Origin of the sequence: Peribacillus sp. NPDC097284, from assembly GCF_044761765.1 — a bacterium.
GTDB lineage: Bacteria > Bacillota > Bacilli > Bacillales > DSM-1321 > Peribacillus.
Genome location: NZ_JBIWCZ010000003.1, coordinates 1 through 57,671 on the forward strand (window position 1 = coordinate 1; position 57,671 = coordinate 57,671).

At 39.6% G+C, this 57,671-nt stretch carries 55 protein-coding genes, 1 other RNA gene, 1 riboswitch and 1 other annotated feature (1 of these 58 running past the window's edge); of the genes, 44 read left to right on the plus strand and 12 right to left on the minus strand.

Translation table 11 applies throughout. The features are described from left to right. Positions 1-226 precede the first annotated feature (226 nt). On the minus strand, positions 227-2,923 hold the full coding sequence (locus ACIQXU_RS08045) for a PBP1A family penicillin-binding protein (RefSeq protein WP_402988047.1): 2,697 nt from the start codon (positions 2,921-2,923) through the stop codon (positions 227-229). A gap of 29 nt (positions 2,924-2,952) precedes the next feature. Further along, a complete protein-coding gene (gene recU / locus ACIQXU_RS08050; protein ID WP_402869109.1) occupies positions 2,953-3,564 on the minus strand; it encodes a Holliday junction resolvase RecU in 612 nt (203 codons plus the stop codon). A 135-nt stretch (positions 3,565-3,699) separates the two neighbouring features. Here recU and ACIQXU_RS08055 point away from each other — a divergent pair, with 135 nt between their 5' ends. The 4 genes from ACIQXU_RS08055 (at position 3,700) to ACIQXU_RS08070 (ending at position 6,431) form a co-directional block, all read left to right on the plus strand. Beyond that, positions 3,700-4,656, plus strand: coding sequence for a DUF2515 family protein (locus ACIQXU_RS08055; RefSeq protein ID WP_402988051.1), 957 nt, complete (start codon positions 3,700-3,702; stop codon positions 4,654-4,656). 350 nt (positions 4,657-5,006) lie between these two features. Then, entirely contained in the window at positions 5,007-5,276 is a 270-nt protein-coding gene (locus tag ACIQXU_RS08060) for a hypothetical protein (RefSeq protein ID WP_402988055.1), read from the plus strand. An 83-nt stretch (positions 5,277-5,359) separates the two neighbouring features. Further along, positions 5,360-5,728, plus strand: coding sequence for a YppE family protein (locus tag ACIQXU_RS08065; protein ID WP_402956741.1), 369 nt, complete (start codon positions 5,360-5,362; stop codon positions 5,726-5,728). 76 nt (positions 5,729-5,804) lie between these two features. Next, positions 5,805-6,431 carry a YppG family protein gene (locus tag ACIQXU_RS08070; RefSeq protein ID WP_402988058.1) on the plus strand — a complete coding sequence of 209 codons (627 nt, stop codon included), beginning with the start codon at positions 5,805-5,807 and terminating at the stop codon, positions 6,429-6,431. Positions 6,432-6,502: 71 nt separating this feature from the next. Here ACIQXU_RS08070 and ACIQXU_RS08075 read toward each other — a convergent pair whose 3' ends face one another. Further along, complete coding sequence (locus tag ACIQXU_RS08075) at positions 6,503-6,967, minus strand: Hsp20/alpha crystallin family protein (protein ID WP_402869100.1); 465 nt, start codon at positions 6,965-6,967, stop codon at positions 6,503-6,505. Between the two features lie 140 nt (positions 6,968-7,107). On the opposite strand from ACIQXU_RS08075, the gene ACIQXU_RS08080 reads away from it, so the two are divergent. The 12 genes from ACIQXU_RS08080 (at position 7,108) to ACIQXU_RS08135 (ending at position 21,736) form a co-directional block, all read left to right on the plus strand. Further along, complete coding sequence (locus ACIQXU_RS08080) at positions 7,108-7,875, plus strand: alpha/beta fold hydrolase (RefSeq protein ID WP_402988063.1); 768 nt, start codon at positions 7,108-7,110, stop codon at positions 7,873-7,875. Positions 7,876-8,030: 155 nt separating this feature from the next. Then, positions 8,031-10,277 carry a DEAD/DEAH box helicase gene (locus tag ACIQXU_RS08085; RefSeq protein WP_402869871.1) on the plus strand — a complete coding sequence of 749 codons (2,247 nt, stop codon included), beginning with the start codon at positions 8,031-8,033 and terminating at the stop codon, positions 10,275-10,277. A 103-nt stretch (positions 10,278-10,380) separates the two neighbouring features. Continuing rightward, positions 10,381-11,646, plus strand: a complete 1,266-nt coding sequence (locus ACIQXU_RS08090) for a ribonuclease H-like domain-containing protein (protein ID WP_402988066.1) — start codon at positions 10,381-10,383, stop codon at positions 11,644-11,646. Positions 11,647-12,083: 437 nt separating this feature from the next. Beyond that, the gene (locus ACIQXU_RS08095) at positions 12,084-12,551 is read left to right on the plus strand and encodes a CotD family spore coat protein (protein WP_402988068.1); all 468 of its coding nucleotides are present in this window, start codon (positions 12,084-12,086) and stop codon (positions 12,549-12,551) included. Between the two features lie 67 nt (positions 12,552-12,618). After that, on the plus strand, positions 12,619-13,170 hold the full coding sequence (locus ACIQXU_RS08100; RefSeq protein WP_402988070.1) for an SLOG family protein: 552 nt from the start codon (positions 12,619-12,621) through the stop codon (positions 13,168-13,170). 206 nt (positions 13,171-13,376) lie between these two features. Further along, positions 13,377-13,688 (plus strand): cell division regulator GpsB, encoded by a 312-nt coding sequence (gene gpsB / locus ACIQXU_RS08105; protein ID WP_402869090.1) that lies wholly within the window; start codon positions 13,377-13,379, stop codon positions 13,686-13,688. A gap of 77 nt (positions 13,689-13,765) precedes the next feature. Continuing rightward, an RNA gene (gene rnpB, locus ACIQXU_RS08110) (RNase P RNA component class B) lies at positions 13,766-14,154 on the plus strand. A gap of 181 nt (positions 14,155-14,335) precedes the next feature. Beyond that, on the plus strand, positions 14,336-16,420 hold the full coding sequence (locus ACIQXU_RS08115; RefSeq protein ID WP_402988073.1) for a sensor domain-containing protein: 2,085 nt from the start codon (positions 14,336-14,338) through the stop codon (positions 16,418-16,420). Further along, entirely contained in the window at positions 16,417-17,565 is a 1,149-nt protein-coding gene (locus ACIQXU_RS08120) for a THUMP domain-containing class I SAM-dependent RNA methyltransferase (protein WP_402869085.1), read from the plus strand. The genes ACIQXU_RS08115 and ACIQXU_RS08120 overlap by 4 nt, the downstream gene beginning before the upstream one ends. A 193-nt stretch (positions 17,566-17,758) precedes the next feature. After that, entirely contained in the window at positions 17,759-17,959 is a 201-nt protein-coding gene (locus ACIQXU_RS08125) for a cold-shock protein (RefSeq protein ID WP_034307871.1), read from the plus strand. Positions 17,960-18,178: 219 nt separating this feature from the next. After that, positions 18,179-20,092, plus strand: coding sequence for an ATP-dependent DNA helicase (locus tag ACIQXU_RS08130; protein ID WP_402988076.1), 1,914 nt, complete (start codon positions 18,179-18,181; stop codon positions 20,090-20,092). A 123-nt stretch (positions 20,093-20,215) separates the two neighbouring features. Next, a complete protein-coding gene (locus ACIQXU_RS08135; RefSeq protein ID WP_402956755.1) occupies positions 20,216-21,736 on the plus strand; it encodes a carboxypeptidase M32 in 1,521 nt (506 codons plus the stop codon). Between the two features lie 45 nt (positions 21,737-21,781). Here the strand turns inward: ACIQXU_RS08135 and ACIQXU_RS08140 are convergent, their stop codons facing one another. Both ACIQXU_RS08140 and ACIQXU_RS08145 read right to left on the minus strand, forming a co-directional pair. Next, a complete protein-coding gene (locus ACIQXU_RS08140) occupies positions 21,782-23,434 on the minus strand; it encodes a b(o/a)3-type cytochrome-c oxidase subunit 1 (protein WP_402988079.1) in 1,653 nt (550 codons plus the stop codon). Next, on the minus strand, positions 23,431-23,910 hold the full coding sequence (locus ACIQXU_RS08145) for a cytochrome c oxidase subunit II (protein WP_402869078.1): 480 nt from the start codon (positions 23,908-23,910) through the stop codon (positions 23,431-23,433). The genes ACIQXU_RS08140 and ACIQXU_RS08145 overlap by 4 nt, the downstream gene beginning before the upstream one ends. Positions 23,911-24,441: 531 nt before the next feature. Next, positions 24,442-24,543, plus strand: a riboswitch (purine riboswitch). Between the two features lie 160 nt (positions 24,544-24,703). Here ACIQXU_RS08145 and ACIQXU_RS08150 point away from each other — a divergent pair. Next, positions 24,704-25,303 (plus strand): xanthine phosphoribosyltransferase, encoded by a 600-nt coding sequence (locus tag ACIQXU_RS08150; protein ID WP_402869076.1) that lies wholly within the window; start codon positions 24,704-24,706, stop codon positions 25,301-25,303. Then, positions 25,296-26,612, plus strand: a complete 1,317-nt coding sequence (locus ACIQXU_RS08155) for a nucleobase:cation symporter-2 family protein (protein WP_402869074.1) — start codon at positions 25,296-25,298, stop codon at positions 26,610-26,612. Before ACIQXU_RS08150 ends, ACIQXU_RS08155 begins: the two co-directional genes overlap by 8 nt. A 362-nt stretch (positions 26,613-26,974) precedes the next feature. On the opposite strand, the gene ACIQXU_RS08160 is transcribed toward ACIQXU_RS08155, so the two are convergent. Then, positions 26,975-27,427 carry a chemotaxis protein CheX gene (locus ACIQXU_RS08160; RefSeq protein WP_402988082.1) on the minus strand — a complete coding sequence of 151 codons (453 nt, stop codon included), beginning with the start codon at positions 27,425-27,427 and terminating at the stop codon, positions 26,975-26,977. A 175-nt stretch (positions 27,428-27,602) separates the two neighbouring features. Between ACIQXU_RS08160 and ACIQXU_RS08165 the strand changes: the two genes are divergently transcribed. The 8 genes from ACIQXU_RS08165 (at position 27,603) to ACIQXU_RS08200 (ending at position 36,420) form a co-directional block, all read left to right on the plus strand. Next, the gene (locus tag ACIQXU_RS08165) at positions 27,603-28,691 is read left to right on the plus strand and encodes a type III polyketide synthase (protein WP_402869071.1); all 1,089 of its coding nucleotides are present in this window, start codon (positions 27,603-27,605) and stop codon (positions 28,689-28,691) included. Further along, entirely contained in the window at positions 28,691-29,221 is a 531-nt protein-coding gene (locus ACIQXU_RS08170) for an isoprenylcysteine carboxyl methyltransferase family protein (RefSeq protein WP_402869069.1), read from the plus strand. The genes ACIQXU_RS08165 and ACIQXU_RS08170 overlap by 1 nt, the downstream gene beginning before the upstream one ends. A 152-nt stretch (positions 29,222-29,373) precedes the next feature. Then, the gene (locus tag ACIQXU_RS08175) at positions 29,374-29,532 is read left to right on the plus strand and encodes a hypothetical protein (protein WP_402988084.1); all 159 of its coding nucleotides are present in this window, start codon (positions 29,374-29,376) and stop codon (positions 29,530-29,532) included. 182 nt (positions 29,533-29,714) lie between these two features. Further along, entirely contained in the window at positions 29,715-33,425 is a 3,711-nt protein-coding gene (locus ACIQXU_RS08180) for a dynamin family protein (RefSeq protein ID WP_402988087.1), read from the plus strand. Between the two features lie 26 nt (positions 33,426-33,451). Next, positions 33,452-34,219, plus strand: coding sequence for a DNA polymerase beta superfamily protein (locus tag ACIQXU_RS08185; RefSeq protein WP_402988089.1), 768 nt, complete (start codon positions 33,452-33,454; stop codon positions 34,217-34,219). A 4-nt stretch (positions 34,220-34,223) separates the two neighbouring features. Then, positions 34,224-35,051, plus strand: a complete 828-nt coding sequence (locus ACIQXU_RS08190) for a sulfurtransferase (RefSeq protein WP_402869065.1) — start codon at positions 34,224-34,226, stop codon at positions 35,049-35,051. Between the two features lie 117 nt (positions 35,052-35,168). Further along, entirely contained in the window at positions 35,169-36,014 is an 846-nt protein-coding gene (locus ACIQXU_RS08195) for a 5'-3' exonuclease (RefSeq protein WP_402988796.1), read from the plus strand. Positions 36,015-36,126: 112 nt separating this feature from the next. Then, entirely contained in the window at positions 36,127-36,420 is a 294-nt protein-coding gene (locus ACIQXU_RS08200) for a DUF6123 family protein (RefSeq protein WP_402988092.1), read from the plus strand. A 31-nt stretch (positions 36,421-36,451) separates the two neighbouring features. On the opposite strand, the gene ACIQXU_RS08205 is transcribed toward ACIQXU_RS08200, so the two are convergent. Both ACIQXU_RS08205 and ACIQXU_RS08210 read right to left on the minus strand, forming a co-directional pair. Next, a complete protein-coding gene (locus ACIQXU_RS08205; protein ID WP_402988094.1) occupies positions 36,452-37,354 on the minus strand; it encodes a DMT family transporter in 903 nt (300 codons plus the stop codon). Then, positions 37,338-37,745 (minus strand): reverse transcriptase-like protein, encoded by a 408-nt coding sequence (locus ACIQXU_RS08210; RefSeq protein ID WP_402869059.1) that lies wholly within the window; start codon positions 37,743-37,745, stop codon positions 37,338-37,340. Before ACIQXU_RS08210 ends, ACIQXU_RS08205 begins: the two co-directional genes overlap by 17 nt. Positions 37,746-38,000: 255 nt before the next feature. Between ACIQXU_RS08210 and ACIQXU_RS08215 the strand changes: the two genes are divergently transcribed. The 3 genes from ACIQXU_RS08215 to ACIQXU_RS08225 all read left to right on the plus strand — a co-directional run bounded on the left by ACIQXU_RS08215 (position 38,001) and on the right by ACIQXU_RS08225 (position 39,944). After that, the gene (locus ACIQXU_RS08215) at positions 38,001-38,699 is read left to right on the plus strand and encodes a ribonuclease H family protein (protein ID WP_402869057.1); all 699 of its coding nucleotides are present in this window, start codon (positions 38,001-38,003) and stop codon (positions 38,697-38,699) included. Continuing rightward, positions 38,677-38,868: a zinc-finger domain-containing protein gene (locus ACIQXU_RS08220; protein WP_402869055.1), complete on the plus strand. Its 192-nt coding sequence runs from the start codon at positions 38,677-38,679 to the stop codon at positions 38,866-38,868. Before ACIQXU_RS08215 ends, ACIQXU_RS08220 begins: the two co-directional genes overlap by 23 nt. A gap of 77 nt (positions 38,869-38,945) precedes the next feature. After that, on the plus strand, positions 38,946-39,944 hold the full coding sequence (locus ACIQXU_RS08225) for an HD-GYP domain-containing protein (RefSeq protein ID WP_402988097.1): 999 nt from the start codon (positions 38,946-38,948) through the stop codon (positions 39,942-39,944). Between the two features lie 18 nt (positions 39,945-39,962). Here ACIQXU_RS08225 and ACIQXU_RS08230 read toward each other — a convergent pair whose 3' ends face one another. Then, positions 39,963-40,424 carry an RrF2 family transcriptional regulator gene (locus ACIQXU_RS08230; RefSeq protein ID WP_402869867.1) on the minus strand — a complete coding sequence of 154 codons (462 nt, stop codon included), beginning with the start codon at positions 40,422-40,424 and terminating at the stop codon, positions 39,963-39,965. 171 nt (positions 40,425-40,595) lie between these two features. Here ACIQXU_RS08230 and hmpA point away from each other — a divergent pair, with 171 nt between their 5' ends. The 4 genes from hmpA to ACIQXU_RS08250 all read left to right on the plus strand — a co-directional run bounded on the left by hmpA (position 40,596) and on the right by ACIQXU_RS08250 (position 45,030). Then, positions 40,596-41,804, plus strand: a complete 1,209-nt coding sequence (hmpA, locus tag ACIQXU_RS08235; protein ID WP_402988100.1) for an NO-inducible flavohemoprotein — start codon at positions 40,596-40,598, stop codon at positions 41,802-41,804. Between the two features lie 64 nt (positions 41,805-41,868). Continuing rightward, positions 41,869-42,083: a binding site (T-box leader), on the plus strand. Positions 42,084-42,140: 57 nt separating this feature from the next. Continuing rightward, positions 42,141-43,229: a glutamate 5-kinase gene (gene proB, locus ACIQXU_RS08240; protein ID WP_402869051.1), complete on the plus strand. Its 1,089-nt coding sequence runs from the start codon at positions 42,141-42,143 to the stop codon at positions 43,227-43,229. Positions 43,230-43,257: 28 nt separating this feature from the next. Beyond that, positions 43,258-44,505: a glutamate-5-semialdehyde dehydrogenase gene (locus ACIQXU_RS08245; RefSeq protein WP_402988103.1), complete on the plus strand. Its 1,248-nt coding sequence runs from the start codon at positions 43,258-43,260 to the stop codon at positions 44,503-44,505. Positions 44,506-44,586: 81 nt separating this feature from the next. Then, positions 44,587-45,030 (plus strand): general stress protein, encoded by a 444-nt coding sequence (locus tag ACIQXU_RS08250; protein ID WP_402988106.1) that lies wholly within the window; start codon positions 44,587-44,589, stop codon positions 45,028-45,030. A 221-nt stretch (positions 45,031-45,251) separates the two neighbouring features. Here the strand turns inward: ACIQXU_RS08250 and ACIQXU_RS08255 are convergent, their stop codons facing one another. Continuing rightward, positions 45,252-45,884 carry a LysE family translocator gene (locus ACIQXU_RS08255; RefSeq protein WP_402956776.1) on the minus strand — a complete coding sequence of 211 codons (633 nt, stop codon included), beginning with the start codon at positions 45,882-45,884 and terminating at the stop codon, positions 45,252-45,254. 261 nt (positions 45,885-46,145) lie between these two features. Between ACIQXU_RS08255 and ACIQXU_RS08260 the strand changes: the two genes are divergently transcribed. Further along, positions 46,146-46,778 (plus strand): LysE family transporter, encoded by a 633-nt coding sequence (locus tag ACIQXU_RS08260; RefSeq protein ID WP_402988109.1) that lies wholly within the window; start codon positions 46,146-46,148, stop codon positions 46,776-46,778. Between the two features lie 182 nt (positions 46,779-46,960). Continuing rightward, positions 46,961-48,298, plus strand: coding sequence for an amino acid permease (locus ACIQXU_RS08265; RefSeq protein ID WP_402988799.1), 1,338 nt, complete (start codon positions 46,961-46,963; stop codon positions 48,296-48,298). Positions 48,299-48,358: 60 nt separating this feature from the next. Here ACIQXU_RS08265 and ACIQXU_RS08270 read toward each other — a convergent pair whose 3' ends face one another. Continuing rightward, positions 48,359-48,802: a DUF5392 family protein gene (locus ACIQXU_RS08270; RefSeq protein WP_402988112.1), complete on the minus strand. Its 444-nt coding sequence runs from the start codon at positions 48,800-48,802 to the stop codon at positions 48,359-48,361. A gap of 399 nt (positions 48,803-49,201) precedes the next feature. On the opposite strand from ACIQXU_RS08270, the gene ACIQXU_RS08275 reads away from it, so the two are divergent. The 6 genes from ACIQXU_RS08275 (at position 49,202) to ACIQXU_RS08300 (ending at position 54,558) form a co-directional block, all read left to right on the plus strand. Then, entirely contained in the window at positions 49,202-49,582 is a 381-nt protein-coding gene (locus ACIQXU_RS08275) for a hypothetical protein (protein ID WP_402869039.1), read from the plus strand. Next, a complete protein-coding gene (locus ACIQXU_RS08280; protein ID WP_402956778.1) occupies positions 49,572-50,030 on the plus strand; it encodes an aminodeoxychorismate lyase in 459 nt (152 codons plus the stop codon). The genes ACIQXU_RS08275 and ACIQXU_RS08280 overlap by 11 nt, the downstream gene beginning before the upstream one ends. 233 nt (positions 50,031-50,263) lie before the next feature. After that, a complete protein-coding gene (locus tag ACIQXU_RS08285) occupies positions 50,264-52,435 on the plus strand; it encodes a DNA topoisomerase III (protein WP_402988115.1) in 2,172 nt (723 codons plus the stop codon). 94 nt (positions 52,436-52,529) lie between these two features. After that, positions 52,530-52,958: a transcriptional regulator MntR gene (gene mntR / locus ACIQXU_RS08290; RefSeq protein ID WP_402869035.1), complete on the plus strand. Its 429-nt coding sequence runs from the start codon at positions 52,530-52,532 to the stop codon at positions 52,956-52,958. A gap of 209 nt (positions 52,959-53,167) precedes the next feature. Further along, a complete protein-coding gene (locus tag ACIQXU_RS08295; protein WP_402988118.1) occupies positions 53,168-53,863 on the plus strand; it encodes a class I SAM-dependent methyltransferase in 696 nt (231 codons plus the stop codon). Next, a complete protein-coding gene (locus ACIQXU_RS08300) occupies positions 53,863-54,558 on the plus strand; it encodes an AIM24 family protein (RefSeq protein ID WP_402988802.1) in 696 nt (231 codons plus the stop codon). Before ACIQXU_RS08295 ends, ACIQXU_RS08300 begins: the two co-directional genes overlap by 1 nt. Before the next feature lie 246 nt (positions 54,559-54,804). Here ACIQXU_RS08300 and metA read toward each other — a convergent pair whose 3' ends face one another. Further along, positions 54,805-55,713: a homoserine O-acetyltransferase MetA gene (gene metA, locus ACIQXU_RS08305; RefSeq protein WP_402869030.1), complete on the minus strand. Its 909-nt coding sequence runs from the start codon at positions 55,711-55,713 to the stop codon at positions 54,805-54,807. A gap of 182 nt (positions 55,714-55,895) precedes the next feature. Here metA and ACIQXU_RS08310 point away from each other — a divergent pair, with 182 nt between their 5' ends. The 3 genes from ACIQXU_RS08310 to ACIQXU_RS08320 all read left to right on the plus strand — a co-directional run. Continuing rightward, the gene (locus tag ACIQXU_RS08310) at positions 55,896-56,438 is read left to right on the plus strand and encodes a hypothetical protein (RefSeq protein ID WP_402869028.1); all 543 of its coding nucleotides are present in this window, start codon (positions 55,896-55,898) and stop codon (positions 56,436-56,438) included. A 78-nt stretch (positions 56,439-56,516) separates the two neighbouring features. Continuing rightward, complete coding sequence (locus ACIQXU_RS08315; RefSeq protein WP_402869026.1) at positions 56,517-56,996, plus strand: glutathione peroxidase; 480 nt, start codon at positions 56,517-56,519, stop codon at positions 56,994-56,996. A 132-nt stretch (positions 56,997-57,128) separates the two neighbouring features. Next, positions 57,129-57,671, plus strand: the 5' portion of a protein-coding gene (locus ACIQXU_RS08320) for a DegV family protein (protein WP_402988125.1). 303 nt of this gene lie beyond the right edge of the window; only the first 543 of its 846 coding nucleotides appear in the window; its start codon is at positions 57,129-57,131; the stop codon falls past the right edge of the window.

Below are 57,671 nucleotides of genomic sequence, written 5' to 3' on the forward strand. Positions count from 1 at the left end.
TTTTTGAGGAACGGTAGTTTCCTCTTGAATGGTGAGTGGTAGTATAGTTTGTTCCATGTTATAATTTTCTGTAGTAATCTTTGGATTGCTCATAAATAATCGTCCTTTCGTAAATGGTGTGTGGTAACTTCATTTTACTAAAAAGGGCGATTTTTTTGTGCATAAATTTCATAAAAAAAGGGTTGCCCTAAAAGTCATTTTCCTGACTTTTGGGACAGCCCCTTTTTTAATTGTTATTTTCTTTATCTTTGTTTTTGTTTTTGTCTTTTTCTGGGTCAGGAGCGGGCTCAGGAGTATCCGCAGGTTTATCCTCATCAACTTTTCCTGGATCCTCATCTTCGATATCCTCATCGTCTTTGGTGGCATCATCATTGCCATTACCATTACCGTTACCGTTTCCATTGTTCCCATTGTTATCTGTGTTGCCCTGGTCTGGGTTTTTATCTTTCTCTTCGTCTTCATTACCCTCGTCTTCAGTAGGAGTATCTTGTTCCAGATCCTCATCTTCGGCTGGCTCTTCAATATCTTCCTCTTCCTCAGGCTCTTCTTCAATAACGCTAGGAATCTCTACTGTAGCACCAGCAGGGTCGCTTCGTTGATTATCAACGATGGCTACGACAGAAAAAGTATATTTACTTCCCGGTGTAGGGTTTGGAATGGTTAAACTAGTATCCTTCGATTTTTTGAGAACACTTTTTGAGCCGCCGTCAACAGACATTTGGACTTCAAATTGTGGATCTCCATCACTATGAGACCATGAAAGCTGAATTTCATTGCTTTCCTGATTATAAGACGCACTGACACTAGGTGTATCTATTTTCTCATATTCTGTGGTAACTTGTGTTGGCTCGTGGCCTTTAACATAGTATTCATAACTGATTCTATCACTTGGAGTGTATTGATTGGCTTTCACTACAGGATTCGACCCTTTAATGACACCAACTTTTGCAACACTGCTCGGCTGTTCAAAGTCTTTCGTTGTTTTTGATTGGGCCATGTGTTCCATCAAATTCTTAAAGATGAATTTTGGTATTCTTTGAGAAGAATCGCCTAGGTATTCCATCTTTTTGCCTGCACTATTATCATAACCCGCCCATATGGCAACGGTATAGTTAGTCGTGTAACCAGCCATCCAGCTGTCCTTTACCCCTGAAGCAGGTATGTTGTTTGCTGCACGTTGTGCGGGCGTGAAGTTAGTGGAACCAGTCTTACCAGCGACTGGAAGCCCAGGTATGTTGGCCAATCTACCTGTTCCGTAACTTTCTGTCATGACGCTTTTCAGCATATCCGTGACAATGAAAGCCGTGGAATCTTTCATAACAGGTTTTGTTTCTGTTTTGTTCTTGATGGTTGTTTTATCACGTAATACAATTTTCTTGACGGTATGTGGTTCGTTATAAATCCCGCCATTACCAAAGGCCCCATATGCTCCGGCAAGTTCTAGAGTAGAAACATCTGTGCCACCGCCAATTGAAGCGGATTCGTTGATTTCCTTATCTTTATCAAAAGGAATGCCAAGGTCGATTGCAAAATCACGTGCTCGTTCTTTGCCGACTTCTTGGAATGTTTTCAAGGCCGGTATGTTCAATGATCTTGCGAGAGCTTCTCGAATAGGAACCGTTCCATAATGAGTACCTGATGCATTTTTGAGGGGAGTTCCATCAAAGTAGGTATACTCCTCATCTTTAATAGGTTGATAGGTTGACCAGTTTAAATATTCGACAGCTGGACCATAATCTAAGATAGGTTTGATTGTCGACCCTGGTGAACGCTTAGCATCTGTTGCATAGTTCCACCCGCGTTTGACGTTCGTGTTCCTGCCACCGCCAACGGCTTTAATTTCGCCTGTTTGCGTATCAAGCAAAGTAACACCGGCTTGTAGATCTTCACTTGGATAACTAACGATATCATTACTATTCAACATTTTATAAACGTATTCTTGGGCGTCTTTATCAATGGTCGTTTGGATTTCCAGACCATCTGTAAACACATTATAGTCACCCATATTTCCGACTTCTTCTATTACCAAATCTATGAAGGCATCATAAGCAGTCGTATCGATTTGGTTTTTATCGACCTCTTGAAGTCCGGCTGTTATTTTAACGTTTTGTGCCTTTTTCATTTCCTGTTCGCTAATATATCCATGTTTATTCATGAGATGAAGTACAATATCGCGACGTTCTTTTGCCCGTTCTGGATATTTATATGGATCATAGCGACTTGGGCTTTGCGGTAACCCGACAAGCATGGCCACTTCGTTAAGGTCCAATTTATCCAAGTCTTTCCCGTAATATGTTTGCGAAGCCGTCAGAATCCCGTTTGCACGATTGGCAAAGAAAATTTTGTTCACATACATTTCCAGTATTTCTTGTTTTGTATATTTTCTTTCTAGCTGTATGGCCAGCCACATTTCTTGGACTTTCCTTTTAATCGTTTTATCAGGTGTTAAATAAGAGCGTTTGATAACCTGTTGGGTTAAAGTACTAGCACCTTCTGAACCAAAGCCATTTTTGACATTGGCGAGGACTGCGCTGCCTAAACGAAGGAAGTCAACCCCATGGTGGGAATAAAAACGGGAATCTTCTGTTGCCAGGAATGCGTCTTCGACTAGTTCAGGTATATCTTCATAATTGACAAAGTCACGATTCTCAGTGCCGACCTCTCCAAGTAATTTACCTTCTTCATCAAGGATCTTCGAGGTAACGGGGTCTTTTAAAAGGCTTTCGTCGAGCTTTGGAGCATCACTGATAAAGTAAGCTAATGTAGCTCCTCCAGCAACTAAACAAATAATTCCAATTGTAACGAGAATGAGAAAAACTCGCTTAAGCATGTTCGTGGGTTTTTTCGGCCCTTTTTTTGGTGCCTTCTTCTGTGCCTGACCCTGCTTTCTACGTTCTTCTCTTGTATTATATTTTTCAGCCATTACAGCTAACCTGCCTTTCTAGAAAAAAACTAAAAATTTTCTGCGATAAGTAAATCTACTACTTTAATATAGTCAATTCTCGGTTGAAAGCCAAGCGCAATCTTCTTTGAACTGGTCTTGACCTCTTCAAGGGTAATGGATTTGCGTCCACCGTCTTTCATCCGATTCCAATACAACACCAGTTGTTCGGAGCTCATTAAGTATATACTATCCGTCGCAGAAAAGCGGATAATAACAAATGCAATTCCATCATGCTGAACGATTTGCTTCATATGTTCAACTTGGTGTTCGTGAAAATTCTTGAGAGGGAAAGAGTTCCTATTTTTTGTTTCCTTGGCCTCAAAATCAATATATCTACCTTTATAGACCCCATTGTAATCCGTGGTCGATGCTTGCTTGAAGTAAGCTTCTTTAATAACGGCAGCACTTCTTTTAGGATAGTGGACATCCACAATTTGTACGGGTGTCGGCTTTTTATGTATGACAGCAATCCCGTGCGCTAAATAATACTGATTGGTTTCATTCAAATCATCCTCTAATGTTTTTCCACGATTACTGTAACTGAACTTCTTTAGTGGACTTTTCCTTTCTTTCATGGGCTGCGGTACGAACTTTCGTCCGTTGGGATAATTGAATGCCACTTTTACCCCTCCTTTTTTTTCACCTATCTATATTAGCAAAAAAAGAATCCAAAATGTGAATAAAAAGAATTGTTTCTTAGAACGATAGGATTTAACAATTGAAAAATGTCATAATTCCTGGAAGTGGTGGTTCTTATGTATCAGATTACAAGCATGGAAAAGCAATTGTTATCTATTATAAAAGGTCAAACTGCTAAATGGAACAAAGATAATATATCCAGAACCCAAGCTTATGAAAAATTCTTCCTGCTTCATCCTGAAATAAAATGGTCCTTTCTAGCAGGGATGGTTTCCCGTAATGCAGGTTGGAATATGTGTGATCTTAAAGGGGTCTGGTATTCGCAATTATTAGGTTCTAAATATAAACGTCAGTTATTCCTTGCTTACGAAGAAGCGAATTGGCGGATTTTTGAGGATGCCTATCCGCAGTTACTCATCTATCATTATTCGACGAAATTTAAGCGCCCTTTGTTTCACTTATGTCCATATTTTTTTATTACTGATTTCATCATAAATGAGTGGTACTCTTTTTGGGAGGATGGAAATCAAGAAAGATTAATCACCGCCCTTATTATAAATGAACAGAATATCATTGAACCCATCATAAAAAAGCGATCTCTCGTATTTCATTCCATCTTATTTTTTCTACAGGATTGTATGCATTTTAGCTCCGTATTATTTCCCACATGTAAAGGGGTGTTATATGGCGCATCCGTTTCTCATTTTTGGAATCTAGATGAAAGAATCGAATTGGGGAAAAGGTTGGCTGATCTTCTTTTTAGGAAAGAGCTTTTTCCATTATTTTTGGAATTCGCCAGTCGAACGGAGCCGACCGGATCGAGGTTTGATTATGAACAGTACAGAAAGATACCCAGGCTACATGAAACGCCGATGCTGCGTATGGTTTATCCAATCATCGATCATCATCCCATTCTCCCGGAGAAATGGTGTATAAAGAAAAGATTAAAAAAAGAATGGTTTTTCGAACCGCAGTGGAAAGAAAATCCTCTTTTGACCGATTGGTTCGATCGTAAACAAAAACAATTGCATACGGTCATCTTGCTCAAAAAGCTGGTCTTGAAAAAGAAGTAGGGAAGGCGATGTTTCCGCCTTCCCTGATGTGTGGTCATACCCCTATTCGTTTAGGTAGAGGGTTTGTTTTCACCACTAAGTTTTGGATTACCTTTTCCTGCCTTTTCTGCCGGCGGCTTTTGTCGTTTTTCGTTTTTTTGCTGTCTGCTTTCATTCGACTGCAAATAAATCACCTCCTGCTTGTATTCTTGTTTAAAATGGCCAGCTTCATTCGCTCCATATTGTCGAAGGCCCCTATAAATTAAGAAAATTACACTTTCTTTGCCGATTCCCTTCTAGTTTTGTCAACCTAGAAGGGCTTTTTATTTAAAAAAAGAATAGTAACAGGTATAGAAATGGGAGGGGTCAGCATGATCAATAAAAGTGTAGCAACAGAAGAAATTTTAAGTATGATAGCTGAAATCAGTACCAGTCTGGATCAATTGGAAAATGCTTATGGTGAGACCATGAATACGTCTCGTTGTAAGCTATGGGCGGAGCAGCACAATTTAGTGGATGACGCACAGGAAGCGATGGAGAAAGCCGGGGATTTCTTGGTTGAGACAGAAGAAATAAGCCGACCTTATCCCGTTAAATCAATAAAATCAATGGTGGTACCCAAAATTTTAGCGGAAGTATAAAGTGTATAAGTATGAGTCGCTAGAATTTCATTTTTTCGTCAATTCGATTATACTGTTGGAAACATGCTACGGAGGAATTCATCGTGCAAAAAGAGAAACTTCAAAAATTAACCGAACAATTAATACATTACGTAAGTCAAGCGAATGAAATTTATGAAAGTGTTCGAAAGGAAGGAATAGAAAAAGACTTCTTTACGGAGGTCAAGCCGTTTGCCGATCAAGTCCAAGCAAATTGTGCGGAATGGGAGCATGGAATAAAAGAGTGGATGAAAGAAACGCCATTCAAACATCTATTTCCTGAACAAATCGAACAAACGGCCAATAACCTTTCGGATGTCGCGGTTCAGGCATTCTTTCCGAAGACCAGCTATAAACGGTTTAAAAGCCATGTTCAATCCATTGAGTATATCCTTCACAATGTGAAATCAGAAGTGGACAGATTACTATCATGATCTTCCAAACACTAAAATCCTCTTTTTTCATATAATAATGGAACCATGTCAGGAAAAAAGAGGAGACGCATAGAACATGATGAGATCGGATTATAATCCTGTCTTCCCTAATCAAGAGCAGTACCCGCAATCCATGCCTGAATACTGGGGGGGATATCAGCAACCAATGCCGTACCCTCAGCAGTCACCCATTCAGGACCCGAATATGCACCATTATTCTCCCCAGTATAATGGAGGCTTGGTGCCACCCTATCAAGACCCATACCAGCAACCTGCCTTTCCATCCTACCAACCGGTGCCACAACAGGCCATGAATACAGGGGCGGCCCCGGGCAGTAGTGTAATGCAGCCAATGCCACCGAATCAGACAATGCCACCTATTCAACCTATGTATCCCAATCAACAAATGCCTGTCAATCAATACATGCCAAAACAAACTCAAGGCTTCAACCCTTTTGATAACCCGCTACAGCCGACGAAACGACCTCCGCAAATGCAACAACAAGTTTATAACCCATATCCAAAACAACAATTCATGCAAAAGCAGCAGCCTTCGGGAATTAAGTCTGTCATGAACCAATTTAAAACACAGGACGGATCGATGGATATTACAAAAATGATGAATACGGCTGGACAAATGATGAATACGGTCTCTCAAGTTTCTTCGATGGTCAAGGGAGTAGGGGGGTTCTTCAAAGTTTAGATGGGTAAAATAAAAAAGTAGACGTAAAAGTGACCCAGCCACTTTTTACGTCTACTTAAGTTTGCCCTAATTCAATCGTTGATCTCAATTCGATTCCCTTTCACTTTAGGCAGATTAAGCGTTAGGATGCCATCGCGATGCCTAGCCCTTACATTTTGTTCATCGATTGGTTTTAAAAAGGAAATGGTTTTTGTTAACTGACTAGATGATTGCGTATTTTGAATGAAGCCTGGGGGTTGGCGAAACTTTTCCCCTACTTTGGACTTCGTGGAGATGGTCACGGATTGTGGCAATAAATCGATGGAAATTTGGCTCCTGGGAATACCGGGCAAGCTTGCGGTAAGGATATATTCCGAATTTGTTTCATCAAGGTAGATGGGGAAAGTTTGTTCTTTAGCTGAGCCAAAGAATCCGTCCAGGGACTGTAGCATGCCTCTGGCGGGCCTTTCAGAGAACAAACGATCCATTTTGTTAATGAAGTGGGTAAAAGGTTCTTTTCTTTCTTGGGGTTGATCATTCTTTTCAAAAGGGGTCATCACGGTCCTCCTATCTAAAAAACTCCTTTGCCTATAGGCTATGTAGAGGCTAAAGATGTGTGAATGGACATAAGTGGTTTAGATATAGACCCACGGGGAATAACAATATTAAACATAATCTTGGGGATGGGGGATTGAAGATGACTGGAAGCGGTAATTTATCATACATAGATCGAGGCGAAGGAAAAGATACACTATTGTTAATTCATGGATTTTGCGGGAGCCATGAATATTGGCAGAAGCTAATTCCAAACTTGCAGAAAAAGTATAGAGTCATTGCGGTCGACCTGCGTGGCCATGGAGCAAGCGAATCGAATGTAACATCTTTTTCTATTGAAGATATGGCTGAGGATATTGCACTCTTTTTAGAAGACCAGGATATCGAGCAGGTATATTTATTCGGGCATTCTCTAGGAGGCTATATAACTTTGGCCTTTGCTGAGAAGTTCCCGGAAAAATTGAACGGATTCTCACTTATTCATTCTACTGCTTTTCCGGATGATGAGGGAGGGAAGGAAGGGCGCATGAAGGCAGTTGAAAAAATTGAGGCTGATGGTATGCCGCCTTTCATTGATGGACTCATCCCTAAGTTATTTGCGGATTCCAATGACCCTCAAATCGAGCAGGTTAAGAGGATTGGATATCAAACGAGGGAAACAGCGGCAATTGGATCGTTACATGCTATGAGAAATAGAAAAGATAAAAATTACGTCTTACAGGATACCAAGCTACCAGTCCTTTTGGTCGCAGGTGAAAAGGATAAAGTCATCGCCCCGGAAAAGACCTTTTCCATAAAGGGTAAGAATATAAAAGAGGTAGTCCTAGAAGGATGCGGCCATATGGGAATGCTTGAAGACCCTGAAAGGCTTACGAGTGAAATTGAACATTTCATTGAAGAAGTCAAATAGTAGAAGGTGAAAATTTTATCAATTGGTGAAAGCTAAAATTACACTAACTATGGACCTAAGCAGTTTTAGGTCTTTTTTTGTTTGGCAGTATATCCCAACTGGTCAACCAAACGTTTATTCGGTAAACTATTATGTACAAAGAGGTGACTAGTATGATTGGAAAGAAATCACTTTCGGAATTAATAAAAGAATTAAGGGAAAATGAAAATATAATTAATTGGCATGAAATTGAACCGCGGGAAGCGAAGACGAGACCGTTGCCTTCCAGCGTTGACGATAGAATTAAAAATGCTTTGCAAAAAAGAGGGATTGGTGACCTGTATAGCCATCAATACACAGCATATGAAACATTGAGGAAAGGAGAAAATATTGTAGCCGTAACACCTACGGCTTCGGGAAAAACACTATGTTATAACCTTCCAGTGTTACAATCCATTGCAGAAAATGGGGAAAACCGTGCGTTGTATATTTTCCCGACTAAAGCTCTAGCCCAAGATCAGAAAAGCGAACTGAACGAGATAATCAGTGAAATGGGGATAGACATCAAAAGCTACACCTACGATGGGGATACTTCGCCTGCCATTCGCCAGGTGGTGAGAAAAGCTGGTCATATCGTGATTACAAACCCGGATATGTTGCATTCGGCCATTTTACCGCATCATACAAAGTGGGTGAGTCTCTTTGAAAATCTCAAGTATGTCGTCATTGATGAACTCCATACATATAGGGGCGTGTTTGGAAGCCATGTTGCCAATGTCATTAGAAGGTTGAAACGAATCTGTAAATTTTATGGAAGTAATCCGATCTTTATATGTACATCCGCTACAATCGCCAACCCGAAAGAATTGGCGGAGCAGCTAACTGGTAATCCCATGCGCTTAATAGATGATAACGGAGCGCCTAGCGGTAGAAAACACTTCGTTTTTTATAATCCGCCAATTGTTAATAAGCCCTTGAACATCAGGAAAAGTGCAACTGTAGAGGTTAACAACCTAGCAAAGGAATTCTTGAAGAATAAAATCCAGACCATCGTTTTTGCTCGTAGCCGAGTTAGAGTGGAAATCATATTAAGTCATTTGCAGGACCTCGTGAAAGGTCAAATCGGGTCGAAATCCATTAGGGGCTATCGCGGAGGATATCTCCCAAAACAAAGAAGGGAAATAGAACGGGGCTTAAGGGAAGGCGATATTCTAGGTGTTGTCAGTACGAACGCTTTAGAATTGGGAGTGGATATAGGGCAGTTACAGGTATGTGTCATGACAGGATACCCGGGAAGTGTGGCGAGTACATGGCAACAGGCTGGGAGAGCAGGGAGAAGGCATGGGGAAGCTTTGATACTGATGGTGGCAAGTTCTACCCCCATAGATCAGTACATTGTACAAAATCCAGAATACTTTTTTGACCGTTCTCCTGAATCGGCCCGTATTAATCCGGAAAACTTAATTATCCTGGTTGACCATTTAAAGTGTGCCGCTTACGAACTCCCTTTTAAGGAAAATGAAGAATTTGGTCCCTTGGATGTGAAAGAAATTTTGGAGTATCTAGTGGAAGAAAGGGTTATTCACCAAAATGGTGATACATTCTACTGGGCCAATCAATCTTTCCCGGCTGGAAATATCAGTTTACGGTCTGCGTCCCAAGAAAATGTCGTTATAGTCGATCAATCAGAAACGGCAAATGTAAAAATAATCGGGGAAATGGATAGGTTTAGCGCTATGACACTCCTACATGATGAGGCAATTTATTTACATGAAGGAGTCCAGTATCAAGTTGAAAAACTAGATTGGGAACATAAAAAGGCATATGTGCGGGAAGTGGACGTGGAATATTACACAGATGCAAACTTAGCCGTACAGCTAAAAGTACTGGAAATAGATAAAACGGTCAATACGAGGGAATCGTCAATCAATTATGGCGATGTTACCATAAATATCTTACCAAGCATCTTTAAAAAGATAAAACTAACGACATTTGAAAACATAGGGTCAGGTCCCATTTACTTACCAGAGGAAGAACTGCATACTAGCGCAACTTGGTTGGAAATAAAAGAAGTTGATTCAACACTTGGCGAAAAAACACTGGAGCAGCTCCTACAAGGGGTTGCTAATGTTTTGGGACACGTAGTTCCCATTCTTGTTATGTGCGATAGGAATGATATCCATGTCGTTGCCCAAATAAAAGCGGCACATACCCAGCTACCCACTATATTTATGTACGATCATTATCCAGGTGGAATAGGGCTAGCTGAAGATGTTTATAAGCGTTTTGACCAGGTGAAAGAGGCAGCGAAGAATCTTATAAGAAAATGCCCATGCAAAGATGGGTGCCCTTCATGTATAGGGACTGAAATAGAAGGGGTACGTGCCAAAAAGAGAAGTGTGGAGTTGCTAGACCAATTTTAGTTGAAAGAAAGAACGAGTTAATTTTAAAGCTCTCCGGATGTTGAACCTGTATTTTCGGTAAAACAATTCAATGGCCGGATTACATGAATAGAGGTGTAGCTTTTTGTCATTGAAAAATAAACTGAATCGCATGAAGCCCCATATGAACCATGAAACACAAGATAGACAACCACTGATAAAGGAATGCGACGACATGGTGAAAACTGACATTCCATTTCTTGAAAAGTGGCTTGGAAATGACACGAGTGCCTACCATTTTGATGGAGATTATTGCTTCGTCCGTGAAGTTCGTTATCCCTTGGAACATAAACATGGTTTGTATTCGTTCCTGGAGTTGAAGGGGATAGTAAAGGCATGGAATCAATCTTCTGTAGAGCACCCCTTGTCTGCTAAAGGGATTAAGGGCGAAGATCTCTTTTTCTTTGATACGGAAACGACAGGACTAGGTGGTGGGGCAGGCAACACCATCTTTTTACTGGGTTACGCTTATTTTGAAGGGGATGAAGTCGTCGTCAAACAGCATATCCTGCCCCAGCCTGGTAGCGAGGTCCCGCTTTACCAAAGCTTTCTTGAGAACATCAATTATGAAACACTTGTTACGTATAATGGAAAGGCATTTGACTGGCCACAGTTAAAAACAAGGCATACCTTGATAAAGGAACATGTCCCGAAGCTTCCGGAATTCGGTCACTTTGATTTATATCATGCTTCAAGACGGCTCTGGAAAGATAAATTAGAACGAGTGAAATTATCTGCAGTGGAAACGGACATTTTAGGGTTTGAACGCGAAGATGATATCCCAGGGTACTTGGCACCAATGATTTATTTCGATTTTGTTGAACGGAAGAATCCGGACATTCTTTTTGGCATCATGAAACATAATGAATTGGATATTTTATCGCTAATCACCTTGTATATTCACTTGTCCCGAAAAATCCTACAAATGGACGGATATACGGAAGAATCATTGGAGATTGCCCGTTGGTTCGCCTACTTAGGGAAAAAGGAAGACTCTGTGGAGGCGTATGAAAAAATAAGGGAAGTCGGAAATGAGGAAGACCGGATCTCGGCAGGTCATGCAATAGCTTTTCAGAAAAAGAAACAAGGGAAATATGACGAGGCACTTACAATCTGGAAGGAAGTAGCGTTAAATGGGATACCTCTGATGAGGATTCAGGCTCAGATAGAATGCTCAAAAATTTTGGAGCACCAATCCAAGAATCCCGCTGCTGCCCTTACTTGCACCAAGAAGGCATATCAAGAAATGCTGGAAATGGGCAATGGGAATAGGCTGAACTTGGAGAAAAAACTTTTGGAATTAGAAAAAAGGATGTTGCGGCTTGAAAGGAAAAATAGACTCCTACAATAAAAGCTCTAATGATTAATAAATAACTACCAATTGCCAAATTATTCTTGTGATAAAAATGTAGTAAACAAGTATTGTAGCCTCAAGTCATAATGTGTAAAATGATAGTCGTCGAGGATGAATGTAGAAACATCCATCCGTTCAATAAATTTAATAGTGAAAGCGGAGCGAAGAAATGTATAAAACCACATTATTTCTATTTTTTGTTGTCCTATGTTTGACGATTGTTTTATTTACATCATTAAAAGATAGTTTTTATTCTTTTTTATAAAAAGCACGAGGTAAAGCTGCCCACATAAGATGAAACGTAGTTTGAATTTTCCTTGATTATTGGATTAATTGATATAAATAGGTTATTTCATCAGTACACGTCTACCCTTTTTTTCATAGTCTGTAATGGTAAGGCAAAACTTATCTTGATGAAAGGGGACGAATTATATATGTATTTTCGTAATTGTGGGGGATATCACTCAAATGTAATGGGAGCACACTCCAATGTAATGGGGGCACAATCCAATGTAATGGGAGCACACTCAAATGTAATGGGGGCACAATCCAATGTGATGGGAGCAAAATCCAATGTAATGGGGGCACAATCCAATGTGATGGGAGCGCAACACTATCCGACTGCTGTTTCTCCAGTACATGGTCAAACCCAGGCTCTTCCTACGCAAACGGCACCGGCACAAGTATCTCCTACTCAGCAATACGTAAACACAAATGTATCTAATACAGTGATTCCTGTTATTCACCCATCTCATACAACAACGGTTAATAAACATTGCAACACATATAAACACTATTTCCCGCATACTCAATCTGTAGTGAACGAGTGTTACACTCAAAACTTGATTTGTGGTATGCCGCCAGTCAATCCTTGCTGCCCACCTAGGCAATTTGGATACTGAAAAAATTAAGGGCCTAATAAGCCCTTATTTTTCTTACATAATGTCTGAAAGGGGGAGTGGTCTTTAGATGAAGGTTTTGTATCTAACTGGTTATAAAGCATTTGAATTAGGGATATTTAAAAATGATCATGAAGGCGTACAATACATAAAAAAAGCGATTAGGCAACGGCTCATTCCCTTAGTCGAGGATGGACTTGAATGGGTGATCATTTCCGGTCAGTTAGGATCGGAGCTATGGGGGGCTGAGGTGGTATTCGAGGTGAATGAGGAGTACCCTTCCTTAAAATTGGGTGTGCTTACTCCTTTTTTGAATCAGGAAGAGTCATGGAATGAGACGAATCAGGATTTCTACCGTTCCATTTTGACACGTGCCGACTTTGTCGAATCAATTTTCAAGAAGCCTTATGAAGGACCACAGCAGTTGAAAGTTAAAAATCGTTACATGGTCAAGAAAAGTGATGCCATGTTGATTGTTTTCGATCCTGAAAAGGAAGGATCTGCAAAATATCCATATTATGAAGCCATGAAAAAAGCGGAATCCCTAGCCTATCCCATTTACCAGATTAGCTTTGACGATTTGCAGCAAGTAGCGGAAGAGGATAACTGGGCTAACGATTAAACCATAAAGCAATAAATCATGGACTAAATGTTGTTTCCAGAGCATAATCATATTATGATGAAAATTAGAAACAAAAGGTAGTCCTGCAAGTCGCAAAAAATTTGTCCTTATTTTAAATAAAAATGTGTTTGTTTGACAAATCCAAGCAGATTTGAAAAAATAAAAAAAAGTCGATTGTATTGGCGAAAGTATTGAGGTGAAGTCTTATGCTATCCGATAAGATAAAATTAACGGCTAAAGATATTCTTGAAAAAGATTTTAAAACGGCTATGCGAGGTTATAAACCTGAAGATGTAGACCAGTTTCTAGATCTTATCATCAAGGATTATGAAGTGTTTCATCAGGAAATTGAAGATCTTAAACAAGAAAATCTTAAATTGAAAAAACAAACCGAAGAGAATCCGAAACGTCCGAGTCAACCTGCTCCAGGAGCAACTCCTGGAACTACAAACTTTGATATTCTAAAACGGTTATCCAACTTAGAAAAGCATGTCTTTGGAAATAAACTGTTCGATTAATTGCTTGGTTTTATTTCTTTTTTGAAATTGTATTGTGTTTTATTTGTTTATGGGTTATAATCATTAATGTTATGTTAACGTTTGGGTAATTGCTGCTGCATTTATGCAGTTGAGGAAAGTCCATGCTCGCACGGGCTGAGATGCCCGTAGTGTTCGTGCCTGGCGAAAAAATAAGCTTGGGCAGCAGTCTTTGACTGTTGACGGCCGGGAAAATGCCTAAGTCCTTTTGGATATGGCATGAATACCTATAAAAGTGCCACAGTGACGGAGCCTTTGCAGAAATGCAAAGGGTGGAACGAGGTAAACCCCACGAGCGAGAAACCCAAATTAATGGTAGGGGCGCTTTCTTCCTTGGAATTGAACGAGGAGAAGGACAGAAGCATTGCTTCTGTAGATAGATGATTACCGCCGAAGTACGAGACGCAAGTCGCTTGCAGTACTGAGGAACAAAACATGGCTTACAGAACGTTACCATATAACAATTAAAGAACAACTCTCCTTGTGAAAGGAGAGTTTTTGTTTTGTTTATGAAATTTTATCTAATCTAAATATGTCAAAACAATGTCGGATTTCCCCTTCTTAACACTACGTGTGTAAAATACTTTATCATGGAAGTATAAACTAGTGTACTATCGGAGGTTTTCAACATGAGGGATATGCAGGTTGGTTTTCCGGAAGTGTTTTCATTGGCTGATACCATGCTGCAGCAAATGCAGGAGGGGGCTTTGGTCTATACTGAAGAAGGATTAATTATCCAATGGAATAAGGCGGCGGAGAAAATTATCGGATACTCTGATTTTAATCAATGTGGCCATTTATTTCCTTCTTTATTTGCCAGTGAGCATGAGGTTGAAATGATGAGTAAGGAATTACGAAGTAGTCAATCCTATACTGGCTCTCCAATTATGATCCGTAAAAATGGAGAGCGATTTAAAAGTAAAATGAAAATTAGTGGAATCTCATTAAAGGGACAAATGTTTTACTCTGTTATTTTTGATCATCATGATTTTCAGGTAAGGGAAGAAACAGAAAGGATCCTTGCTGAAAAAATTTTCATGAATATTGAAGAGAGTGTCTTATATACGGACAAGTATGGTGTCATTCTATCCGTGAACCCAGCCTTTCAAATCGTGACAGGATATACAGAAGAAGAGGCAGTTGGAAAAAAGCCAAATATTCTTCAATCCGGATATCATAAAAAAGATTTTTATGATGCCATGTGGAAAGAGATAGGGGAATGTGGAAGATGGAGCGGAGAAATCTGGAATAGACGAAAAAATGGTGAGGTTTTCCTTGAGTGGTTAACGATTCTTGCCATTACGAATGAATCTGGAGAAGTCACACACTATGTTGCGTTGTTTTCTGATATCACCGATAGGAAGCATCAGGAAAATCAACTGCAAAAACTGATTCGGTATGATGCTTTGACGGGAATGGCTAACCGTTCTTTATTGAATGAAGAGCTGTGCCGCTTAATCGAAATGTCTGAAAAATACAATCAAACACTCGCTGTGTTACACTTAGACCTTGCACGATTTAAAGCGATTAATGAAACACTAGGTCATGGATATGGGGATTTATTGCTGAAAAAAGTTGCAGCAAGAATAAAGAGAATGTTGAAAAACGAAAATGTGATTGCACGAATTGGCGGCGACGAGTTTATCATTGTCTTGCCCCATTTAAAGCATGTAAAAGAAGCTGTCCACGTCTCTGAGGATGTCATTTCAACACTCAAACAGCCTTTTTATTTATATGACGAAGAGGTATATACATCAGTTAGTGTCGGAATTAGTTTATATCCCTTTGATGGCTCACAGGTTGAAACATTATTAATAAATGCTGAAAAATCGTTACATAAAGCAAAGGCCAATGGGGTTAATAGCTTTGAATTATATCATGAAGATTTACAAACGGGGAATGATACCCGGAGAAGAACAATAGAAAATAGGCTACATACAGCAATCGAAAACAACGAGCTTCAGGTTCACTATCATCCGCAGGTCCATCTTGAAACAGGGAAAGTGGTGGGTGTGGAAGCACTCCTGCGTTGGAGTGTTCCTGAATTAGGACAGGTTTCTCCTGCCGAGTTCATTCCTATTGCGGAAGAAACAGGACTGATCATCCCAATCAGCCATTGGGTCATTAAACAGGCATGTGAGGAAATTAGAAAATTCCATATTTCTGGGTATCCTGATTTAAAGGTAAGTATCAATATATCAGGATTGCATTTCACCCAGGAAAACTTTGCGAAAGAAGTCATTGGCCTCATACAAGACACTAACATCAATCCCCATCGTGTGGAGTTGGAATTGACCGAAAGCATAATCATGCCTAATGCCCAGAATTCGATAAAAAAATTAGTCTCACTCAAGCAACAAGGATTTAAATTGTCCATTGATGATTTTGGGACTGGTTATTCATCATTGAGTTACTTGCGAAAATTCCCTATTGATACTCTTAAAATCGATCAAAGTTTTATTAAAAACGTAGATAATGACAAAGATGACTCGGCAATAGTGATAGCGATTATTACTATGGCTAAGACGCTTAATCTGGAAATCATAGCAGAAGGCGTGGAACTTAAAAAGCAAGTAGACTTTTTGAAAACGCAAAAGTGTGATATCATTCAAGGGTTTTACTTGTCAAAACCGTTACCCGTTACTGAATTGCATGACTTTTTGGAAATGTGGAAACCGATTTTGATTATAGGAAAGAAGGTGCATGACGAATGAAACAATTCGATATTATTGCAACATCAGCAATGGGATTGGAATCTATTGTTGCAAAGGAAGTCCGTGACTTGGGTTACGACTGTGAAGTTGAAAACGGAAAAATTATGTACAAAGGGGACCAAATGGCCATAGCCCGCTCTAATTTATGGTTACGCAGTGCCGATCGTGTGAAAATTAAGGTCGCTGAATTCAAGGCGTATTCCTTTGATGAGCTGTTTGAAAAAACCAAAGCCTTGAATTGGGAAGATTACCTATCTGTAGATGTTGAGTTTCCAGTCAGCGGTAAATCAGTTAAATCCCAGTTGTATAGTGTTCCTGATTGTCAGGCCATCGTGAAAAAAGCGATTGTCGATCGATTGAAAAGTAAGTATAAGCAAGTTTCCTGGTTTGAAGAGACAGGCCCATTATTTAAAATTGAAGTATCGATTTTAAAAGATTTAGTAACACTTACGATAGATACATCAGGAGCTGGATTACATAAACGTGGCTACCGCACTGGGCAAGGTGAAGCACCTCTTAAAGAAACCTTGGCTGCAGCGTTGGTAATGCTCACGAACTGGAAACCAGATAAGCCATTCATCGACCCATTCTGTGGTTCCGGGACGATTCCTATTGAAGCGGCATTGATTGGACAGAATATTGCTCCTGGATTTAACCGTGACTTCATTTCCGAAACCTGGTCTTGGATGGATAGTAAGGTTTGGGATGAAGCGAGAACCGAAGCTGAGGATTTGGCTGATTACGATCAGTATTTGGATATTTCGGGATGTGATATTGATCACCGCATGGTCGAAATCTCAAAAGCCAATAGTTTCGAAGCAGGTCTTGGAGATTTGATTGATTTTAAGCAAATGCAGGTGAGGGATATCTCGACGAGGAAGGAATATGGCGTCATTGTGGGGAACCCACCATATGGGGAACGTCTTGGTGAAAAGAAAGCCGTTGAGCAGATGTATAAAGAGATGGGAGAGGCATTTAAAAAGCTTGATACGTGGTCTATTTACATGATTACCTCAAACCCGGACTTTGAACAGTTTTATGGGAAACCAGCTACGAAAAAAAGGAAGCTGTTCAATGGATTCATTAGGACGGACTTTTATCAATATTGGGGAAAAAGGCCGGCAAGACAACCTAGAGGCGAATAAGTAGGTATAATATAATATAAGATTTTGAAAAGTCAGGACATTTTATCTAAAGTGGGTTCTATTCTTGATTATCCCTTCCATTTCTGTTATTCTGATAGTGAATTATTTTTGTTCAGATTTAAGGAATACCTTATTAATCAGTGAGCAAGGATAGTAATATAATGTGTGGCAAACACACTAGGAGGCAACAAAAATGGAACAAGGTAAAGTAAAATGGTTTAACGCAGAAAAAGGTTTTGGATTCATCGAACGCGAAGGTGGAGACGATGTATTCGTACATTTCTCAGCTATCCAAGGAGAAGGTTTCAAAACACTTGAAGAAGGCCAAGATGTTACATTTGATGTAGAACAAGGTCAACGCGGACCGCAAGCATCAAACGTAAACAAAGCTTAATTCAACCTTATAGTATTTACAGACAGGCTCTCTAGGGAGTCTGTCTTTTTGTTTTTTTGCAATCCCTAGCAATATAAACACTATAGTACATAAAACTTTTTAATAGCCATGACAAAATACCTTGACTATGTGAAGGAATTGAAGGATAATATACTTTTGCCTAGATATATTTTAAAACCTGAATTCATATACTTAAGATAGATAAAAGGGGAGACCAGGATGCTAAAAACACTGCCTTTTTCGGTAACAAAGGAAGATTCTTTTTATGATAAGCTTTCAGAATGGATGGGTGATGTTTTTTACGATATTCTTCCCGAAAAAGGATTCGAGCTACGTGACGAACAAATATTCATGGCTTTTCAACTAGAAAAGGCCTTTAAGGAAAAAAATATAAGTTTTGCAGAAGCTGGTGTAGGGACGGGTAAAACATTGGTTTATCTGTTATATGCAATCTGTTATGCCAGATACACCAATAAACCGGCAATCATTTCCTGCGCTGATGAGACTTTGATTGAACAGCTCGTTAAAGAAGAAGGCGACATACAAAAAATAAAGAGCGCCTTAGGTATTGAAGTGGACGTTAGGCTTGCGAAATACCACGATCAATATGTGTGCCTAAAGAAGCTGGATCATGCTGTGAATCATGAGGATTCTGAGGGCATCGATCAGCTATTTGATGAACTCCCTAAATTTGTGCATAACAATTCTTCCATGAATGCTTATACGCCTTATGGGGATCGTAAACAATATCCATACCTCAATGATGAAGATTGGTCTAAAGTAGGCTGGGACCAGTTACAAAATTGCTTTACCTGTGATAAACGTCAGCGTTGTGGACAAACACTTTCCCGTGATCATTACCGGAAATCAAGTGACTTAATCATTTGTTCACATGATTTCTTCATGGAACATGTTTGGACGAAAGATAAGCGCAAGCGTGAAGGACAACTACCGTTATTGCCAGAACATAGTTGTGTAATCTTCGACGAAGGTCATTTACTCGAATTCTCTGCACAAAAGGCACTGACATATAAAGTGGGTGAACAAACCCTCGCTTCAGTTTTAGAGTTGTTAACAGCTAATCAAGTGCGTGAGGAAACGCTGTACATCATAGAAGATTTAATTGATATCAACGAAGAGTTTTTTGATTTGCTCGACGAAAAGGCAATTCATGTAAGTGGTTCAAACCGATATGAAATACCGATGTCGAAAGAAATCACCAATTTTGCTAAAAGACTTCATGAAAAGGTGGAAGAACTAGAAGAAAGCCTTGTTTTTGAATCGGAAATGTATACGATTAACGACTATGATTTGAAAGTCACTGAAGAGTATTTAGAACAGTTGGGATACTCACTTTCTCTCTTCGTGAAAGATGAACAAGCCGTTTCGTGGTTTGAAGAAAATGAAATGACTAAAACGTTGGTCATCATGCCTAGACTTGTCCAGGATATTTTATCTGAACAAGTATTCTCGAAAAAAATTCCATACATTTTTTCATCAGCGACCTTATCCGATAATAAATCGTTCCAATATATTGCGGATAGCTTGGGGATTAAAAAGTTCGATAGCTTCTCGGTTGAATCTCCATTTGATTATGAAGAAGTGATGAAGATGAACATGCCGACCTTTGAAAAAGGAGATCGGTTAGCTAAGCTCAGTTATACAATGGGAACAATCGAGGAGAACAAAGGACGGACACTCGTATTGTTTCAATCAAAAGAAGAGTTGCTTTGGTTCAAGGAGAACTGCAAGAAGGGTGATTATCCTTTCTATTTTGAAGGTGAATCGGAGATTAGCGACCTTGTTAAAAAGTTTCAGGATGAAGAGCATTCCGTTCTGTTCTCCTATCATTTATGGGAAGGCCTGGATGTTCCGGGAGATTCATTGCAGAATGTAGTTATACACTCCCTCCCATTCCCGCCACATGATCCCGTATTCGAAGCTAAGAGGAACTCGGTCACCGATCCATTTGAAGCCGTTGACCTCCCGTATATGCTTCTTCGTTTACGTCAGGGTATTGGACGTTTAATCCGGACCAGCAACGACTCTGGAACTGTACAAATACTGATTGACAATGATTTATCAAATCAAGTTAAAGAAAAAATCATTTCTATCCTTCCGGTATCGCTTTAATAATTAACATGTTAAGGTCCAGGGGAAATCCCCTTGGATCTTTTTTGAATTCAATTCGTTCGTTCTGATGTGATTTTCCCTTGTATAATATGGTAAAGTGTAATGTGAAAGGGGATGTTTTATTTGACAGGTAGCGTGGAGCAAGTAGAAAGAGAATTTAAAGAATACGTCAAGAAAATATCGGCATATAACGAGGCGCTTGCACTCATATTCTGGGACTTGCGTACGGGAGCTCCCAAAAAGGGTGTGGAGCAACGATCTGAAGTGATTGGGGTGCTCTCCTCTGAAGTTTTCAATATGACCACAAGTTCCGAAATGAAGCGGTTTATTGATGAGCTCACAACAGAGAAAGCAGAACGAAAACTTAGTGAAGTAACGATGAAAATGGTACAGGAATGTAAGAAAACCTTTGAGAGAAATAATAAGATTCCAGCAGATGAATATAAGGAATTCGTGATATTACAATCCCGTTCGGAAAGTGCGTGGGAAGAAGCAAGGGAAAAAGCGGACTTTTCTATATTTGAACCTTACCTTGAGAGAGTTGTCGCCTATACTCGTAAATTTGTTGAATATTGGGGATACAAGGACCAGCCATACGATACTTTGTTAGATATGTATGAACCGGGTATGACCGTTGAGATCCTAGATCGAGTATTTGGTGAGCTTCAGGCGAGCATCGTTCCCTTGGTCAAGCAAATTGCCGATAGTAAGCATCAACCTGGGACAGATTTCCTTTATAAGGAATTTCCTAAGGAAAAACAACAGCAATTCAACCACGAAGTTTTAAAACAAATCGGGTACGATTTTAAGGCTGGTAGGCTTGATGAAACCGTCCATCCATTTGCAACTGGAATCAATAGAGGCGACGTTCGTGTTACGACCCGGTATGACGAACGTGATTTTAGAGGCGCAATTTTTGGCACCATCCATGAGTGTGGCCACGCTATTTACGAGCAGAATATTGCTGAGGAGTTAACGGGTACACTTCTCGATAGTGGGACTTCGATGGGAATCCATGAATCTCAATCTTTATTTTTTGAAAACTTCATTGGCCGAAGCTTAAGTTTCTGGAAAAACCAATATTCGCTTTTAAAGGAGTTTGCTCCCGAGCAGTTCGCGGATGTTGCACTTGAAGATTTCTATCGTGGAATTAATGAATCGAAGCCTTCTTTTATCCGTATTGAAGCCGATGAGTTAACATACCCACTACATATCATGATTCGCTATGAATTGGAAAAGGCTCTCTTTAATGGTGAGCTTGAAGTGAAGGACTTACCAAGTGCATGGAACAAAAAATACGAGGAGTATCTGGGTATCATACCTGAAGATGATGCAGTGGGTGTTTTGCAAGACGTCCATTGGTCTGACGGAAGTTTTGGGTATTTTCCATCCTATGCACTTGGCTATATGTATGCCGCTCAATTTAAACATGCGATGCTGCAGGATTTACCACAATTTAATGAACTTTTGGAAGCAGGTAACATTGAACCTATCAGGAATTGGCTTAACGAAAAGGTCCATAAATTCGGTAAGTTGAAAAAACCCTTAGAGATTTTGAAAGAAACAACGGGGGAAGGTTTGAATGTGCAATATTTAATCGAGTATCTAGAAGAAAAGTATAAAGCGGTTTATAAAGTTAAATAACATGGATAAAGTGAAGCCTTGGCAACTTGCCAAGGCTTTCTTTAATCACCATAATTTAAAACCCTTTGAACCTGGTGGGGCATTTTGAATGATATCAATAAATGGAATGGTATAGGCGAAAAGAATAAGTGCTGCGGTTATTCCAAGCCATAATTTCCAGTTTTCAAAAACGAGAGAAATCGTTGCATCCTCATTTGATTCACCTACTGGGAATTCTTCATTTCCCTTTGGAGCAAAGAAGGCCAATTGGATGAAAATAATAATATATAAAACGATTCCAATAAATAGTATGGTTCCACCGATTGCCTGGGCGATTTGATAAGGAATCCACTCAAGTGCCTGTGCTGACTCCCCATAAGTAGAAAAAGATGAGCGACGAGGTGCACCCAGTAGTCCGGCAATATGCATAGCCCCAGACATGATGGACATTCCGATTGCCCAAAAGATACCTTGAATGATGGCTAATTTATTAAGTTTTTTAGTCAATATCCGTCCAGTCAAATGAGGAACCAGCCAATAAGAAATGCCGAAAAAAGTTAGAATTACTGAAGTGGCCAATGTTAAATGAAAATGTCCCGTTACCCATATGGTATTATGAACAACCTGGTTCAATTGGTTCGATGCATTGACAAGTCCCCCGGCTCCAGCTGGGACAAAAGCCACCATCCCGATAAAAGGAACGGTAAAACGGGCATCGCCCCAAGGGAGTTTTAGGAACCATCCGAATAAACCTGTAGCATTTTGTGAACGTCCGTATTTTTCAAAAGTGCCGAATAAAGAAAAAGCAGTCATTAAAGAAGGGATTACGACCAAGAAAGTTAATACAACTTGTATATATTTCCAAACAGGGTCTATTCCTGGCTCAAGCAATTGATGATGAAGCCCGACAGGAATGGAGAACAACAGAAATAAAATAAAAGACATCCTCGCTAATGAATCCGAAAATATTTTACCGCCAATGATCTTAGGAATCACTACATACCAGCACATATAGGCTGGTAGCAACCAGAAATAAACAAGTGGATGACCAAAATACCAGAACAAAGTCCTGCTTGCTAAAATGTTAATCGAATCAACCCATCCTAAAGACCAAGGAAGAAGCTGGAACAAGACGGTGATAGCGACCCCTAACGTGGCTACGAACCATAATAAAGTATTGACCACAGCCATGAAACATAATAAGGGGCTGGATTTTCCCTTGTTATTTTTCCGCCATTTATGGTATGTCACCAATAGGGAGCCACCGCTAAACCAACTGCCAACGATGACAAGTGTCAATCCCCCATAGAAAATAGGATGGGCTTGAAGAGGGGCATAAAAAGTATAAAGGACGGAAGCTTCGTTTAATAACACCATAAGAGCCGCCATTGCCGTTCCAACTGTCATTGTCCAAAAACCAACCCAGCCTGAGAATCTTGCCCATTTGGTTAAAGGTCCTATGGTTTTACTGACTGCTGAAAGATGAAACCCCAAAATGAAGAAGGTCGTAAGAATTAGTGCGAGTAAAACGCCATGGACAGTAAGTAGTTGATAATAGGTTATTCCTGCAGGCAATTCGACTTTGCCTGAACGTACAAGTGTTTGAAGGAGTCCCGCAAAGCCCCCTAGTCCCAAGGCAATGATGGCAACATAGAAATGTGCCATGGAAAGCTTCGCATCAAGTGGGTGAATTTTTTCGTTATCAATAGCTTTTGTCATTTTGAAACCACCTCAATTTGAGAGCTCATCATATGGTGACCAACTCCGCAGTATTCATTGCATATAATTAGGTTTTCCCCCACTTTATTGAAAGTAGCGGTATATTCACTGACATAACCAGGTTCAAGCATCATATTGACATTTGTCCCGGCTACTTCAAATCCGTGGATGACATCCTTGGTTGTCGCAATGATTTTGACAGTCGCCCCCTTTGGAATCTCCACCTTTGCTGGGCTGTACGAAAAAGCCGAAGCCACAAATACTAATTCATAATCCCAATCCTTTCCGTCTACTTTATGTAATCCGGGGTCATTGAAGGGGGCAGTGGTATCAACCTTTTCAGGGTCGATGGTTACTAAACAGCTTGGTGGCTGGTTCCCTAAATAGAAAGCACTTACCCCTAGAACTGTTAAGAAAATGAGTAGGGCGACCGTTCCTAAAATGAGCCAAATCTTTTCAAACTTATGCATATGCATCATTTATCCTCCTCACTTAACCTAAACGACCCGTAAATAAAAAATAAATGCTGACCCAAATCACTATTAGAAAAATTCCAAGTAGTAAAACCGAAGCGAGTGTGCCTTTCAAATCAGAATCTTGTTTTATTTGTGTTTTGTTCTTGCCAGTAGGTTCGGACATTTTTTCACACCTTTCCCATTAGAAAAAAATAGAGTAACTAAGCTACTTAATCATACAAAAGTACCAGATGAATAGTAGCTGTTTTTTCTCATTTCACAAATTGTTCAATCATTGTCTTAACAAGTTGGAAATAGGGGAATATTGAAACGTTAAGGAAAGTGTTGGTTTGAAAGGAAGGTGTATTGTGAAAGTATTGTGAAGTTTATGAACTTGCCATTTATATTCCATACGAAAGGATATCTCCAAGATATATATTTTTGAATTTTCAAATAACACGAATGATAAACTATCATTTTAATTTAAAGTTCGTTTTTTTATCAAGTTTTTCTTTTCAAATTGTGAAGGCATTGTTATAATTCTTGTATTATTAAAAATAAATTTTTTTCACTCGTATAATCGCAGGAATATGGCCTGCAAGTTTCTACCGGATTACCGTAAATAATCTGACTATGAGTGAGTAATAGATCTTGTCGCGACTTGAAGGGACTTTATATATCCTTTTTCATGAATGCCCAAGAAATATTGCTTCACTCTACTATGTGATGCAATGTTTCTTGGGCATTTTTCATTTACCAGGAAACAATGACATGACTTAAAATAATCAATCATCTTAGATTGGGAGGAATCTTCATGCAACTATTAAAAGAAAAAATATTGTCAGAGGGGCAAGCGTTATCTAAAGACATTTTAAAAGTGGATTCATTCTTGAACCACCAAATGGATCCTGTGCTAATGAAAGAAATCGGTAAAGAATTTGTAAAACGATTTGCACATAAAGAGATAACAAAGGTGCTTACGATTGAATCTTCGGGGATTGGACCAGGTCTTATGGCAGCTTTGGAATTGGATGTTCCATTAATTTTTGCTCGTAAACGTAAATCCCTTACATTGACTGAGGGGCTAGTGACGGCATCGGTTCATTCCTTTACTAAAAAAGAAACCAATACTATTTCCGTATCGGATAAGTATATTAAAGCCGGTGATAAAGTCTTAATAATCGATGACTTTTTAGCTGTTGGACAGGCTGCCCGGGGGTTGGCGGATATTTGTAAACAGGTAGGCGCTGAAGTGGTCGGTATAGGAATCGTTATAGAGAAAGCTTTCCAAAGTGGTGGCAAAGATCTTAGGGATCAAGGTTTCCAAGTTGAATCCTTAGCAAGGATCAAGGAGTTGAACGTAGGCCAAATAACATTCATTGAGGAGCGGGAAGGAGCTATCGTTCATGTCTGAAAATCAATCCCCATTGAAAGTTGCATCGTTAGGGTTACAACACGTTCTTGCAATGTATGCTGGTGCCATTGTTATCCCCCTTATTGTTGGTGGTGCTATGGGATTGAACTCGACACAGTTGACCTATTTAGTTTCAATCGACATTTTAATGTGTGGTATTGCGACTTTATTGCAAGTCGTAAAAATGAAATATTTTGGGATTGGCCTTCCTGTAGTACTTGGTTGTACTTTCACCGCAGTAAGTCCGATGATTGCAATTGGTACTCAGTATGGGATGAATAGCATTTATGGGGCCATTCTGGTTTCAGGTTTGATTGTGGTTTTGATCAGTAAGTTTTTTGGGAAGCTATCGAGGTTCTTCCCGCCTGTTGTAACAGGATCGGTAGTTACAATCATTGGAATTACGCTCATTCCAGTGGCCATTAATAATCTGGGGGGCGGACAAGGAGCGGTTGATTTTGGTTCCTTGAATAATGTAGCCCTTGGTTTTGGAACGTTGCTATTCATCATTTTGATGTATAAGTTCTCAACGGGCTTTGCCAGGTCCATTGCTATTTTACTTGGATTATTCTTTGGGACATTTGTGGCTTTCTTCATGGGTAAAGTAGAATTCAGTGCCGTAGAGGGCGCTTCATGGCTTCATATGCCACATTTTTTCTATTTCGGTTTTCCTGAGTTTAATATCACGGCCATCATAACCATGACCCTGGTTGCTGTAGTAAGTTTAGTGGAATCAACAGGTGTTTACTATGCTTTGGGGGAAATCACAGATAAAGAAATTTCTGAAGATGACTTGGCGCGGGGGTATCGTTCGGAAGGATTGGCCAGTATAATCGGTGGTCTGTTTAATGCATTTCCATATACGGCTTTTTCGCAAAATGTGGGCCTGATTCAATTATCGGGCATCAAAACAAGAAATGTCATTTATGTAGCTGCGAGCATGCTCATATTAATTGGTTTCGTACCTAAAATAGGTGCGTTCACAACGATCATTCCTCCATCCGTTTTAGGAGGCGCGATGGTAGCCATGTTCGGGATGGTGATTGCAGCGGGAATTAAAATGCTGAGCAGGGTGGATTTTTCCTCCCAGGAAAATTTATTGATCATTGCCTGTTCAGTAGGTATGGGAATAGGGGTGACGGTTGTTCCCGAGGTGTTCGCAAATATTCCTGGCGGCATCCAGATTCTAACCGAAAATGGTATCGTTGCTGGAAGTTTAACTGCGATCTTCTTGAATATCATTTTCAATGTTATCCCGACAAAAGGGAGAGTAAAGAAAGTGCGTATCGAAGGACAAAAAGTAGCCTGATTATTTTCACATGATCAAAAAATGAGACTGTCTTCCTTATCCGGTTCGGTGGGGAGGCAGTTTTTATTTGTCCCCTAGATAACTGAATTAAAATGGTTGGTTTAAAAAATAAAAAGGAAACTCTCTTCACTTTCTGAATATATTATTAGTATCTGTTTAAGAAAGAAAGTGATAGGAATGGAAAAAAAATATTGTATGCATTGTCGGACCATTTTGAATCAGGAATGTAGATGTTTTGTCTGTGGGAAAGAGGAATTTCAGAACATCATCATACAAGTACAAAATCAATCTTCCGTGGAGAAAGAAGAATGAAAGAACCCCCTTACCAGATATGAAGGTAAGGGGGTTCTTTCATGTTGAAACTAGCTTTCAATCATCAGAATAATATGAAGGGTTCCAGCCCCTTCGAGGACGACAGGCAAATTGATGGCTTGATTGAAGCCATACATTTTCGTTTGACCGACAAGGACGGTTGGTGGTGTTATATCCATTAAGGTATCATCATTTGCTAAGGAAGATGCGAGATTACCTGCAAGCATATTACCAAGCTCTGCGGCGAATGACTCTAGCATTTCGCCTTCTAGAGGCATTCCAAACATGACTTCACCTATTTTACTTACACAGTCACTTGTTCCTTCGATAATTAATCTACCCCGAACGGCACCCGTCATTCCAATAAGTACAGAGATGGATTCCTGTTCAAAAGGTTGCATAATGAGGGAAGGCTTCTGGACATCCGAAGAAAAAGGAAGGACGGACTTCACTGCTGAAATCGTACCGTTTAAAACTTTCGTAATGCTAGCGCTGATTTCCATTTAAATTCCTCCGATTGTATGGTTAATCCTATAATATCAAATTTATAGGGTGAAATACCTATTTTATTGAAAAAAATAATGAAAAAATACGTATTTAAGACTACGTGGTTTTTTAGAATCAAATTCAAAGGGAATGGGAAGCTTAACCATATATTGCTTAATAAGGAGTGAATTCATGTCATATCTTTTATCTGCTTCCCACATAAAACTCCCTTATCAACTTTCACAGGAAAAAATCATGGAGTTTTCCCGCGAAATTTTCGGTGCATCTTTTAAGAATATAGAACGATTATTGCAGGCGTTCAAAAACGGCCAAGTTGAAAATAGGTATTTTTCCAATGACCTGGATTGGTTTAGGGAAGATCATACTTTTCAAGAAAAAAATGAAGTATATGTTAAACAGGCTGTCGAATTCGGAAAAGAGGCCGTAGAAAAGTGTTTGGCTAATACTGATTTCTTGAAAAATGGGATTCATCCTAATGAAATTGACGCCTTTTTTTATATTTCAAGTACTGGAATAGCCACCCCAACCATAGATGCGAGGATCATGAATGAACTTCCTTTTAATTCTCATATGAAAAGGATACCGATATGGGGGCTGGGTTGTGCCGGGGGGGCAAGTGGCCTATCACGCGCATTTGAATATTGTAAAGCGTTTCCGAAAGCAAAGGTTATCGTATTGTGTGTAGAACTGTGTAGCTTAACCTTTCAGAAAAATGATATTTCCAAAAGTAATTTAATTGGGACCTCTTTATTTTCCGATGGAATTAGCTGTGTCTTGATCTGCGGTGATGATGCTAAGGTTGAAGGAAAATCAAATAAAGACCACCATCTGCATTTCTTGAATTCACAATCCACCCTTATGCCCAATTCATTGGATGTGATGGGGTGGGATTTGAAAGACCAGGGCCTCCATGTCATCTTCTCAAAAGACATACCTACTATCATCAAGGAATGGCTTAAACCGAACGTGGAAGACTTTTTAAAGGAGGAAGGACTTAGACTTGGGGATATTAAGGATTTTATAGCCCACCCTGGCGGAAAGAAGGTTATTGATGCCTATCATGAATCGTTAGGTTTCAACGAAGGGATGACGGCGGAATCAATGGCGGTTTTAAGAGAGTTTGGTAATATGTCATCGGCTACGATTTTGTATGTACTGGAGAGATTCATGAAGCGTAGTGGTCAAACTGGTCAATATGGTCTTGCCGCTGCATTGGGGCCAGGATTTTCATCTGAATTAGTATTAATGAGGTGGAACTGATGCTATTTGGGATTTTTATAGGCTTGATTGCCTTACAGCGCCTTGCTGAATTATACATCGCCAAGCAAAATGAAAAGCAGATGAAGAGAATTGGGGGAGTCGAGTATGGAGTGGACCATTATCGGTGGATGGTCCTCTTGCACTTGAGTTTCTTTTTAGCACTCATATTTGAGGTAGTTGGATTTACTAGAGCTTTTTCTCCCCTTTGGCCGATTTGGTTATCGTTGTTTTTATTGGCCCAAGTAGGCCGGGTTTGGGTGATCATGTCTCTTGGTAAGCATTGGAATACAAAAATCATAGTCGTTCCTGACGCGGAAGTAATCATCAAAGGCCCCTATAGGTATGTTAAACATCCGAATTACCTCATCGTGGCCACTGAAATAATCGTTATTTCACTGTTATTCAATGCTTATTATACAGCAATGATATTCAGCCTTTTAAATGTCTGGATGATGTCAGTGAGGATACCACTAGAAGAAAGGGCTTTAAAAGAACATACGGAATATTCTACAGCTTTTAAGCAAAAATAATAAAAAGTTTGGTTTTCTTATTGAAAATGATTATCGTTCGTGATAAGATTCTAAATGAAGATGAAAATTATTCTCAATGGTTGTATTGAAAAGAAAAACTATGACAATTAAAACTAAAAATGTACGAATATAAAAGAGGATGGTGTTTTGTAATGATTTGGTTATTCATTTTATTGACAGTCGCTACATATACATTTGTGATGAAACATGTGTTGAATAATATCCAAAAACCGGCTAAGGTGAATCGTTCTTTAACCCAGTCAAATAACGAAAATCAAGCTAGTTACCACCCAACACCCTCACCTCGGTAAGAATCTGCATTCAGTAAAGCAATAAGCCTTATGAAAGCCCACAAAATTGTGGGCTTTTTTGAGTTTTCCAATGCATTACGGCGTCTTTTACTAGTAAAACATCAAGCAAACGGTATGAATAACAAACGAAATCGTTTACAATAGGAGTATCAAAATGACGATAGAATAAGGGGTATGGAAAGATGATTTCTGAAGTAACCAAGCAACAGTCTAAATTGGGGATTTTGACTGCCATGTATGAAAAATTCCAATTGGCAGGCGATACGGGTAATGCCGATAAACTGAAACAGTTAATCATGAAAGTGAATAAAGAAGAATTTATCATTGCTTTTTGTGGTCATTTTTCCGCAGGGAAATCAAGCATGATCAATTACTTTTTGGGTGATCAAGTATTGCCTTCGAGTCCGATTCCTACGAGTGCCAATACAGTTAAAGTTCAAAAAGGAGATGACTATGCCAAGGTCTTTTATCATCATCAGCCACCGGTAGTATTTCCTGCACCATATGATTTTAAAGAGGTAAAGAAATTCGCCAAGGACGGCGATTCCGTATCGGCCATTACCATTAGCTCCAATCAGTTTCAATTGCCAGATTCTTGTGCAATCATGGATACGCCGGGAATTGACTCGACCGATGATGCTCACAGGGTATCGACTGAATCAGCCTTGCATCTAGCAGATGTCGTTTTTTATGTTATGGATTATAACCATGTCCAATCTGAAGTGAATTTCCTTTTCACGAAAGAATTAGTAGAAGCGGAAAAACCGACGTACTTAATTATCAATATGATTGATAAGCATGATGAAAATGAGCTGAGCTTCCAGAATTTTAAATTATCGGTTTCAGAAGCTTTTGCGAATTGGAATGTATATCCTGATGGAATCTTTTTTACGTCTGTTAGAGATTTGGACAATAGCGAGAATGAAATTGAAACTGTGCGGAATTTTCTGTATGAAATGGCGGAAAATGGTTTGTCGAATGGCAAGGACGCCATTATGCAATCTGCGAATGCTCTTGTTGAAAGACATCTTATCTGGTTAAAAGAGCAGTATGAAGAAGAACACGCCAGTGAATTTGAAGTCCTGTCGGAGCTTCCTAATGAAGAGCGGATAAAGTTGACAGGCCAAGTGGATAAACTAATCAAGGAAAAGGGAGCATTAACGGATCGCTTGGAGAAGATAAAAGCCCAGTTTGCCGAGGATTTGGAAGTCATTTTGAAAAGCGCGTATATCATGCCGGCCACTACTCGCGATTTGGGAAAATCATTCTTGGAATCCGTCCAGCCCGATTTTAAAATGGGATTATTATTCGCAAAGAAAAAAACGGAAGCTGAACGTGCGGAGCGCCTTCAATCCTTCTTAGCTGATTTGCAAGAAAAGGTTAAGACTCAACTTGAATGGCACCTTAAGGAGTTGGCGGTGAAGACCCTTACTAAGGCAGAAGTGCATGATCCAACGCTTGAAAGTGATGCCCAGACATTACATATCGAGATTACAGAAGAGTATATCCGGAAATCTCTGAAACCACAGGTCAATGTTACAGGGGAATATGTATTGAACTATACCAATGACCTAGCTTCCACGATTAAAAAGAAGTCCCGTGATGAAGCGGATGTATTTTTCAATAAAGTGATTGTCGCCCTGGAAGAAAGAATTGGTTTACAATCAGAATCCATTGATAAAGAGCTGGAAGGTTTTGCTGATTTTGCAGAAGCCCTTAAGGTTACAGCAGCAATGCACGGTGAAATAGCCGCTCATAAGGAACAGTTGGATGCCATTGCTAATCAGACTGTACAGTCAGCCAAGGAAAGTGATATTGAGGCACTTCTGACTCAATGGGATGAAGAAGATAAAAATATCAAGGTTAAAATAATGAATACGAGTGAAACCGAAGCGGTAAATCAGGAAAAGAAACAGAAGCCATCCCAAACGTCCATGGAAGAAAAAAAGGTGCAAATCGAATCGGTCACCCCTTCTATGAGTAAAGGGGACTTACGTGGTAAGGAAAAATTGATGGATACGGCAAGAAACTTACAAAGTGCAGCCAAACTGATTCAACCTTTGAAAGGTTTCCAATCGCTCTATAAAGAATTAACAGAGAAGGCGAGTAGACTCGAAAAGCAGACATTCACTGTTGCATTATTCGGTGCTTTCAGTGCCGGCAAGTCATCTTTCGCCAATGCATTGATGGGGGAAACCGTTTTACCGGTATCACCGAACCCTACCACTGCCGCAATCAATAAAATCTTGGCTTCGGACAGTGAACATCCACATGGTACAGCGACTGTTAAATTAAAAACCGAAGAAATGCTCCTAGAGGATGTGAAATTGGCTTTAAGTGCGTTTGGCCAAACTGCCAAGTCACTGAGTGAGGCACATCAACTAGCTTTGGAGATTATCGAAAAAGCGGGTGAAGTGGATAAAGGGAAAACTCATCTATCCTTCCTTCGTGCGTTCCATCAAGGAATGCCGCCATACCAAAAAGATTTAGGGTCAGTCATAACGGTGGATTTGGAAGGATTCAAGAGTTTTGCAGCAGAGGAATCGAAGTCATGTCTCGTGGATTTGATTGAATTACGTTACGACTGTGAAATGACAAAGCAGGGCATGGTGCTTGTCGATACCCCTGGAGCGGATTCCATTAATGCCAGGCATACTGGAGCTGCCTTCGAGTATATTAAAAACTCGGATGCGATTCTCTTCGTGACCTATTACAACCATCCCTTTTCAAAGGCTGACCGAGAATTCCTGATCCAACTTGGTCGCGTTAAGGATTCTTTTGCAATGGATAAAATGTTCTTTATCGTCAATGCAGTCGATCTTGCCCAGAATACTGACGAGTTGGAAGAAGTGATGGAGTATGTTACGGATCAATTGAATGGCTTCGGTATCCGTTTTCCAAAGCTATTCCCGCTTACTAGTAAAGGTGCTTTGGCAGAAAAGAAACTTCCTGGTTCATTCAAGCACTCTTTCCTTCAGGATAGTGGAATAACGGAATTTCAATTGCAATTCGATTCGTTCATCGAACATGACTTAACGGGGCTTGCAATCGAATCGGCGCAGGCGGCTGTACGAAGGACCGAAGAATTAATGCGTGATGTTATTACGGCCTCTAAGCAAGATGAGAAAGCCAAGCAAAAGGCCCTTGAGACATTGGCGCAAGAGGCTCAGACCATAACAGGCATTTTGGAAGTCATTAAAGGGGATGCCGAAAAACTACGGTTGAAAAAAGAGATTGATGAATTGACTTTCTATAGTAAACAACGGGTGTTTTTCCGGTTCAATGACTTTTTCAAGGAATCATTCAACCCTGCTGTCATAAAGGACGACGGACAGGACTTGAAACAGGTCCTTAAGTTAGCCTTAAAGGACCTACTCGAATCATTAGGATTCGACCTATCACAGGAAATGCGTGCCACAGCATTGAGGACTGAGATGTTTGTCAATAAATTGTTGAATGAAAAACAAGTCGGTTTGCTCCAACAGATCCAGAATGTCCGAAAAACAATTTCGTTACAACCATATGAACCAAGTGAGAAAGAGTCCCTTGAGTTCACAAGTGCTTTTAACCAAATGGATGCGGGTGAATTCAAAAAAGAGTTAGCTCAGTTCAAGAATCCAAAAAGCTTCTTCGAAAAAAATGAAAAGGTAAAAATGAGTGAGGATATCCAATTGCGCTTGGATGAGCCTGCCTTAATTTACGTGAAAGAACAGGGTGCCCGTCTTTTTGAATTATATACAACGATTCTGGATCAGGAATTGCTATCGATTCAAAAGAAATTCCAAGCGGAAATAGCCGATGTGTTTGCTGGGTTACGTGCTGCTTTAGAGGAAAAGGTAGATTTACCTTACTATGAGGCTGCTGTAGAAAAATTGGTAAAAATGAATTCTTAGAATAATAATGAAAACGAGGTTACTTTATGAAAGAAAACCTTATTTCACTTTTGTCCGAACTTGAAAAGCGTGAACATATTAAAATCATGATGGCTGCTGTAACAGGCAGCCATTCTTTTGGTCTATCATCATCAAGTTCGGATTTCGATGTCAGATTTATTTATGTCCAAAATGAAGTCAAAACCTATTTATCGATAAGCAAGCCTGTCGACTCCATCCAGTTGGTTGAGGGCTCTTTAGACCTCGTAGGATGGGATTTGTTCAAGGCCTCCCGGCTCATGTTAAAGAGTAACCCTTCTGTTTATGAGTTAGTTACGTCTCCCATTCAACTTATCGACGAGCCAACCTATCGCAGAAATATGCTAAGTTTAATGAATGTAGCTTATTCCAAAAAGGTTTTAGGGCATCATTACCTCCGCATGATTATGAGCAATATTCAACGATTGGCTGAAGAAAAGGATACGGAAATTAAAACGTTTAAAACTTGGGTACAAGTTTATCGATCGTATTTGACGTTACACTATCTAATCCAAAAAAAATCGCTACCACCCATAGATGTGTGGGAATTGCTGGAGTCCGTGGTGCTTGAAGAAGATATGAAAAAGAGGATGACTACAATATTCATGGCTAAAAAAAACGAAGATTTTCCGAAACTTGCAAGTGAAGAAAATCTTAAGGTCTTGAAAGGAACATTCCCCTTCTTGGAAGAGAATGTAACAAAGCTTCCGGTGGGAAGGGACATGGAGAAGGAACTCAATCATATAAATTGGTCCATTCTAAAGGGGGAGAGATAGTAAAATGGGATATATAATAGAGGTAGAAGAGTTAATATCCATGAGCAAATTAGAGGATGTCAGAATTTGTGATTGCCGATATAAGCTTGGGTCACCAGAAGTGGGCGGTAAAGAATACGAAAAAGAACATATTACAGGTGCCGTATATTTTGATTTAGAAAAAGACTTATCTGGACAGGTTGAAGAACATGGAGGGAGACATCCGCTTCCGAATTTGGTTCAGTTTAAAAATAAGCTAGAATCATATGGAATAACCAACGATACAATTTTAGTTGCCTATGATGGTGGGGAGGGTAGCTTCGCTTCAAGATTCGTTTGGCTGCTTTCCTATATTGGGCACCAGAATGTCTACATCCTGAATGGTGGATATCAGGCATGGAAGGATGGATGGTACCCTTCGGATTCCAATATACCAGAATATAAACAGGCAGAATATCGACTACACATACATGAACCCATTTTGGCTTCTTACGAAAAGGTGAAGGAGTTTAGCGAAAAGAGACCGGATGACGTGGTGTTGATAGACTCAAGGGAAACTAAACGGTTCTTAGGAATTGTAGAGCCTATCGATAAAAAGGCAGGGCACATACCGGGGGCAATCAATAAGGTATGGACGAATGTTCTTGATGGGGGATATTTCTTGAAAAGGGATGAACTGAAGAAAACATTCGAGGGTATTAGCGGTGATAAGGAAATCATCGTTTATTGTGGTTCAGGTGTGACGGCTTCTCCCAATTATATTGCACTGAAGGAAGCCGGTTTCACTAATGTCAAGGTATATGTAGGAAGCTTCAGTGACTGGATTTCCTACCCGGATAATCCTATAGGATGATTAAGTTATTTCCAATTAACAATCCTCAAAAAGGTGTACAGCTATGGTAAAATAGATATACATCATGATAGAGGTGATAAAGTGTTAACGAATGAAAAAGAACAGCAGCCTTCCTTTATGCTTGTCGATGGAATGGCACTTTTATTTAGAGCCTTTTATGCAACGGCTGTCACAGGCCAGTTTATGATTAATTCTAAAGGGGCCCCCACAAATGCTGTACAGGGTTTCTTAAAGCATATGCTCACAGCGGTAAATCATTTCTCCCCTAGTCATATTGCAGTTTGCTGGGATATGGGTAGTAAAACATTCCGTAATGAATTATTTGATGGGTATAAGGCGAACAGAACGTCTGCCCCAGTGGAAATGATTCCACAATTCGAATTAGCGAAACAAGCGGTCGAGGCTTTTGATATTCCTAATATAGGGCTTCCAGGGTATGAGGCCGATGACTGTATCGGTACCATTGCAAAAGCTTCAGCCAATCATAGTCGCGTCGGAATCCTAACGGGTGACCAAGACATGCTTCAGCTGATTGAAGATAACATTTCCGTTCTCTTACTAAAAAAGGGTTACGGCAATTATGAAGTGCATAACCCCACTAGTTTCTTTGAATGGAAAGGGATTACCCCTAGACAGATGATCGACCTTAAAGCATTGATGGGTGATACTGCAGACAATTATCCAGGTGTAAAAGGGATCGGGGAAAAAACAGCGTTGAAGTTATTGATACAATATCAAAGTATTGAGGGTATCTTGGAAAATGTTGCTTCATTGACGAAGGGACAGCGGACAAAGATTGAATCAGCTCTTGATATGCTTCATTTATCAAGGCAGCTGGCGGAAATCAAATGTGATGTTCCGATATCATGTACCTTAGATCAGGCAATCTATCGATTCGACCGCGAGAAAGTCCAAAATCTTGCCAGGGATCATGAATATAAAACACTATTGCGGATGATATAAAATGAAATGAGCGAATTCCTTATGATAGGGAATTCGCTTTTTATTTAAATAGGGGTTTTTGTCGAAAAATGGATAGGCAAAATCCCTAATTTACGGTAAGATGTAAAAAAGTATGAATGTTGGAGTGGATGCAGTAGTGGGGCAATCAACTGAAGAATATGTGAGATTTCTTGAAGGAAAAGGTTTCTCTTTCGGAGATGATGCCATAGGCTTTATTTATTTTGGCAAACGGTATACGGAAGCGAGTGATACTTTAGTCAATACGGCAATCGAATTGACCTTGAAAATCCAAAAAAAGTTCGATGGCAGTTTTTATATCTCCTTCCTTGAAAACCTAAAGCAAAATGACATTGAAACGCGCTTTGCAGCGGTAGCGTTCGCTAAAGAACAAGGTTTACTTAAATAGGCTGGACTTCGTAAGTAGAAGTCCAGCCTATTTACGTGACTTCCCTTGGTATAGATTTTCTTTGTGGAAGTTCAGCAAGAATCATGCCGGCAAAAATGAATCCACAACCGGTTAAAGAAGCAACTGTCAATTTTTCATCAATCCATATGTATGAGGTCAATGCTGCAAATACAGGTTCCATGGAAAAAATCAAGGCAACCCTAGTGGGCGTCGTATAGGCCTGAAAATAGGTTTGTACAAAAAAAGCAAATGAGGTGGCCATGACTGAAGTTACTAATAAGGCCGTCCAAACCTCTGTCTGTAGCATGACCTCAGCCTTGAAGACTACTGAATAATTCTCACCAAAAATCAAGGCGGAGAGAAAGGATAAAAGGGATACCGTCCCTATTTGTATTAGCGTCAATGGAAGCGCCGGAAGGGTTTTTGCATATTTTGCGGTCGTGATGATTTGCATGGCAAAGCTGATGGCACACAGAAACACTAAGAAATCCCCGACATTCACAGATGAATGGTCAACGAATGCCATTAAGTAAAGGCCAAAAGTTGCAGCAACGACTCCTAGAACCATATTGCGTGACAGCTTCAATTTTAGGAGCACCAACGAAAAAACGGGGACCATCACCACACTTAATCCCGTAATGAAGCCTGTCTTTGCAGGAGTCGTTAACTCTAGCCCTTTTGTTTGAAAGGCATAACCCAAGAAAAGCCAAACCCCGATATGAAGTCCTGCCAACATTGTTTCTTTATGGTATCTATTCCCTTTTTTATGTAAAGTCAAAAAATATGGTACAAGCAAAAACAGAAAGGCAATGAAAAAGCGGATAGCATTAAAGCTAAAGGGTTCAAGAAAAGAGATCGCATTTTGAACCATTACGAATGTGACACCCCAAATAAATACCACGAATAGTAAAGTTGCATCAGCAGTCTTTTTCATGTTGATCCTTATTCAGACGTATGGCCCGTCGAGCTAACTCATCCGCCGATTTATTCTCTATACTTGGTATCCATTTCACGAAAAACAACTCTAGTTGGTCGGTTAGTTTAAGTGCTTCATAAAGTAAGGGCCCGTATTTCTTTTTAGCAAATTTCTTTTCAATAGCCTGGTTAATTGCCTGGGAATCCGTACGGAATGAGACGACTTGATAATTACTGGCAACACAAATCTCTAAAGCCTTAATTAATGCATGGTATTCCGCCTCGTGGTTTTCCATACAGCCAAGTGGAATTGAATGACGCTCTACCACACCGTTATTATTTATGAAAATGCCTGCGCCACTTGGTCCAGGGTTTCCGGCACTTGCACCATCTATATACACTTCAATCATGATGTTCCTCCTCGAGTACACAATATTAATATGATATGATTAAAACTTGTTTCCTATATCATTCTCACTTTGGAAACGAAAAATATTTCATTTCCAAAGTGAGAAATTCGTGTTGTTTAGGGAACTACTATAAAGGAATATTATAAGAATATTTATTAGTATATTTTATATTATAGATGGTATTACGGAAAATAGGTATGAAAATTGTCGAACTTAATCGTATGAAATAGAGCGATTTTAAGGAGCTGAAAATCATTGAAAGTAATCATGCATTGGAAATATAAAACCTCCAGGAAACCTTCAGCGGATTTCACTTCAGATTGGCTTGATGCCGGAAGTGCTTTAATCATAGCTGACGACCTTGAAAAAACGGGCCGACTGAAGGACGTAGAATTCAAGGATGATTTCGATACAACATGGACGAAGAAAGAATTAAAGAAACTTTTGACAGTGGTTGAAGAGGAGCCGCAGGATGTGACGGTCTTTTTTGATGGGGGCTACCAAAAAGATCAAAAAACTGCTGGAATAGGCGTAGCCATTTATTATCGGCAGGGAAAAAAACACTTCCGCAATCGCTCGAATGTAAAGCTTGAACAATTGGAATCCAACAATGAAGCGGAGTATGCTGCATTTTATGAGGCGTTGAATCGGATGGAAGACTTGGGTGTGCATCATCAAAGCTGTTCCTTTAAAGGAGATTCCCTTGTTGTATTGAATCAATTGTCGGGAGATTGGCCATGCATGGAAGAGACCCTAAATAAATGGTTGGATCGCATAGAAGCGAAACTGGAAAAGATGAAAATCATTCCGGTCTATAAGCCAATTTCGCGGAAGGAGAATCAGGAAGCGGATCGTTTGGCAACACTCGCTCTTCAAGGTGAATCCATTTTTAGTAATTTGGAAATTATTGATCAAAGGAGTCGTAATAGCGATGAATCGGAAAAAAATATATGAAGAAGTAGAAGAGGTGATTGTATCTTACTGCCAGGATTGCTTTCTGCAAAAACAATTCCGAAAAGATAAAGGTCGTTCATATGCTCATAAGTTCTGTATATCACAGTGTACTGTGGGAGAAAAATTAAGAGAGCTGGGAAACAAACTGGTTGATGATACACAGGTATAAGAAGTGGGTCCTACTTTTTTCACAATAACATAGAATAATATGGTATTATGGGGAAAAAGAAGGAAAAGTGTGGAGCTATGAATAAAAGAAAAGGAAAGTTAAATAAAGAGTGGAAAGTACCGCTTACCATTCCCGAAATCGATTCTTTGTTGGAAGAACTGAATAAAAAGACAAAAGAAAACCAAGAGTCGTCAGTTAGTGACCTTTATGATAAACAAAAAATGGGGGATCACCTACACCACCAAATAAACGATATTACGGTACAAATAAAGAATATATTTGATGACATACGCAAAGAAGAGAAAATTCAACGCAGGACAATTGACGGAATTCAAGCGGAAATTGTCCCAGTCATTCAAGAGGCAGCCAGGATTCCGGATATTTACTACTTATTCGAAGAAATGCAGTCCAAAAACGAATATACGTATAAGCATAATATAGGGGTCGGGATCATAGCGACCTATTTAGGGAAGAAGCTCGGATTGTCGAGTGAAAGTCTCTCCAATCTTACATTAGCGGCAACCCTTCATGATGTGGGTAAAACTAGGATACCTGAGAGTTTATTAGACAAGCCGGGGAAACTAACCTTAGCAGAATATGAAGAAATGAAACGGCATACGATTTATGGATACGAGCTACTTAAGAACATACCAGGGCTCCATCCTTCTATAGCATTGACGGCACTTCAGCACCATGAGCGTGAGGATGGGCATGGATATCCATTAAACCTGAACGGGAATAATATTTACTATCTTTCCAAAATCGTAGCAATAGCTGATGTGTTTCATGCCATGTCCTCAAATCGGGTTTATCATCAGGCCATGCCATTTTATATGGTCATCGAACAAATGAACCGAGATGTATTCGGAAAATTCAATCCTGAAATTTTGTTGGTATTCATTAATTCCTTGATGGAAACGCTAGTGGGAAAAGAAGTCATGCTGACGAATCAGCAGATTGGGACGATTATCATGATAAACCCATATGACCCTCTTAAAGTACTGATGAAAACCGATGCAGGTTTCGTGGATTTAAGAATGGAAAAGGAATTACAAATTGAGCGGATCATGAGTTAATGAGAAAAAGAGCCGGATTTAAATATCGGGCTCTTTGTCCTTTGGCTTTACCGAATCGAAATAGGCTTTTAACATTACTCTATTTTCAACGAAATCGGCAATTGTATATTGATCAAGAACCTTAAGAAAAGCGTCTAAGGCATTATTAAGTACAAATTTTAAAGAACATACGGGAGAAATCACACAGTTATCATCATCTTTGAAGCATTCTACTAAGTAAAAATCTTCCTCCGTTTTACGGACCAATTCTCCAACATTTATCTCATCAGGTTTTTTTGCCAGCCGTAACCCACCATTTCGTCCGCGTACTGTCTCAATATAACCCAATTTACCAAGGTTATAGACAATTTTCATCAGGTGGTTTTTCGATATATGATAGACTTCAGAAATCTCTTTTATATTTGTCAACGTGCTTTGTTCCTGGGAAGCTAGGTAAATCAAAACTCTTAGTGAATAATCTGAATAACTCGTTAGCCTCATGTTTTTCGCCTCACATTCTATCCCTTTGACTATATCATAAATGTGAACATTTTTTAACATCAATGCTAAAGTGCTAAAAAGAAGTATTCTAGATATTGCTTTTATCGATATTTGGTTTTAAGATAAACATGTATTTAAAATACTTGTTTTTTTAAAAAGAGGAGCCTAAACATGTTATCTCAAAAAACCATTGATATCATAAAATCCACCGTGCCTGTATTAGAAGTGCATGGTACTACCATTACAACTGTTTTTTATAAAAATCTTTTTGAAGCCCATCCAGAGCTATTGAATATTTTTAATCACACTAACCAGAAAAAGGGGCGTCAACAAAACGCATTAGCGAACACGGTGCTAGCTGCCGCTAAATATATCGACCAGCTTGAAACGATTTTACCGGCAGTTAAACAAATTGCTCAAAAACATAGGAGCCTTATTGTGAAACCTGAGCATTATCCTATTGTCGGAGAATACTTATTGGCTGCTATCAAGGAAGTGTTGGGAGATGCAGCTACCGAGGAAATCCTTCAAGCATGGGGAGATGCATACGGTGTCATAGCTGATGTTTTCATTAACATGGAGAAGGAAATGTATGACCAGGCATCTAACCAGAATGGGGGATGGACTGATTTCAAACCGTTTACTGTTATTAAGAAGGTACGGGAAAGTGAAGTCATAACTTCTTTCTATTTAAAACCTGCCGATGGAGAAGCTGTCCCATCATATTTACCTGGGCAATATTTAACAGTACGCATCGAAATCCAGGGTGAACAGTATTTATTCAACCGTCAATATAGTTTATCGGATGCACCAGGAAAAGAATATTTCCGTATCTCCGTCAAAAAAGAAAAAACACAAGTCTCTCCTGATGGAAGGGTCTCGAACCACCTGCACGATGCCATTCAAGTTGGGGATAGTATTGAGGCGACGGTTCCTGCAGGAGACTTTACCCTGGACTTAAAAAAACAATCACCAATTGTCTTTCTTAGCGGAGGTGTTGGAATCACGCCTTTCTTGAGTATGATGCATTCCCTTGCTGACCTACAGTCTGAACGTGATGTACAATTGGTCCATGCTTGTGAGAATGGGGCAGTTCAGCCGTTTAGAGAAGAATTGGCAGGACTTTCACAAAAGCTAGTAAACTATCAATTATCGTATGTTTTCAAGAACCCTAGTAAAGAAGATCAAGATATTCCAAATTATGAAAAACAAGGATACATGGATGTTGAGCTTTTAAGCAATCATATTAAAGCGGATGCAGATTATTATGTATGTGGTCCTGTACCATTTATGAAAACGATCATCACTCACTTGAAGGAGCTAGGGGTCGATTCCGAAAAAATTCATTATGAGTTTTTCGGTCCAGCAATGGCCCTTTAAGATTTAGTAAGGCACCTGGAATGTTGTTGACATCACGACGATAATTTTGCATACTATATTAAAACAATGAACGTTGAGAGAAGATTAGTATGCGAAATATTACTGTGACAGAGAGCGGAGTTTATAGCTGGAAGACCCGCGACAGAAAAGCGCAGAACCTGCTTCTTGAGTCCTATGCAAAACATAGGCGCGAACCCTGGCGTTATTAGGTAAAGTGGGATGTATACATGTGCATCCAATGAAGGTGGTACCACGGAGAGAGCTCTTTTCGTCCTTATTTCGAGGATGAAAAGGGCTTTTTTTCATTTTTAAGATAGTTATTGGAGGAAAAAATCGATGGAAAAGAAGCGCATCGTTGTAAAGATAGGAAGTAGTTCTTTAACAAACAACCAAGGTGAAATCGACCAAAAGAAATTTTCCGATCATATTCACGCAGTAGCGGCCTTACGTTCAGCTGGACATGAAGTGGTTTTAGTTTCATCCGGAGCGGTAGCAACTGGCTTTCGTAAATTAGGTTATCCGACAAGACCTGTTACATTAAAAGGAAAACAAGCGGCAGCCGCCGTCGGTCAAAGTCTATTGATTCAGTCCTATATGGAGCAACTGGGCCAATTCGGGATCGTCCCGGCGCAAATTTTGTTAACAAGAAATGATTTTTCGAATAAAGAACGCTATCAAAATGCCTATGCTACATTGATGGAATTGCTTGAGCGGGGGATTCTTCCGATAATTAATGAAAATGATACCGTATCCATTGCGGAACTGACATTCGGGGATAATGATATGTTATCTGCCCTTGTTAGCGGCCTTGTCCATGCGAACCAGTTAATCATCCTAACCGATATAAACGGGCTTTATGATTCTAATCCGCAGACTAATCCCATGGCTAGCAGATTCGGCCAGCTTTCTGAAATTACCGAAGAATTGCTGCAAATGGCTGAAGGTGCGGGGTCAAGTGTGGGTACGGGTGGTATGAAATCTAAGCTGATTGCAGCTCAGACAGCCCTTTCCCTGGGAGTTAAGGTGTTTATTGGATCCGGAGAGGGGAGAGAGAAACTCCTTACCATCCTAGAAGGAAACGGTGATGGCACATATATCGGCAATGAGGTCCTAACGACTGTTACCAAAAATAAGCAGTGGATTTCCCTTCATTCAAAAGTATCAGGGGCGATTTACATCGATGAAGGTGCTGAAAAGGCTTTAGTTTCGAAAGGGTGCAGCTTATTACCTGCAGGGATATATGAGATCAAAGGGAACTTCACCAAGGGGGATGTCGTCGAAGTGTTCGGTGCCAGCGGTGTTTTGGGACGTGGAGAAGTACTATATTCATCCTCCGAATTGAAGCAGGCGATGGGAAAGCGCACGACTGAGCTTGTCCTTTCTTCGATAGAAGTCATCCATCGTGATAAATGGGTGAAAGCTTAATCAAAAAAATTCAAGGGGGTTTATGCATATGAGTGAAGTGTTAGCAAAAGGAAAAGCGGCCAAGAGCGCAAGTTATCAGCTGATCGGCCTGTCTACTGAAGTGAAAAATGAGGCACTTGAAAAAGTAGCTCAACGCCTGGTCTTAGATAAGGAATACATTTTGGCCGAAAACAAAAAGGATTTAGAAATGGGCCGCCAAAAAGGAATGAATGAATCGGTATTGGACCGCATCATGCTGAATGGAAAACGGATTGAAGATATGGCGGCGGCCATTCGCCTTTTAGTTGACTTAAAAGATCCAGTTGGCGAAGAACTAGAAACGATTGAAAAGGATAATGGCTTATTGATTAAAAAGCTACGAGTTCCGATTGGGGTCATTGGCATGATTTATGAAGCAAGGCCGAATGTGACCATAGATGCTGCGACTTTATCTTTGAAAACGGGTAATGCAGTCATCTTACGTGGTAGTTCATCCGCCAAATCTTCTAATAAGGCCTTGGTTTCGTCTATCCACAAGGCATTAGAGGGTACAGCCATCCCCGTGGATGCCGTTCAACTAATTGAAGACACCAGTCGTGAAACGGCTAAAGAGCTATTCCATCTTAACGATTATTTAGATGTCTTGATTCCTCGGGGAGGAAAGAATTTAATTGAAACCGTCATGAAAGAGTCAAGTGTTCCGGTTCTTGAAACCGGGGCAGGCAATTGTCATATTTTCATTGATGAAACGGCTGATCCGGCTATGGCGGAGAAGGTAGTCTTGAACGGAAAAACTCAGCGCCCTTCCGTGTGCAATGCCATTGAAAGTTTGCTAGTTCATGAAAATTGGTTTGAAAGCCATGGACATCGTTTATTAGAAGCCTTGGATGAAAGTGGTATAGAGATATTTGGGGATGATACGGTCTGTGCCGCTTTTTCACCAGCCAAAATGGCGACGGAAGAAGATTGGTCCGCTGAATATTTAGCACTGAAAATCAGTGTGAAAATTATCAAGGATGTATCTGATGCCATCGAACATATTAATCGTTATGGTACGAAGCATTCCGAAGCGATCCTTACCAACGAAGATTCAAATGCGGCGACCTTCTTGAAAAAGGTAGATGCAGCCGCTGTTTATCATAATGCTTCGACACGCTTTACAGACGGTTTCGAATTCGGATACGGTGCCGAAATTGGCATTTCCACGCAAAAACTTCATGCTCGTGGACCTATGGGGTTACCTGCCTTGACCTCAAGCAAGTATTTTATATATGGTCAAGGTCAAATAAGAGAGTAGAAGCATTCTAGTTCATGATGATTAGTAAAGCATTTTAACGGGTAATGGTATAGTACATTACTTTTTAAAGGAGCAGATACCATGGACAAGAGATTTATAGAAATTTTTAATAATGAAAATGAAGCAATGGTAGCAGTTGAACAGTTAAAGAAAGAAGGATATACATCCGATCAGATTTCAGTTGTGGCAAAAGATAGTAAGAATTTGTCTAATGAAATTGAAGAAGTGAGTCCGACTAAAACGGATGGACTTATAGCGGGTGCAACGGCGGGAGGGGCAGTTGGTTTAACTGGTCTACTTATTGGAATGAGTGCACTTGCAGTACCTGGCATCGGACCTATTTTGGCCGCAGGCCCGTTATTTGCCACATTTGGTGGAGCTGCTGCAGGTGCAGCATCAGGTGCAGGTGGATTGGAAAAACCATTAATGGATTTTGGATTGGATAAGGCTGAAGCAAAACAGTATGTAGAGGATATCAAGGCTGGGAAAATCTTGGTCGTTGCAGATACTCATTTAGATAAATGACAGATAGATTAACTATTGAGAAATACATACCAGAACGTTTCTGTTTCTATGTTAGGAATGTTAGTACTTAGAGGATGCTTAGGCATTCTCTTTTTTTTGTGCGTACAGGTTGTTTCGGGCACTTGAGTGAAACAAAATGTCAGGCTATACCTAGACCTGACATGGAGTAGCACTCTCTTATATTATATTATATTATCAATGTTTACGAGAGGTAATGACTCTTATGTAAATAAAAGCTTTGCTGCTTGAATGGAAAAGTATATACCGATTCCTATTAAAGAAACTCCCGATATTATCGAAATGCCTGTGAGTATAGGTTTCGATAAAAATCGTCTAAGGGAACTGGAGACGATAGCCATCGTGAAATCCCATAATAAAAGTCCAAGAAGAATTCCCAAGCTATAAATGAGTAAATGAGACATATCATATTTTGAAACGGAGTTTGCAAGTACCGAACCATAAATACCTAACCAAAACAAAATGGATAAAGGGTTCGAAAGCGACATAATGAACCCAGATAAGAATGAAGAAGCAAGTCGGTCATTGGACTTTTGATTATTCACTTCAATCTTTCCAGCGCTTAGGAGGCTTTCAATCCCTGTATAAGTCAGAACGAAAAATCCAAAAATCCATAAAAACGTCTTCAGGAAGGAGTTGTCCATAAAATGGATAAAACCAAAAAAGACAAGGGCTATAAAGACAGTATCCGCTAAAATGGCGCCCCAGCCGAAAATCCAGGCATGGAAAAACCCTTTCTTAATTCCAATGTCCAATTGAGCAGCATTAATAGGACCGATAGGAACCGCTATTGACAAGCCTAAGAATACGTAGCTTAAAAAAACAACTAAATCCAAAGTATCACCTCTTCGTCGATATGTCTTAATTGAATGTATTCAAACGGGTTGACTCTCAAACCCATTTTTTTATAATCCTAAAAAGATTGTTCAAAAGAGGGGGGAATCTATTAGATGTCGTGTGCTTGATTTATGTATTCATATTAAATATGGGGTGATTCAGACTTAGATTGTGCACAGAACCTTCCAGGTAAAAGTAATAGGTTGGGGATTTTCTCATAGAATGTACAAGTTATTACCTAAACGAATGGAGGGATGCTTTTGAGTGTACATTTACTTTTAAGTTACTTCTTTTTAGGAATAACCCTTGCTGCCCCGATTGGGCCGGTAAATTCCGCTCGAATAGATAAAGGAATCAAGAATGGATTTTGGCATGCGTGGATTGTAGGGGCAGGATCCATGATAGCAGATGCCATTTTCATGATTTTAGTTTATATTGGCATGGTAAGGTTCTTAGAGATACCAGTCGTTCAAATTTTCCTTTGGCTCTTTGGTGGATTCGTTCTCATTTATACGGGGTTCGAAAGCGTTGTTCAGTCCAACAAAATAACCTTAAATCAATATAGAAATAGGGATTCATTACTTTCCTGTTTTTTAACCGGGTTCATTATGTCGGTAACCAGTCCATTATCCATTTTGTTTTGGTTAGGGATATACGGGTCGATTTTAGCTAAAACCGCATCCAGTTATGGTACGTCACAAGTATTCATTTATAGTGGGATGATATTTCTGGGCCTCACTTGCTGGGATTTTTTTGTAGCCTTATTGACGAATGGGTTTAGGAGATTTTTAACAGAAAGAAGCTTAAGGGTCATATCCATCACCTCGGGTGCATCACTTTTAGGCTTTGGTGGTTATTTTGCTTATCAAGGCATTAAAGCCATCGTTTCATAAGGTTCTAAATCCCTTTAACACATTTCTATTTCATTATGGAACTTCTTTCTAACATAATTCATTGAAGGTTTATTCATACTATGGATGATGGAAGGGGGAATTCTTATGAAAAAAAAGCCAATTGCAACTCAGCAAAAGGGAATGCCGCTAAAAACTCTGCATCAAGTGAACAACAAGGTGACATGAAATGGTGGCAGCTATCATTAGTCGGTGTCGGATGCACGATTGGGACAGGGTATTTTCTAGGTTCGACAATAGGAATTAAAACAACTGGACCATCCATTGTATTTTCCTTTGTATTGGCTGCGTTAGGTACATATATCGTATATAATCTGCTTGCTAAAATGACAGCTGCAGACCCTCAAAAGGGTTCATTTTGTTATTATGCTAATAAAGCATTCGGAAGATGGGCTGGCTTTAGCAGTGGCTGGAATTATTGGTCCTCCAATATTTTGATAATGGGGAGCCAGCTAACAGCACTTTCGCTCCTCTCTCAATTTTGGTTTCCAAAGGTGCCATTATGGCTATTTGCCTCTGGATTCGCACTTGTTTCAATAGTGGTCGTTTTGCTGGGAACAAAGGGTTTTGACAGAGTTGAAAACATCCTTGCAGTTATCAAGACAGCGGCTATCTTCATGTTTATCATCATTGCCATATGTGCGGTAGTCGGTTGGTTTGGACTAGATGGTGGGAAGCCGCCTTCATTTCCGAATACGTACCATGAATTATTTCCAAAAGGTATGAAAGGTTTTTGGACATCGCTCATTTATGCTTTTTATGCATTTGGTGGCATTGAAGTGATAGGGCTGATGGCGATGCAGTTGAAAAAGAAAGAAGATGCGCAAAAGGCAGGAACCATCATGCTTTTAGTGCTGACCATCATCTATGTAATATCTTTAGGATTAGCCGTGACAATGGTTTCTTTGGATGCATTCAGTGAAAAAGAAAGTCCCTTTGTAACAGCCATTGATAGCTATCATCTTTCATTTTTTCCGCATGTTTTTAATGGAGCCATCATTATAGCAGGCTTTTCAACGATGACCGCTTCATTATTTGGGGTAACCAATTTGTTGGTGACGCTTGCAGATGATGGAAATGCCCCTTCATTTTTCATGAAGAAGATAAAGAAGTTTAAAGATCTTCCGTTACCTTCTCTCGTTCTGGCAGCCATCGGACTCCTGGGGTCAATTATTACAGCTTTACTACTGCCAGGAAAGATTTATGAATACATTACAACATCAGCTGGTATCTTACTTTTGTATAATTGGGGTTTCATCATACTTTCTTCGCTTAAAATTCTCGAACATAAATTGTGGAGTAAAGTCATTGCGGTTTTCGGGATTGTATTAATACTTATAACAGTTAGTGGAACCCTTCTTGAAAAAGAGATACGTCCTGGGTTCTTCATTAGTTTATTATTCATCATGATCATCGGTCTTGCTACCATTTATATGAAGTTAAAGGTTTGGAATAAGGACAAGGCGATGACGGCGAGGGCAAAAAGATCGGAACTAGATTAAAAAATGGAACCAGACTTATCGTGTCGGGTTCCATTTTTTGTTTAGATTTTGTTAACGGATTTAACTATGGGAGGAGTTGTTCTTTCTTTGTTCTTCTTCGGCCAGAAACTCAATGAAAACATTCATTGCTAAAAAAGGGTGCTCATTCACTTTTTGATAATAATTATTTTTCCTTGCATCCGTTAGATAGGTACTTTTTTTCATTCTCTCAAGGACAAACTTTTGGCTCATTTTCACTATTTCTTTTTGGTTATGTTTATTTTCTTTCATTAAAGCAAATCCTATTGCACCTATTAGTGCATAAATACATAGTGCTATTTTAGAAATAGGAAAAGAATCATTCATAAACAAGAGGAAAAAAAGATTTATGACGGAAAATCCTATCATTACGGTGGAGAAGAAACCATACTTCATATTTTTCTTCAATAAGGGATTTAATTTCATTTGGATTTTCTTCAATTCACTTTGCATTGAGTGTGGAATATTCTTGACCTTTATATTCATCGTATCCTCCTTCAGTATATATCGCTTCTGTAGTTTTTCTTTCTATATAAAAAAACATCCATTAATATAATCATTTTAAATTTGCTTCGTATTACATAGTAATTTGTTATTACATACATTCTAACGTGTAAAAAATTATTTGTCATTTATTATACGTTAAAGCGGGTACACGAGAAATGGCTAGTAAGAGTGAGAAAGAGTAGAAGAATTTTAGGGATAGGAAAATGGGGGATTATACATGAAAATCTTTAATAATTTAGTAATCACGTATTTTTTTGTCATAAATGCATGACTTTTGTTCTGTTTTATCAAGGTTCGGCTAATTAAAATCGAGTTTTCAGCTAAATCCAGCTATAATGAGTAAGCTAGAAGGATTTATAAGGTTAAGGAGGAAATAGAATGATGTCATGGACGTTAGCCATTTTGTTTGGTGTGGCAGTTTTACTCTTCATTTTTTCGTTTATAAAGACGGATTCGATGAAAGTAGAACAGCAAATTGAACAGGTTACAAGTACTTTTGGAGACGAAGTAAGCCAATTACAAATGCAAATAAGAAGTCTTGAGATAGATGCTGAAATAATGGCACAAGAAGCAGGTTTGCTGTCTGGACCCCCTGAGAAGTGGATTTTGTTGCACGATGTACTAGATTTATATAAACGTGGATATTCAATCGATAGCATAGCAGCAAAAAAAGAACGATCTATTGAAGACATAGAAAACCTACTTGCTCCTTACATAAAAGCAAAGAACGAAAGGAGAAAAGTTGTCAATGACATCTAAATCGATGCGCAGCTTTGCCGGTGGCATTCTTGTTGCAGCAGGTATATGCGGAGCAGTATATTTCTTCGATTCTGAAGAAACGGCTAGCACAAAAACAGTAGAAAAATTATCTGATGATGAGATGAAAAACAAGTTAACTTCTGAAGGGTATGTCATTCATACCGAAAAAGAATATCAAGAGCAACTTGATGAATTGAAAGCCAACCAGGAGGTAGCTGAAAAAGGGACGAGCGAAAAGATTATTTATCGGACGGTCCTGAAAGTTACCAAAGGCATGACCAGCATTGATGTTGGTAAACATCTTAAACGGTCGAAAATCATCCCGAATGCCCAAGATTTCTTTAATGAAGTCGAAAAGAAGGGCAAGGCGAACAATTTACGTCCGGGTTCTTATGTGATAGATAGTGAAATGGAGACTGAGGAAATAATCTCTATTATCTTTAAGTAAGCATATTAATGAAGCAACTCATATGAAAAGCCGACTATCAAATGGATAGTCGGCCTTTTATGTCGTCTACAAACGCCATATCATTTTCGAACTGACTACCTGAATGCAGCAGGATAGTTCAATGTTTTCAAATGGGGACCTGGGACAAAAGCGACCCCCTATCTTTCCGATTTTCATAATTAAGGTATAATATAAGTGTGAAAGTATTTTGTAACGGATTAGGTGAAGAGAATATGAAGCTGATCATTGCCGAGAAACCTGATCAAGGTTCAACATTGGCAGCTCAATTTAAATCGAAGAAACAGCAAGGATATATAGAAATCATGCCAAACGAGCTTTTCCCCGATGGCGCTTATGTAACGTGGGCAGTCGGTCATTTATGTCAACTAGTATCACCGGAAACCTATCATTCTAACTGGAAAAAATGGTCGATTGATACCCTGCCGATGATACCGGAAAAATTTCAATACGAAGTGACCCGCCAAAAGGCCAAACAGTTCAATGTGGTCAAGACTTTGCTGAGAAAACCGAATGTTGATGAAATCATTCATGCTGGGGATGCTGGTCGCGAAGGGGAATTGATTGTACGTAATATCATTCAACTATGCCATGTCAAAAAGCCGATGAAACGTTTGTGGATTTCCTCACTGACTCAAAAGGCCATATATGAAGGGTTTCAAAATCTGATCAGTGAAGAGAAAACTAGGCCGCTTTATCACGAAGCGTATACGCGTGCTTGTGCGGATTGGGTAGTAGGCATGAACGCATCAAGGGTATATAGCATTCTCTTGAAAAAAAAGGGCGTATCGGATGTATTTTCAGCAGGTCGCGTTCAGACCCCAACCCTTGCTTTGATAGTCAAAAGGGAATTAGAAATTGAACGGTTTAAATCAGAACCGTTTTGGGAAGTATTTGCAGACTTCAAGATGGATGGAAAGAAATATCAGGGAAAATGGCAACAAAACAATGATTCGAGAATCCAGACTAAAGAGATGGCAGAGAAAATAGCTGCATTTTGTAAGGGGAAAGAAGCTGAAATTGCCGATATGACAACGGAAAGAAAAGAGTTTCAGCCTCCGCTCCTATTTAATCTGTCGTCACTGCAAGCAACTGTGAATAAGCTCTATAAGTACTCACCTAAAAAAACTCTGGATATCGTTCAAAGTTTATACCAAAAAGGAATTGTATCCTATCCACGGTCGGATTCCAACTATGTCACAAAAGGCGAAGCTGAAACATTTCCGGACATTATGCAAAAATTAAGTGGATTTTCAGAATATCAACCCTTTTTCCCGTTACCTATCTCCAGTATCAGCGACAATAAACGATTTGTTAACGAAAAAAAAGTTACTGATCACTATGCCATCATTCCGACAGAACAGGTTGTAGATCCAAAACGACTTTCCGGTGAGGAACGTAATATATATGACTTAGTGGTACGCAGATTGATTGCGGCACATTATGAAAAAGCCATTTTTGATTACACGACGATCAAGACAAAGGTCGAGAAGAGGGCCGAGTTCATTTCAAAGGGTAAACAGCAGATTCAAGAAGGATGGCGTAAGGTCATTTTTCAAGATGAGAAAGATGATGATGTTCTTTTACCCCTCCTTAAGCAAGGGGATTCTGGGCTAGTGTCCAAGGTAAAAGTGAAAGAAGGAAAAACCCAGCCGCCGAAGCGTTATACAGAGGGTCAGCTAATAACCTTGATGAAAACGGCGGGAAAGCATCTGGAAAATGAAGAGCTTGAAAAGGTCCTGATGAAAACAGAAGGCTTAGGAACCGAAGCGACACGTGCGGGGATCATTACCATGCTGAAAGATCGAAAATATATTGATGTTAAGAAAAACCAGGTATTTGCAACCGATAAAGGGAAGGTTCTCATTACCGCAATTGGCGAGAAAATCCTTGCTTCTCCAGAAATGACGGCTAAATGGGAGCAGCGCCTAAGGGAAATCGGGGAAGGTAAGGCTTCCGCGGGTGCTTTCATGGAAGCCGTTAAAAAGATGTCCACAAAGATTATTAGCGATGCCGTTGAGTCTTGTGAAACCTGGGACTTTCAAGGTTTAGATATCGATTCGATTCAAAGACCGGGTTTTAAGAAAAAAAGTGTGACATCAGTAGGAAGTTGCAAGAAATGTGGTGCTAAAGTTGTCGATAAAGGGGAATTCTATGGATGTGCAAGTTATCAGAAAACCAAATGTAACTTTACCGTCTCAAAAAAAATCCTTAATAAAAAAATCAGTCAGGTCAATGTTAAAAAGCTTTTATCCCATGGAGAAACCGATGTGATCAGTGGTTTCAAAAAAGGGGACAAGACGTTTGATGCTGCTTTAATTTGGTCTGATACCGAGAAGAAGGTAATTTTTAAATTTATATCGGATCAACCAGTTAAGCAAAATTAAGCGTTTCTACCATGCCCTGAGACGATATAATCTTGTTTCAGGGTCGTTTTTATAGTAAGATTTTTAGATATGCGTTTGAATGGGAGGATTCCTGATGCCTACACCGAGCATGGAGGATTACATAGAACAGATATATTTACTTATAGAAGAAAAAGGATATGCAAGGGTTTCGGATATTGCTGAAAACCTTTCTGTACATCCTTCTTCAGTGACGAAGATGGTACAAAAGTTAGACCACGAAAAGTATTTAATCTATGAGAAGTATCGTGGTTTGGTTTTGACAGCAAATGGTAAAAAAGTGGGTAAACGACTTGTTTACCGTCATGAATTATTGGAGCAGATGCTACGATTGATAGGGGTCAAGGAAGAAAATATCTACCATGATGTTGAAGGAATCGAGCATCACCTGAGCTGGAATGCGATAGACCGAATTGGTGACCTTGTAGAATTCTTTGAGGAATCACCTAGCCGGGTTGAGGATTTAAGAAATATACAAAAGAAAAATGAAGAAAATGCAAAATAAGCTGCCATGGGCAGTTTTTTTTTGCTCTAAAACCATCATTCGTTTCTTAAATAAGCAACCACATGACGGGGAAAAGAGGATTTTTAGTCTTAAAACAGAATAGCTATTATAAAGGGGATATTTTGAAATACCATAAAATATATCCATTTAAATCATGAAAAAGTGCGATCAGTAAATCTGAAAAACTATGTGAAATGGGGGAATAACATTTGAATTTAAAAACTTGGCATAAAGAAGCAGAAAAGAAATGGGATGTTTTTGCCCCTACATGGGCGAAGAATTCACAGGAAATGTGGGAGACCGGTAGTCGTAAAAAGATCATTCCTTTCTTTTCTGAGTATGTGGAGGCGGCATCGAAGGTTGTGGATATAGGTTGCGGAGACGGAGTCGGTTCTTCAAAACTCGCCCAAGCCGGTTACATTGTTACAGGTGTGGACCTTTCAACCGTCATGGTTGAATTGGCTAAGGAAAATGCCGACCAACAACCCGGCCTTTCTTTTACTCAAGGAGATTTTTACAGTCTCCCATTTAAGGATGATGAAATGGATGCCGCTTTGGTGATCAATTCACTTGAATATACTGGTGAGCCACTGACGGTGATGAAGGAAATACATCGAATTATAAAGCCCGGGGGATATGTATGTTTTGGAATACTAGGACCTACGGCGGAGCCTCGTAAAAAATTTAGTTACCAACGGTTATTTGGTGAAGATGTGATCATGAATACGATGCAGGCCTGGGAATTTGAAAAGCTTGCACTATCTACTGGTTGGAAGCTAGTCGCTGAGACTGGTGTTGAAAAAAGAGGGGTGGACTACTCCAAGCTAGGTCACTTTTCAAAAGAATTGAAACAATCCGTTTCATTTATGTGGCTCTTCCTCTTTCAAAAAGAAGGTATTCAATGATGGAAAAATATCATATCAATCAATTTGTCGAAAAAACGAAACAGCAGGATAAGGGCCAGGGATTATTTGAACTGGAGACGGAACGAATTCTTGAAATCAATCTCGAACAACAAATCTGGGCTAAAATGGGGACGATGATTTCATACCGGGGCAGTATTAAGTTCGAACGAGAAGGCATGCTGGAGCATGGGATTGGAAAATTATTTAAGAAAGCCTTTACTGGTGAAGGTACCTCTTTAATGAAAGCGACAGGGAAAGGGAAGCTATATGTGGCCGACCAAGGAAAGAAGATTTCGATTATACAATTGAATGGAGAGGCCATTTGTATAAACGGCAATGATTTACTTGCCTTTGAATCAAGTGTGAAATGGGACATTAAAATGATGAGACGCATTGCCGGATTGTTGGCTGGTGGATTGTTCAATGTCAGGCTTGAAGGAAATGGGATGGTTGCGTTCACATCACACTACGAACCCCTCACTTTACTTGTTGAAGAGGGAAAGCCAGTCTATACAGATCCAAATGCGACCGTCGCCTGGTCAGGGAACTTACAGCCAGACTTCGTAACGGATGTATCCTTGAAATCATTTTTTGGGAGAGGAAGCGGAGAGTCAGTTCAGATGAAATTCGAAGGACAGGGGTTTATTGTTGTCCAGCCCTATGAAGAAGTATATTTTGGCGATAAAGAGTCTTAAAAAGTAAAATTAGATTCCTTTTTTTATGATAATAGAAGAGTAGTAAATGAATTATTTGAGAATGAAGAAAAAGGATGAGTAGATACACGTTTGCATTTAACAGACATAGGTATTCAATATCATTTCATTCTAGTGCGAAATAAAAAAATCCTGAGTTTCTCATCAGGATTTTTCCTTAGACAGATGTGTGGCAGGTTCCCCCAAAAAGGGCAATCAACGGACAAAGACCCTTTTTTTCTTTCGCTTTCAATCCCAATCATATGGCGTGGATTGATAGACGTAATAATTGAGCCAGTTGGAAAACATGAGGCTACAGTGACTTTTCCAACGATGCAACGGAGTTTTAGATGGGTCATTATCCGGAAAGTAGTTTTCGGGGAGCTGGGTTTCGATTCCGCGTTCAATATCGCGTTTATATTCGTCACCGAGCGTTCCCGCATCATACTCGAAATGACCAGTCACCATAATTCTCTTTGAATCGGTGGAAGCGGCTATTAACACACCGGCTTGATCTGATTGTGCTAAGATTTTCAGTTCGGGATGATTCACTAACTTTTGATAATCTATGTCAGTATAGCGAGAATGAGGAGCCAAGAAATAATCGTCGAAGCCACGGACGAGGTCTTCATTCGGTTCAAGAACCTCATGTTTATAGATGCCAAAGCATTTTTCCGGAAGCTCATATTTGCCTATACCATAATGGTGGTATAGAGCTGCTTGAGCCCCCCAACAAATATGTAGGGTGGATGTGACATTTTTGCTTGACCAGTTCATGATATCTTTTAATTCTTCCCAATAATTAACTTCTTGAAAGTCCATCTTTTCGACAGGTGCTCCCGTGATGATCATCCCATCATATTTTTTTGAACGAATGTCTTCAAAAGAATTATAAAATTGATTTAAATGAAATTTACTTGTGTTTTTGGATTCATGGGTACTCAAACCCAGAAATGATATATTTACTTGAATAGGCGTGTTGCCAAGAAAACGCAGTAACTGTGCCTCTGTTTTTTCTTTTTCAGGCATAAGGTTTAAAATCAATATATTTAATGGCCGGATTTCCTGGCTGATTGCCCGTTCCTCATCCATTACAAAGATGTTCTCTTCTTCTAAAATCTCTTTAGCTGGCAGGTGTCTTGGTATTTTGATTGGCATAGTTAGCTTTGCCTCCTTTGTGAAATCATAATATTTCAATTATATAGAAAATTTAAAAATAGAAAAGCAATTTTTTTATTTTTTTAGATCCTCATAAGAATTTTGTAGAATGGTAAAATGATGATGAGTTATATAAAACTTGTTTATGACAGTTAAGAATCTAGAAGAGGGGTATATGGATATTGTTTGATCCTACAGCATATGAGAATATGAAAGTGGTATTGGAAGGAGCGGTATATGATCGCGACCTCATTGGGGATATATTGGTTATTGGTCGTGATGATATCGTCAATCTCTCAACACTTGCAAGGAAATATAAAATTGAGTTAGAAATGAAAGAATCAGAGCATACTGATTCTGTGACCGGCGGCTTTGAGGTATACGCTTCACTGGAGAATTTAAGTTCCGAGCTGCTGCAGTCGAACCTGAATGATACGCATTCCGGTTGTGCCGTGAATTTATTCATTTCCATACCGAGAAAGCTCAACAGCTTGGAAGTTAGAAATATATTAATTGAACTCGAGACCCTTTGGGGGAGTGAGAGAATCATTAAATTGACCACTTCTGAAACGGTTAGTGAAAAAGAACCATCCTCATCATGCCATTCAACATTTGGTATTTCTTTCGGAAGACTTATAAAGGAAGAGCAAATGGAAGATTTAGAAGATATGGTAGAGTATCTGATACAATCCATACAAATTGTTGAAGGTTCTTTAAATAACTAATCAAGAACACTCAAACTGGAAAAGTTTCCTTCACTTAAGGTAAAATGACCTCATCAGGGCTAAAGGGAGAGATCATATATGTCCATTTATGAATTTGAAGTGAAAAAGATCAATGGTGATGTCATTTCGCTTGAGGAATACAAGGGAAAAGTATTGATTATAGTTAACACGGCTAGTAAATGTGGATTTTCACCACAGTATGATGACCTGCAGAGCCTATATGTGCAATACAAAGAGGACGGTCTGGAAGTTCTAGGGTTTCCTTGCAATCAGTTCCTCAACCAAGAGCCTGGCGACGAGCTTGAAATCGATTCCTATTGTAAGCTCAATCACGGTGTAACCTTTCCAATGTTTGCGAAAGTGAATGTGAATGGAAAGGATGCTCACCCGCTATTTAGCTATATAACGGAGAATGCACCAGGAATGATGGGATCGAAGTCAATAAAATGGAACTTCACCAAATTCTTGATCGACCGTGAAGGGAATATTGTGAACCGCTATGCTCCCAAAACAAAACCGCTTGAAATGGAAGAAGATATAAAAAAATTGCTATCATGATTCAATGGCCCACCGTGTTCTTATCGGTGGGCTTTTTATTTAAGGAATAAAAGGGTCCGTAATTTAAAGGGGGAAAAATGGGGATAAAGTGGAATATAATAGGTAACAACTATTTTACCCAGGAGGGAAACAATGGAACGGATTGCATGGGTTACGGACAGTACGGCTTTATTGGACGAGGAACTATCTCAAAATGAACATGTATATGTCGTTCCTATGATTGTCATCATGGATGGTGAGGAATACGAAGATGGTGTCGACCTACTACCTGAAGAACTGTATCGCAAAATGAAGGAGGAAAATAAGGTCCCGACCACCTCCCAGCCATCCGTGGGCACCTTTTACGAGTTGTATAGGAAACTTGAAAAAGAATATGATCGGGTGGTTTCCATCCATCTCTCAAGTAAATTGAGTGGGACGGTCTCCTCAAGCCGTCAGGCAGCACAACTTGTCACGATACCTGTGGATGTTTTTGACACCTTGCTTATATCGTATCCGATGATTCTGTTATTAAAAAGGCTCATGCACTATATAAACAGCGGGTTCTCAATGGAAGAAGCTTTCACCCTTACACGGAAGTATGCAGATAGCCATGAGACATATGTCTTGATTGGCTCATTAGACCAACTACACCGGAGTGGGCGGTTAACGGGGACTCAGTATTACCTTGGAAGT

What these genes read in the sequence shown, in the direction of transcription:
- gpsB (WP_402869090.1), top strand. Translation starts at nt 13,377, where the DNA reads ATGCTATCCGATAAGATAAAATTAACGGCTAAAGATATTCTTGAAAAA.
- ACIQXU_RS08075 (WP_402869100.1), bottom strand. Translation starts at nt 6,967, where the DNA reads ATGACCCCTTTTGAAAAGAATGATCAACCCCAAGAAAGAAAAGAACCT.
- ACIQXU_RS08250 (WP_402988106.1), top strand. Translation starts at nt 44,587, where the DNA reads ATGGACAAGAGATTTATAGAAATTTTTAATAATGAAAATGAAGCAATG.
- ACIQXU_RS08170 (WP_402869069.1), top strand. Translation starts at nt 28,691, where the DNA reads ATGCTATTTGGGATTTTTATAGGCTTGATTGCCTTACAGCGCCTTGCT.
- ACIQXU_RS08155 (WP_402869074.1), top strand. Translation starts at nt 25,296, where the DNA reads ATGTCTGAAAATCAATCCCCATTGAAAGTTGCATCGTTAGGGTTACAA.
- ACIQXU_RS08315 (WP_402869026.1), top strand. Translation starts at nt 56,517, where the DNA reads ATGTCCATTTATGAATTTGAAGTGAAAAAGATCAATGGTGATGTCATT.
- ACIQXU_RS08140 (WP_402988079.1), bottom strand. Translation starts at nt 23,434, where the DNA reads ATGACAAAAGCTATTGATAACGAAAAAATTCACCCACTTGATGCGAAG.
- ACIQXU_RS08055 (WP_402988051.1), top strand. Translation starts at nt 3,700, where the DNA reads ATGTATCAGATTACAAGCATGGAAAAGCAATTGTTATCTATTATAAAA.
- ACIQXU_RS08265 (WP_402988799.1), top strand. Translation starts at nt 46,961, where the DNA reads ATGAAATGGTGGCAGCTATCATTAGTCGGTGTCGGATGCACGATTGGG.
- ACIQXU_RS08175 (WP_402988084.1), top strand. Translation starts at nt 29,374, where the DNA reads ATGATTTGGTTATTCATTTTATTGACAGTCGCTACATATACATTTGTG.
- proB (WP_402869051.1), top strand. Translation starts at nt 42,141, where the DNA reads ATGGAAAAGAAGCGCATCGTTGTAAAGATAGGAAGTAGTTCTTTAACA.
- ACIQXU_RS08190 (WP_402869065.1), top strand. Translation starts at nt 34,224, where the DNA reads ATGGGATATATAATAGAGGTAGAAGAGTTAATATCCATGAGCAAATTA.
- ACIQXU_RS08280 (WP_402956778.1), top strand. Translation starts at nt 49,572, where the DNA reads ATGACATCTAAATCGATGCGCAGCTTTGCCGGTGGCATTCTTGTTGCA.
- ACIQXU_RS08275 (WP_402869039.1), top strand. Translation starts at nt 49,202, where the DNA reads ATGATGTCATGGACGTTAGCCATTTTGTTTGGTGTGGCAGTTTTACTC.
- ACIQXU_RS08245 (WP_402988103.1), top strand. Translation starts at nt 43,258, where the DNA reads ATGAGTGAAGTGTTAGCAAAAGGAAAAGCGGCCAAGAGCGCAAGTTAT.
- ACIQXU_RS08045 (WP_402988047.1), bottom strand. Translation starts at nt 2,923, where the DNA reads ATGGCTGAAAAATATAATACAAGAGAAGAACGTAGAAAGCAGGGTCAG.
- ACIQXU_RS08125 (WP_034307871.1), top strand. Translation starts at nt 17,759, where the DNA reads ATGGAACAAGGTAAAGTAAAATGGTTTAACGCAGAAAAAGGTTTTGGA.
- ACIQXU_RS08150 (WP_402869076.1), top strand. Translation starts at nt 24,704, where the DNA reads ATGCAACTATTAAAAGAAAAAATATTGTCAGAGGGGCAAGCGTTATCT.
- ACIQXU_RS08160 (WP_402988082.1), bottom strand. Translation starts at nt 27,427, where the DNA reads ATGGAAATCAGCGCTAGCATTACGAAAGTTTTAAACGGTACGATTTCA.
- ACIQXU_RS08220 (WP_402869055.1), top strand. Translation starts at nt 38,677, where the DNA reads ATGAATCGGAAAAAAATATATGAAGAAGTAGAAGAGGTGATTGTATCT.
- ACIQXU_RS08300 (WP_402988802.1), top strand. Translation starts at nt 53,863, where the DNA reads ATGGAAAAATATCATATCAATCAATTTGTCGAAAAAACGAAACAGCAG.
- ACIQXU_RS08080 (WP_402988063.1), top strand. Translation starts at nt 7,108, where the DNA reads ATGACTGGAAGCGGTAATTTATCATACATAGATCGAGGCGAAGGAAAA.
- ACIQXU_RS08210 (WP_402869059.1), bottom strand. Translation starts at nt 37,745, where the DNA reads ATGATTGAAGTGTATATAGATGGTGCAAGTGCCGGAAACCCTGGACCA.
- hmpA (WP_402988100.1), top strand. Translation starts at nt 40,596, where the DNA reads ATGTTATCTCAAAAAACCATTGATATCATAAAATCCACCGTGCCTGTA.
- metA (WP_402869030.1), bottom strand. Translation starts at nt 55,713, where the DNA reads ATGCCAATCAAAATACCAAGACACCTGCCAGCTAAAGAGATTTTAGAA.
- ACIQXU_RS08270 (WP_402988112.1), bottom strand. Translation starts at nt 48,802, where the DNA reads ATGAATATAAAGGTCAAGAATATTCCACACTCAATGCAAAGTGAATTG.
- ACIQXU_RS08225 (WP_402988097.1), top strand. Translation starts at nt 38,946, where the DNA reads ATGAATAAAAGAAAAGGAAAGTTAAATAAAGAGTGGAAAGTACCGCTT.
- ACIQXU_RS08130 (WP_402988076.1), top strand. Translation starts at nt 18,179, where the DNA reads ATGCTAAAAACACTGCCTTTTTCGGTAACAAAGGAAGATTCTTTTTAT.
- mntR (WP_402869035.1), top strand. Translation starts at nt 52,530, where the DNA reads ATGCCTACACCGAGCATGGAGGATTACATAGAACAGATATATTTACTT.
- ACIQXU_RS08100 (WP_402988070.1), top strand. Translation starts at nt 12,619, where the DNA reads ATGAAGGTTTTGTATCTAACTGGTTATAAAGCATTTGAATTAGGGATA.
- ACIQXU_RS08145 (WP_402869078.1), bottom strand. Translation starts at nt 23,910, where the DNA reads ATGCATATGCATAAGTTTGAAAAGATTTGGCTCATTTTAGGAACGGTC.
- ACIQXU_RS08060 (WP_402988055.1), top strand. Translation starts at nt 5,007, where the DNA reads ATGATCAATAAAAGTGTAGCAACAGAAGAAATTTTAAGTATGATAGCT.
- ACIQXU_RS08185 (WP_402988089.1), top strand. Translation starts at nt 33,452, where the DNA reads ATGAAAGAAAACCTTATTTCACTTTTGTCCGAACTTGAAAAGCGTGAA.
- ACIQXU_RS08180 (WP_402988087.1), top strand. Translation starts at nt 29,715, where the DNA reads ATGATTTCTGAAGTAACCAAGCAACAGTCTAAATTGGGGATTTTGACT.
- ACIQXU_RS08195 (WP_402988796.1), top strand. Translation starts at nt 35,169, where the DNA reads ATGCTTGTCGATGGAATGGCACTTTTATTTAGAGCCTTTTATGCAACG.
- ACIQXU_RS08070 (WP_402988058.1), top strand. Translation starts at nt 5,805, where the DNA reads ATGATGAGATCGGATTATAATCCTGTCTTCCCTAATCAAGAGCAGTAC.
- ACIQXU_RS08285 (WP_402988115.1), top strand. Translation starts at nt 50,264, where the DNA reads ATGAAGCTGATCATTGCCGAGAAACCTGATCAAGGTTCAACATTGGCA.
- ACIQXU_RS08095 (WP_402988068.1), top strand. Translation starts at nt 12,084, where the DNA reads ATGTATTTTCGTAATTGTGGGGGATATCACTCAAATGTAATGGGAGCA.
- ACIQXU_RS08200 (WP_402988092.1), top strand. Translation starts at nt 36,127, where the DNA reads ATGAATGTTGGAGTGGATGCAGTAGTGGGGCAATCAACTGAAGAATAT.
- ACIQXU_RS08115 (WP_402988073.1), top strand. Translation starts at nt 14,336, where the DNA reads ATGAGGGATATGCAGGTTGGTTTTCCGGAAGTGTTTTCATTGGCTGAT.
- ACIQXU_RS08230 (WP_402869867.1), bottom strand. Translation starts at nt 40,424, where the DNA reads ATGAGGCTAACGAGTTATTCAGATTATTCACTAAGAGTTTTGATTTAC.
- ACIQXU_RS08120 (WP_402869085.1), top strand. Translation starts at nt 16,417, where the DNA reads ATGAAACAATTCGATATTATTGCAACATCAGCAATGGGATTGGAATCT.
- ACIQXU_RS08165 (WP_402869071.1), top strand. Translation starts at nt 27,603, where the DNA reads ATGTCATATCTTTTATCTGCTTCCCACATAAAACTCCCTTATCAACTT.
- ACIQXU_RS08205 (WP_402988094.1), bottom strand. Translation starts at nt 37,354, where the DNA reads ATGAAAAAGACTGCTGATGCAACTTTACTATTCGTGGTATTTATTTGG.